This window comes from Acinetobacter sp. GG23 (genome assembly GCF_057766365.1).
On the sequence record NZ_JBYMDJ010000007.1, the window covers coordinates 30,676 to 88,346 of the forward strand.

Sequence of the window (57,671 nt, forward strand, 5' to 3'; positions counted from 1 at the left end):
ATTGTTGATTGGAGGTTCTTTAAATATGGTCAACAGTGCTATTTTAAACTCAGTCTCAGCTAAAGATGGTGGGGCAATTTATTTCGTAGCACACAAGTCAGAAAATCAAATTACTTTAAGCAATACCCTAATACAAGGCAATAACGCAAATGAAGGTAGTGTTATTGCGATGGACTGTATGGTAAATCTGGGTAAAACAAATGCGCTTATTAGTATTAATAACAGCAGTATTGTGGAAAATGGTTCAGCAACTAGCCAGAGTGCAATAGATTTATGTGGTAGCTCAAAGGTACAGATCACTGCAAGCACAATTGCAAAAAATACAGCGAATAGCAGTAATGGCAGCATTTTCCGGATGATAAATACTGGCGATCATCGTTTAAGTCCAGGTTCCGAATTATCTCTGCTCAGTAATACTATTGTTGAAAATAATGCGCATAGTACTTTGTATTATGATGATACTGGAAGTATTTCTTTAAATTTCAATGTATTGGCTTATAATAGCGGTAAGTCTTGCCGTTATGCTTTAAAAAATGGCGATTTGACAGACACTAAACGTGTTATTGGTGCTTATCAAAATGCTTTACAGCTTAATTCTGGAATAGGGCAGTGTGATTTACCAGCAACGTCTACGGCTGGGAATACTGCTTTAAATACCAATATCAATTTAAGTTCAACCGATATGTTGACCATTTTGTCACCCTATCAACCTCCATCTAAATATAATTTATTTTTACCAATGTATTATCCAATCGATAATCAGAATGCTACTGACTTGGTAAATGCGGGTGAGTCGGAATGTAGTCGCACCGATCAACGTAATCTGGCGCGCATTACAGATACCACCCATATATTAGATCCAGATCTGAACAACACCTGTGATATTGGTTCGATTGAACGTATGCGTTTAACTGCAGCGGATACGACGACATTAACAAATCGTTCTTACACCACTCTTATTGCCGAGTATCAAGCGCAAATTGACAAATTTAAAGGATATCTTGCAGATCCTGAAGCAGATAAAGAGCTTAAAACAAAAGATCAAGAAGATTTAAAAAAATATGAAGCCTTAAAACAATTTACTGAACAATATGTGCAGTATCGTGCCATATATTTTGATCCTTTCTTAAATACTTTACCAAGCGAAGAGCCTGCTTCGGATGTGAGTGGTGCAATTCAACTTAAAGCGCTAAATACCGATAACTATACGATAACGACCTATAACTATGGTATAGGTAATTTTGTTGAAAAAAATGGGGGGTACGAGTTTGTAGGAGCTGCTGATCCTAACTTTAAGTGTGAATGGAAGGAAGATCTAAAACAAATCATCATTTATCGTACAGATGGTAAAGTGGTAGATGGTCAATCTTACTGTTCATATAGTATTGCTTCTAAACTAGGCAGTTCAATCACATCTACTGGACTTATAACCGCAAATTTTATCAATATTGCTCCTATTGCAAAAGATGATACCTATTCCATTACTCCAAGCTCAAATTCGGCGCTAAGTGTTAATCCGTTAGTTAATGATAGTGATGATGGGGATGGACCGACAACACATTTAACAATCAATAAAAGTGTATTTTACAAGGATGCACAAGGGGTGGAGTTACCGATAAGGATAGAAACTATTCCTGCTGGCTTAATTGTAAATGCGGATCGGAAAGGCCCATGTCCAGGTAACGATATCAAAGACACCTGTTATGGCGGGCAGCTCTATTTTGAAGTGAAAAATACTTTTAGTCAGTTTGATTATGAGCTTAAATATAAGATTTATGATGCAGAAGGTATACCATCAAATAATGCGGAAATTAACTTACTCAATACTGAGAAGAATACAAATAATCAAGCATCAGGCGGTGGTGGAAGTCTTGGAATATATAGTGTTATAGGCTTACTAGGACTTGGCTTGTATAGAGGTCGTAGAAAGAAATAGTGAACTTGAAATTTAAAAAATGCCTTATTTAGTAAGGCATTTTTTATAAGGTATTCAAAATCTTATGAACATAAAAATATTATTTATTTAATTTGATTAAGCATGAACCCTCATAAATCATCTTTTGCTCAGTTCCAAGTTATGGATTCCAGCAATTAAATTGAATCTCAAACCAAGTCTTTTGTCTCTATTTCAATAATGTTGTGCAAAGGATTTTGAAGGTTTTTAAACTACCAAATAATTGCTCAATCTGTATTCTTGTTTTATTGATGTTCTGATTATAGTGTTTTAGTACAGGATTCAATATACAACGTTTCTTGGCTTTGAACGGCAACTGGTTATTGGAATAAAAATTATAAATTTCCTGATAGCCTTTATCTGCAAGAATAAAATCTCCGAAAAGAATCTGCTGTAAATTACGTTTGAATAGCTCGAAATCATGCACCACACCACAACTGCTACATAAACTCAGTATTTGCTGAGTTTTATACTGAATTATGGTCTGCCCTTAAAAGATACCTGTCTTTTTTTACCGCTATAGCTTTTTTTCTATTTTTTAGGCTGTTGGATATGAATTTCTATGGCATCCACGATCACAATATCCCAGGCAATACCTTAGCACTCATTTTCTAGTTGAAAGTGTATAACAGGCAAACTCTTCGGTAAATTAAAAGAGATTCAAATGAATCAAATTATCTTCTACATGACGTAAAAGTCTTAAGGCGGTTGGCTCTGAAATCCCCTAACTCATAGCCCCATGAAAAAATTCTTTCCCCCCACTAGCACGGACAAAGCAGAACTTGATCTTATAAACTTAAGTTAGGTGATCTGTCTTTGGCAGTGGTATGCATTTTCAGTTGCTCAAGTATTAAATAGAAGTTATCCATTAGATGTGAGTGTATTGCTTAAACTGGGTTTCAAAAAGTTTTTTTGAATTAATGTATTTTGTCCAGAGATTATGCAGGATAGTGCTGAAATGTGGGATGTAAATATCAATCAAAAAAGATCATTTTTTTAATTTATGAAAGAGTTCTAATATTGTTATTCGTACAAATTTTATCGTAATGATCAAAGTGGGGGATGTCGCTATTAAGCAAAACTCAAAATAATGACTATCTTTTTAGATAGCCATTATTATTAATTTAGTGACTTGCAGATTGAGGTTGTAAATATTTACTGATGTATTCATCTCGAATAGCAGGTCTTTCTTCAGGGGTTGCCTTTTGCATGCGTGTGCCTAAATCTCTACGCTCTTGGCTACTCATTTTTTGCCAGGTTTCTCGCATTTTTTGCTTTTCTTGCTCTGGCAGCTGGGTAAACCAATCCATACGTTGGTGTAAAGCGGTGCCTTGTGAGTCAGGTAGTTCTTTCAGCGATTGATAGCGCTGTATAAGTGCACGCTGTTCAGCATCTGACAGGGTTTCCCAGGTTTCTGCCACTTGAGTGTCCGCATCTTTAGAAAAAATCCAAAAACGTTCAAAACCAGCGAAACTGGTTTGTAGAAATCCGAGTGCACAAAAAGCAAATGCTAATCTTTTAGCTGCCATGGGGAACTTTATCCTCGCCTAAAACCATTAACATCTCTAAATCTTCAACCATTTGTGGTGATAATTTTGGAGTAACTACAACTTGATTCTGAGGCTTTTCAGCTATCTCAATAGAATTTGGAAATACTACAAAACCTGCAATTGCAGCAGCAAGTGCAAATCCTGACATTTTCCAAAGTCCGTAACGGGAGGTGTCGCGGTCTTGAATTTCTTCAATAACATGGTTCATCACAACAGCTTTATCTTTATGGTGTTGTGCGAGTCCATCGAGTTTGGAAGTAACTTTTTTTAAGTAATCATCTTGTTTCATTCGGATGACCCTCCAGAGTATGGATTCAAATGTGCCAACGAGTTCCGAAGACCTTGAATAGCACGGTGATAATGCGTTTTTACACTGCCTTCACTGCATTCCATGATTTGCGCAGTAGTGTATGTATCAAAGCCCTCCCAAGCACGCAGCATAAAAGCCTGTTGCTGTCGAACGGGGAGCTGAGAAATAGCTTGCTGTATTTCTTCGGCCGTTACGGCTTGATCAAGAAAATCGAATGGGCTGGGAGTATTTTCATCAACAATATCATTCAGTTCAATATCATCGTCATCGAGACTCACCTTTTTAAAAAATGAAAAAGGTTGTGCTCGCCGAACTTCTTTTCTACGCCAGTCTTGTAATTTATGGTTCAAAATGGTGTAAAACAGGGGATACCATTCATCAGTCGGCTTTTCGGCATATGTTTTGTGCAAGGAAATAAAAGCTTCTTGCACCAAATCCATCGCAATACCTTGTTGACCTTGAGTCGCACTTTCCATCATCACCAAGGCACGCCCTGTCACATCCTGCATAAAAATTTTTAGGCGCTGTTCAGCCGTACTCTTCAGAATACTCAAATTTTCCGCTTGAGACTGTTTTGGTGCTGAATCCATAGAGATGGAAAATCCTGTCATTGGACACCCACCATTATTCCTATTTTCATACATATATAACGTTAGGAATAATGGTTTGGTTGACAACAAATTTATTATTTTTCTAGTGTAGTCTATTTTTAAACATTAACAGGTGATGTTTAAAATAAAGTAACGAAACGACAGGCTTATAAACGTTGGCGAACCATCTCAAAGAAACAAATCGAACCTGCAACAGCAACATTCAATGATTCTTGTCCACCCGGCTGTGGAATAGAAACAGCTTCAGCATGCTTAAGTGCATAATCAGAGACACCTTGACCTTCATTACCCAGAATCCAAACACACTGTTTTCTTAAGTTCTTTGAGTAAAGGCTTTCAGATTGGTGCGAGCTGGTAACATAGACTGGTATGGTAAATTTCTCTAAAAGATCTTCTAAAGCAATATTTTCATAGGTTTGTAGAGAAAAATGTGCACCCATACCTGCACGTAAAACGCGCGGTGACCAGATCGAGGCTGAACCTTTGGTGCATACAACTTGCTCAATGCCGGCAGCGGCAGCTGAACGTAGCAAAGTTCCCACATTACCCGGATCCTGGATATTATCTAGGATTAGAGTGTCTTCTTTAAAATTTAAGGCTTGATTTGAACTCGGTAAATCAACAATTGCCAAACATGCCAAAGAAGTGCCTAAGGTACTTAGGTCGTTGTATAAAGCTTCACTGAGTATAAAAACATTACCGTCGTACAAGGATACAATTTTTTCTAAATCAGGATGACTATAGGCAGCTTCAGTGGTGAATATAGAATTAATGCTTCGATTCTGTTCTAACCAGGCAAGGCTTAAATGGGTACCTTCAAGTACCGTTTGACGATTCTTTTTACGGAATGAACTTTGCTCAATCAATCCACGTAGGTGTTTGATTTTTGGATTGTCTTTTGATTCAAGAAAAAAAGCTGGCATGGGAGAGTTATCCGTGGAAGTAAGCGACAAATACGCTTACTTCCATTTTTTAAATTAATGGTGGTAGTGAGTAACTAAGTCAACTTCATTTTTAGAGCCAATCACAACAGGAACACGCTGATGCAATTCGGTCGGTTGAATTTCTAAAATACGAACACGGCCAGTGGTAGATGCGCCACCCGCTTGTTCCATCAACATACTCATTGGGTTTGCTTCATACATTAAGCGAAGACGACCGGCTTTTTGAGGATCTTTCGTGTCGTATGGATATAAGAAAATACCGCTACGGCAAAGAATACGGTGAATATCACCCACCATACAAGCCACCCAGCGCATGTTGAAGTCTTTACCACGCACTGACGTTTGACCGTCTTGAAGTTCACCAATATAGCGTTTTACCGGTTCTTCCCAATGACGTTGATTGGATGCATTGATAGCATATTCTTTGGTATCGGCAGCGACCTGAATATTTTCAGAAGTTAATAAAAATTCTTGAGTTTCAGGATCGAAAGTGAAGAATGCAACACCTGCACCTACGGTAAGCGCCATCATAGTAGAAGGGCCATATAATACATAACCCGCAGCAGCCTGATTTGTACCGGGTTGCATGAAATCCTCAGCTTTCGTCACGGCATTTTTAGCCGGCAAAATAGAGAAAATTGTGCCGACACACATATTGATGTCGATGTTGCTTGAACCATCAAGTGGATCGAACAATACCAGGAACTCACCATTTTCTTGAGCCGGAGTGAAATCATCGAGCTCTTCTGAAGCCAACCCGCCTACATGTGGATGAACTTTTAAAGCGTCGATCAAGTAATCATTCGAAATAACGTCAAGTTTCTTTTGTTCTTCACCTTGTACGTTTTCGTGTTGTGCGCTACCCAAGACACCTGCCAAAGCTCCTTTTTGTAATAACTGATCGATGGCTTTACATGTATTACCAATTGTTTCAATTACTTGAGCAAGTTCAGGTGTTAAGTTCCCTGATTTTTGTTCTAGAAATTGGGAAAGGGTGAGGTATGACATGTCAGGAAAACTCCAATTAGAAAATGATAAAAAATTATCAAAAGAATATAGGCAGTCATTTTAGATGAGAACGCGGCAAAAGAACAATTAAACTCGACTATTTGTCGTGATTTTACTCTTGTAAGTTCTGTGGAAAATGCTATGTTGAGGAACAACGGGTATTAAAAATCGTGATAGGAGCCCAGTTATGACAACGCAAAAGTTTGATGCGACTCCAACGCCAAATGAAGCTATGAATTTAGATGATATTTCTGACGAAAAAGTGAAAGAAGCCTGGAAGGCTTATGAAGCAAAACCAGAATATAAAAAATTCAATAAGCATGATCTAATCGAATCCATGCAAAGCTCAAATGATGAAGTTGAAAATTCTGAACAAGCTTAAAATACAAAAAAAGCGCTTAATCAAAAGATTAAGCGCTTTTTTATTCATGCCATTATTTTAATAAAGGTGGAACAGCTTCGTAGTTCAGTTCTACACGGCGGTTTTCTTTCCATGCATTTTCATCATGGCCAGCATTAATTGGCATTTCTTTACCATAGCTTACGGCTTCTAATTGTGTAGCAGCAACGCCATTGGTAATGAGGAAGCTTTCTACTGCTTTCGCACGACGCTCACCCAAAGCCATGTTGTATTCACGTGTACCACGTTCATCGGTATGACCAGTTAAAGCCACTTTTGAATTTGCATTGGCAACAAGAAATTGTGCATGGGCCTGAAGGGTTTGATAGTCTTCGTTAGAAAGATCACTACTGTCATAGTTAAAGTGAACTACACGTTTTGCCAAGAATGCTTTATTTGCTGCAGTCACACCTTTAGAAGAAGCACCTGCCAGGTTTTGCGCACTTAGGGCAGCATCTTCACTTAAGCCTTCAGTGCTTACTGTGCCTGCTCCAGATGGATTTTGTCCTGCTTGAATTTCAGCTGCAGGTTTACGGCTGGCACAACCGGTCATCACTAACGCTGTTGCAAGAACAGGAAGGACTAATAATTTAACTGCTTTCATCTTTATCTCCATGATCATCATTGCTTTAAATTAAATTGTTATTTAGGGGCCCAAGCAGGTTCACGAACCTCACCTTGTTCACTTGGTAAATTCATGCGGAAACGGCCATCAAGCGACATAATGGACAATAAACCCCGATTCCCTTCACGCGTTGCATAGACCACCATTTGTCCATTCGGTGAAAAGCTTGGTGATTCATCCAAACTGGTTGGGGTTAGAATGTTGGTAATGCCGGTATTAATATCCTGAATAGCAACTTTGTAATTGCTGCCACTTGGACGATGGACTAAAGCAACTTTTTTACCATCCGCACTTAATGTGCCGCGTGCATTAAATGCACCACGGAAAGTCAGGCGCTTAGTTGAAGCATCGGCAAAGTTATAGGTATAAATTTGTGGTGAACCGCCCCTGTCAGAGGTAAAAATAAATGATTTACCATCTGGGGCATAACGTGCTTCTGTATCAATGGCACTGTCATTGGTCATACGTTGTAACTGACGTGTTTCCAAGTTCATTTGATAAACTTCAGGGTTGCCATGTAACGATGCAGTAAACAGCATGCTTTTACCATCTGGCGAGAAACTTGGTGCACCATTTAAACCACGGAAACTCGCCAGTTTTTCACGCTGACCTGTGGCTAAGTCTTGTACATAAATCGCAGGACGTTTAGTTTCAAATGAAACGTAGGCAATTTTTTTCGCATCGGGTGTCCAGGCCGGTGACAAAATTGGATCACGAGAGTTCAGAATAGTTTTTGGCTGTTCGCCATCTGTATCTGCAATTTGTAGAGTGTAGCGCTGTTCAGGAGTAGCCGGGTTACGTAGCACATAAGCAATACGTCCACTAAAGTCACCTGCAATACCGGTCAATGCCTGATAAATTGCGTCACTAATCATGTGGCCGGCTTGGCGAATACGTGAAGCAGGAACAGTCAGCAATTCATTTAATAAATACTTCTGTTTTTCGATATCGTAGAGTTGATAATGAACCTCAAAACTACCATTTTCTGTTGTTTTTACTGTACCGGTGACCACATAAGGAACACCTGCAGATTTCCACGCCTCTGTATTTGGGGTGTTCATACTCGCTGTTGCAGGCAGGTTTTTTGAAGCACTTGAAAATTTGCCTGAACGGTTTAAGTCATTTTCCACAATAGGATAAATGCTTTGATCATTATTAAATGGAATAATGGCAATTTTCGGTGCTTCTTCTGGTGTCTTAGTAATTTCTAAATGCAGTTGTGCATAAGAGTGGGTTGCTAAAACAGGACTTAAAGCTGTCAAAATGGTTAGGCAAAGTAGATGTTTACGTGTCATTTCCATCATCCGCTACGTACTCTAAAAAATGTAAATTATTGTGAATTCGGCTGTGTCACATAATGGCATGATTTCGAATGATTGAAAGCCCATCATAATGACTAAACTGTTATAAGACTGTGAAAAATGAATAAAATTTTACCATTTTTAGCAACAGTTAAGTTCAACTGTCAAAAAGCCACATCGATCAAGTTTGATGTGGCTTTTTATTTTATTTCGCAGTAAAGCTTGAAGTAAAGGTTCTTGCTTCACGTCGTGCATCTGGATCGGAAGGCATCGGGTAAGGAGCGGCTGCACGTACAGCGGCTTCTACACTGGCTTTCATATCCGGATCACTTGAGTTCACAATGACCGATTGAACAGCACCACTATCACTTAAAGTCACACGAGCAGTGGCTTTTTGACCAGATGAGCCGCTTGGAATATCCCAAGCACGTCTAACTTTATTTTCAAAGTCACGTTTTGCAGTTGAGGCAATTTTCTTTGCTTCAGCTTTTTTGGTCGCGGCTTCTTCAGCGGCTTGTTTGGCAGCGGATGCTTTCGCTTCTTCAGCTGCATGTTCACGCGCTTCTGCATCCGCTTTAGCTTTATTGGCTGCATCCGCTTTGGCTTTGTTAGCCGCATCCGCTTTAGCTTTTTCAGCAGCTTCAGCTTTGGCTTTATTCGCAGCATCTGCTTTAGCTTTATTCGCTGCATCCGCTTTGGCTTTTGCAGCTGCGTCCGCTTTGGCCTTATTTGCAGCATCGGCTTTGGCTTTATTGGCTGCATCGGCTTTGGCTTTATTTGCAGCATCGGCTTTGGCTTTATTGGCTGCATCAGCTTTGGCTTTTGCAGCTGCATCCGCTTTGGCCTTATTTGAAGCATCGGCTTTGGCTTTATTTGCAGCATCAGCTTTAGCTTTATTGGCTGCATCCGCTTTGGCCTTATTTGAAGCATCGGCTTTAGCTTTATTTGCAGCATCAGCTTTAGCTTTGTTAGTCGCATCAGCTTTGGCTTTTTCAGCGGCATCTGCCTTGGCTTTTGCAGCTGCGTCCGCTTTGGCTTTGTTAGCGGCATCCGCTTTAGCTTTATTAGCCGCATCGGTTTTGGCTTTTTCAGCAGCATCGGCTTTGGCTTTTGCAGTTGCGTCCGCTTTGGCTTTATTCGCAGCCTCTGCTTGAGCTTTTAATTTATTGGCTTCAGCTGCTTTTGCCTGTTCGGCAGCTTTCTGTTCCGCTTTTTTCAGAGCCTCAGCTGCAGCCTTGGTTTCCTGTGCAGCTTTATTTACATCAGGCTTTGCTGATGCTAGTGCTGGTGTAGGAGGAGTAGGTTGCGTAATGGGAATAACAGGGGCATCTTCAACACTTGGTTTTGCGGTTTGTTGTATCCGCTCTGCCACCTTTTCATGTGCTGTTTCAGCAGAGTCGGTCTGTTCTAAAGGCATAGGTTCGGGTGGTAATAAATCTTCGGGTGTGACCAAAACCATTTTAATCTGTTTAGGTGGCTCGACCGGTTTACTCATGCCCAAAAAAAGTAAGCCAGTCATTGCCACTACATGGACTCCAAGGGTAAATCCAAGCGCAATTGTTTTTTCTTTAGATTGTGGCTTTTTGAAATCTTTCATACTTTATTCTAGAGGCTTGGTTAGTAAACTAACTTGTGTTAAACCAGCATCTTGAAGACCTGACATTAAAGCCATGACCTCTCCATAAGGACGTGTGGTAGCACCATTAATAACAACATTCATTTCCTTGTTATCATTTTTGGCTTGGGTTTGTGCCTCAATTAAAATACTTGTTAACTGAGCCAAATCAACAGGACCGTTTTTCTGGTTTTTATATTCCAGATAATACAGACCGTCTTTATCCAGGGTCACGATTGTTGGTGCATCTTTAGATTCGATGGGATTGCCATTGGCTTGAGGTAAATCGACTTTAATCCCACTGGTGATCATGGGTGCAGTGACCATAAAAATCACCAAAAGTACTAGCATGACGTCGATATAAGGGACGACATTCATCTCACTTTTTAAAGGCTTTTTGACACGCTCAAAGCGTCCAGAACGCTGAATTGCCATTAGTCATTTTCCTGTGTAGAACTCACAGTTTGACGTTGTAATAGCGCCACCATTTCTTCAGCAAATAATGCGCGGTCAGAATAGACAGTTTCACCTTTAGCAGTGTAATGGTTAAAGGCCAATACAGCAGGAATTGCAGCAAAAAGACCAATCGCTGTTGCAATGAGGGCTTCGGCAATACCGGGAGCTACCGTTGCCAAAGTAACTTGATCAACATCTGCCAGACCAATAAAGGCATTCATGATGCCCCAAACCGTACCGAACAGACCGATATAAGGTGCAACAGAACCAATACTGGCAAGTGCGCCCAAGCCTTGTTCAAGCAAACCTTGGTCACGGCTTAAACCGACACGTAAAATACGTTCTGTACCTTCAATCGTTTGTGTAGCAGGAGCTCGGAATTTTTTAAGTTTAAAAAACTCGCCAATGCCTTGATAGAAGATATCTTCCAGACCGGTACGTTTGGAATTGAGTTGGGCGTTGTTGTATAGGGTATTAAGTTCAGCGCCAGACCAGAAGATTTTTTGAAAATGCTCATCTTCAGCCTGGGCCTTTTTATAACTCATATGTAACTTGGCAATCAGATACCAACTGTATAAAGATGCTAGCAGGAGCACCAACATGACCAGTTGAACGATGGGACTTGCTTGTAAAATAAGATCTGATATGTGTAAAGATGATTCTAGTTGTGTTGCCATAGTTACAATGTGCCAATAAATTTTTTAGTCTTGTCCTAACTCTTTTAGAATTAGATTACGGATTTCCTCAGGAAGCCGTGTTGGACGCATGCCGTCTACACTAATACATGCCAATTCGACTTCTCCAGATGCAAGCATGATTTCACCACGATAAATATTTTGTTGCAATACAAAAGATGTTGCTTTACATGAAACAACACTCGCAGTCACCGTAATCAGATCATCCATGAGGATTGGACGTGAATATTTCACATTTATTTTATGTACCACAAAGTGATAATCTTTTTGATGCCAGTAATGCTCAACGCCTGCCGCACGTAACCATTCGGTGCGGGTGCGTTCCATAAAACGAATATGGTTTGCATGATAGACAATGCCACCTGCGTCAGTGTCTTCAATATATACACGAATGTTAAATTCGAATTTATTCGTCATGATTGGGTCCCATTTTTCAATTCAGTTTTATGGATTTAGCTGCACTTTTAGCGGATTGAAAAAACTGTGGAAATGACGGTTTTTGCGCTAAGAGTCAAGCTATGTAACGCATTGCAGTTTATCATCATGAGAGTTGAGTCCAATGGCACAAGGTTTCAAATGAGATCTATTCTGTATTGAATTAGCAAAACCTTTAGAGCTAAAAAAGTGAGCAAAGGATGCTCACTTTTTTGAAAAAATGTATTTTATTTTTTTGCAGCGTGCATCTTTTTCCAGTCTGCCTGTACCTGTTCGGCAACTTTTGGATAATCCAGGACGAAGCGCACATGGCTTTCTACTCCGGTTTTTAAAGTTGCATTATCGACGATAAATAACGGGTTATGGTTAGGTGCAGCTTTCGCCATGTCTTGATCGGCAGGGGTTGCGCCGACAAAGACGAACAAAGATGGCATCAGCTGACCATAATAAGCAAAATCTTCACTGGCACTGGCATTGTTGTCCAGCACATGCAGTTTATCTTCGCCATTCACTTGCGCAAGTGTAGGTTGCATCAGCTTGGTTAAGGTTTTGTCATTGGTCGTCACAGGCGCGTATGGGGCAATTTCTACTTTTGCAGTCACATTATTGGCTGCGGCATTATGTTCAACCATTTTTGGTAAGTCTTTTAAAATACCTTGGCGAACATTTTCACTGTTGGAACGAATAGTGCCGACCATATTCACCTGATCGGGGATGACATTACCGGTTGTACCGCCGTGAATACTGCCAATACTGACTACGCCCATGCCTTGGGTCAAATCAGCATTACGACTGATTAAACTTTGCATGTTGCTGATCATTTGTGAAGACGCATAGATTGGGTCACGTCCGAGCCAAGGCATAGAGCCATGTACCTGTTTACCATTGACTTGAATACGTAAATGGTCGGCACTGTTCAGAATCGCGCCATCTTTATACAGGATATTGCCGCTTGGCATGCCTGCCATTACATGCATACCGAAAATGACTTCCGGTTTAGGATTATTCAATGCACCATCGGCAATCATTTTACGTGAACCAATTAAATGACCTTGAGTAAAGTTATCAATATCGGCACCGCCTTCTTCAGCCGGCTGGAATACAAAGACTACAGTACCTGCAATTTTATCTTTATTGGCTGCTAAAGCTTTGGCTGCGCCCAATAACATTGCGGTATGCGCATCATGACCACAGCCGTGCATGACATGAGTTTCTGCACCTTGATAAATGGCTTTGGCTTTACTGGCATAAGGAAGACCAGTTTTTTCTTCAATCGGCAGGGCATCCATATCCGCACGTAATGCCATCACTGGACCCGGTTTCGCCCCTTTAAGTACACCAATCACACCTGTTTTGGCATAGCCTTTACGCACTTCAATGCCATAAGATTTTAACTCTTTTTGTACCAGCTCAGAAGTTTTGAATTCCATATTTCCAAGTTCAGGATGTTGATGAATGTGTTGGCGAAGCTTAATAGTATGTGCTTCAACATTTTTAACGGAATCATCAATCCAGTCTGCAAAGCTCAGTTGGCTGCAAAGGATAAGGGGAAGACAAAGGGAGATCTGCTTGTACATGTTCATATCTTGGGAGAACCTTAAGAGTTTGAAATAGTTAAAGTGACTCTATAGAATTGCATATTGTTTTAAATTTAACCAAAACCCTGTAGGTATCTTAAATATACCTTTAAGGTATGCTTTATTTTAGTGATTGGAATAAAAGGTTTTTATTTATACTTTTACTTTGTAAATTTATGTATTTTACTTTGAAATTAGCATCTAATGAGTTGCGGTTGTTGCAAGAGTTAGTTTTTGGATCTGTGTCCCAGAGATTTAATTCGATTCAATTTATTAAGTTGTTACAGCCTAGCTAAACATTCGAGATTTAAATGAGTCGCTTTTTTAAATATATAGTTATTTTCGCATTGGGGTTCGCACTGTGGAATTATTGGCTGAAACCGGATAAAGGCATTTCAGATGCGGCTGATTATCAAAGCATAGAGGGAGTGCAGCAGTTCAACGGTTACAGCATGACGAGTTTACAGCCTTATACGGGAGAGTTTCGGGTTTTATCGAGAGAAAATTATAACTTTGGACGTGAATCGGAAATTAGCCCGGTCGATTTTGCTTTGGGATGGGGAGCCATGGCAAATCCTGCCGTTTATAAGCAGTTGTCTATCCGGCAAAGTAATCGTTGGTATTACTGGCGTTATGAAAATGCTCCACCTATTCCAGTCAATGAAATTTCAACCCATAGTGCCAATACGCATTTAATTCCTGCAACAAAAGCAATCGCCAAACAACTGGCTCAAATTGATCAAGACAATTTGATTTATTTGAAAGGGCATTTGGTGGAAGTAAAAGCACAAGATGGATGGACATGGCGGAGCTCTTTAAGTCGTGAAGATACAGGCGGCGGTTCATGTGAGTTAATGTTGGTGGAAGAAGTACGCGTTATTTCTAAGTTATAAGTATCCAATTGCTTAAAATAAATAGAAAAAATTTAAGATGATTTCAATAGAAATTTTAAATATTAAGGTAGGGGAAAGTGGTAGAACAAGAAAATAGTCAGGCTTTAATTTTACAGCAGCCGAATGGGCAGAAAGTGTACTTGGATTTAAATCATTCTACAGATACAACTGCAATTTGGTCTTTTGTTATTGCGATGATGATCGCTTTTATATTGGGAATATCAGCCACGATTATTGCGATTTGGTATGGAAGGAAAAGTTTTGATTTAACAAAACAATCTTTTGAGGCTGTCATAAAACAAATTAGAAGCTCAGAGGATTTAATGGCTTCATCAAATCGTGAACTTATTGAAAGCCAAGAAAACTTAAAAAGAATAGATATAGCTAACGAAAGATGTAATTCAATTCGTTCGGTAGCTGCTGAATTTATTTCGTTATGCGAACACTTAATGTATGAAGCTAAAAATTTACAGAATAATCTAATTGGAACATTACCAATTGACTATTTAGCAGAGCTAACCCAAAAAAGAGATCTAATGGAAATCAATGGGACAAGATTGGAATTGTACTTAGGGAAATCAGATTTAAGCGCTAGTATTCTTATACTTAAGCGAGGATTGATTAGAGAAATTACTCCTGGTTTAAAGAGAGAAAAACACGATGTTGAGGTAAGTTATTGGCAGGATGAAATTAGAAATTTCAAACTAAATCTTACAGACTACTTTGAATAAGAATTGCCTAATAAAAGAAAGGGAGAATAAATCTCCCTTATATATCACTTCTCTTTCGGTTCAGGCGGTGTCATCCCAAACTGTAAATACGCCATATTGGTGGCAATACGGCCTCGTGCAGTACGCATTGCATAACCTTGCTGAATCAAATATGGTTCAATCACATCTTCCAAAGTACCTGAATCTTCCGCCATTGCTGCGGCCAAAGCTTCCACACCGGCAGGCCCACCATCAAAACGTTCTAACAACATGCTTAAATAACGACGGTCTAAAGTGTCCAAACCATCTTTATCGACTTTCAACATATCCAGTGCACGTTGCGCCATATCCTGATTAACTTCACCAGTGCCTTTGACTTGTGCATAGTCACGAACACGACGCAGCAAACGGTTGGCAATACGCGGCGTACCACGCGCACGACGGGCAATTTCTTTTGCACCATCACCGGTCATTGGAACTTCCATTAACAATGCTGAACGCGACACAATATGGGTTAAATCTTCAACCGAATAAAATTCTAAACGCTGCACAATACCAAAACGGTCACGTAGTGGAGAGGTGAGTAGACCTGCACGTGTCGTTGCTGCAACTAAAGTAAATGGTGGTAAATCCAGTTTAATCGAACGTGCGCCCGGGCCTTCACCAATCATGATGTCGAGTTGGTAATCTTCCATGGCTGGGTACAGGATTTCTTCAATAACGGGAGAAAGACGGTGGATTTCATCAATAAATAAAACATCACCTTCCTCTAGATTGGTCAACATAGCGGCCAAATCACCAGCACGTTCAAGTACAGGACCAGAAGTCGATTTTAAATTACCGCCCATTTCTCGCGCGATAATGTTGGCCAGCGTGGTTTTGCCTAAACCTGGCGGACCAAAAATGAGGGTATGGTCGAGTGCTTCACCACGACCACGAGCTGCGCCAATAAAAATCTCCATTTGCTCACGTACCACCGGTTGGCCAATATAGTCATCCAGTGAAGTGGGACGGATGGCACGATCAAAATGATCTTCGGGTTTTTCAGAACCACTGATAAGACGGTCTTGCATAATGATTTAGATTCACCTTTAGGGGCATCAATTGAGTCCGTAAGGATTCATACAGCCTCAAATATTTATCTGAGTTTAGATGCAATTGCGTAGGCATAACTTTACTTTTGCCAGATGAGCAGTATACCGCGCAAGGTAACAAAACCCTTTATAGAAATAATGGCATGTCCATATTCCATATTTCTGCGGCAGCATTCAGGCTGCTTTTCATTGCATCTATTTACATCTATAACATTAAATAATGAATTATTTATTCATCGACTTTAATGCTGCACGAATAATATCACCCGCTTCGGTATAATCACCTTTCACGGCATTAATCAGTTTTTGTGCTTCAGCAGGTTTGTAGCCTAAAGACTGTAAAGCCGCTTCCGCTTCTGCAACAGCAGAATTCCCCATAAACTGAATTTGTGCTGCTGTTGAATTGGTCGGCACATTGCCTGAAGACATGGCTTTAAAACGGTCACGAAGTTCGATCATCAAACGTTCAGCAGTTTTCTTACCCACACCCGGAACTTTAACCAAGGTATTCAGATCTTCATTTTCAACGGTATGGATGAGCAGGTCGATACTTAAAGTTGATAAAATACCAAGCGCCATTTTTGGACCAACGCCATTTACTTTAAGTAAGGTACGGAAAATAGTTTTCTCTTGCGCATCTAAAAAGCCGTAAAGCAATTGTGCATCTTCACGAACCGTTAAATGTGTCCATAAAGTCACTTTTTGCCCTTTGTGTAATTGGCAAAATGTAGAAAGCGGAGTATCCACTTCATAGCCTACGCCATTTACATTTAAAAGTACTGTCGGTGCTTCTAAAGCAAATACTTCACCAATGAGACATCCAATCATTTTAATTTGTCACTTATCTGTCGTGGGTTGCATAGTAGTGAGCATTTGCAGGAAAGGCAAAATGCTCACGCATAATTTATTAAAAATAATTCGTTAAAATTTGCAGAAATATTACCCCGCATATCTTCAAAAACTTAGATCAAACCGGCTTTGTTGCCTTGTAACTCTTGTGACAGGTTATAAGCCTGATGGTCTGAAAACTTCGAAATAATGTCCAGCACCTGCATAATATTTTCATAATGATTACTTTCAAAATTCACACCAGCACGCTGCAGCATAGACATTAGACGCTGTTCCTTAAAACTTAAAGTTTTATGCGGTGTGGTCAGAGGAATAAAGGCATTCAAAATATTTTGCAGACTTTGATGCGCGATAATTTCCAGACCGGCTTTTTGCGGATGTTCAAAAATTTTGTCACGCGCTAAATTCTTCGCTCGGTCAATGCCACGTTCAATATCTTCAGCGCAATACTGCAATAAGCTGCCCTTGAGTTGTCCCGACAAAATTTCATAGTGATGTTTGGCAAATGCCGTGGTCACTTCATCAACCAGTCGTTTCATGACTCGGCCACGTAAAGCGGCAATTTTTTGCTGCCATGTTGTCGTTGGTATAGACAATTCTTCCGGTTTGCCATAATCCGCAATCAGGTCAAGGAAAATCGGTTCCACTTCTTCATAAGAAAGCATATTTAAAATAATGCCATCTTCCAAATCAATCAGGGCATAACAAATGTCATCTGCTGCTTCTAATAAATAGGTTAGTGGATGACGGCAATAGTGATATTCCCCCAACTGAATTAAACCCAGCTGTTCTGCAATTTGCTTTAGAATTTCTTTTTCAGACTGATAACAGCCAAACTTTGCCCGCTGACTGGCAGGGCGGTCGCCCTGAGAGGCAATCGTTTTAGACAGCCATGGATACTTTAAGTAAGCCCCTAATGTTGCGTAAGTCAGGCGCATACCACCATCATTCGGGTGGTAGTCAATTTTAGTTAGTAAGCGTAAACCTTGAGCATTACCTTCAAATTGACGTACATCGGCTTGTTCTTCAGGTGTGAGTTCTGCTAAAAAGTTACCATGTGAAGCATCATCAAACCATTCGCGAATGGCATATTCACCGGCATGTCCAAAAGGTGGATTGCCAATATCATGTGCCAGACAGGCGGCCTGAATAATGGCCCCGACATCGGCAGGGGAAATCCAGACGGGCAGTTGATCTTTAATTTTTTCAGCTGCGAGCATGCCAAGGGAGCGACCAATACAGGACACTTCTAAAGAATGGGTTAAACGGGTATGAATGCCATCATGCTGGGTCAGCGGATGGACTTGAGTTTTACGGTTTAATTGTCGAAAACTTTGCGAAAAAATAATACGGTCATAATCTTTATGGAAGGGGCTACGTGCCTGTTCTGTACTCTGTTTTTTGCTACCAATGCGAACTGTCGAAAGCAGTTCTAACCAACGCATTTGTTCCATTTATCATTATTCAGTGACGACCTGAATTCATCATGCCAAAAAAAAATCCAATAGACTAGAGTAGTGCGACATGAATTGTCGGGAAAATATTTTTGAGTGAAAGTACTTATTCTTGAGTTATAGAAAAAAACAGATCAATAGATCTGTTTTTTTAAATGAGACCAATAATTATACCAAATCTTCACCATTCGCTTTTGCTTCTTGTGTATCGCGATAGACCGCTGTGCACAAGGTAAAAAGAATACAAGTTGCAACGAGTGGCCAAAATAAAACATACAAGGTTAGAAATTGGGTAGTCATATAAAACTCCTTATTTGTTTTTGTTAGGTAATTGATGAAATTCAATCACCATCTGATTGATTGTTTTAAAATCAAAATGATCTTTTCGATTTAACAACGTGATGCCAGTACACACCAAAGCGCTCGTGCCATAAGCAGTGAGAGAGCTTAATAAAGTGGTGTAGTCACGTAAAAATCCGATGGTCCAAGGCAATAAAGCGAGAGTGGCAAAAATACCCACCCATAAACCGACTTTTTTGCCAAAAAAACCAAAACTCATCAGGCCAAGAACTACGCCGGCGCCTAAAGTTGCAATAAACTCAAAAGCATAAGCAGTCAGACCTTGAATCGTAATCCATTCAAAACGTACAGTCAGGAAACTGATAAAGGCCAGTAGGACTGCCCAGTTAAAGGCACGCGCTGTGACTTTACCCCAATACAGACTGACAATGACCGGGAAAACAATTGCTCCCCATAGCGCGCCGACAAAAATTAACATTGATAAAATATCGAATTTTAATGTCGCAATCAGAATACCGAGCATGGTGGCTACAATCATGGTCATACGGCCAATAAACAGCATCTTTTTGGGATCAGGACGGTTTTTGGCGATTTGTTTGCCATAAATATCGGTCATGACCAGAGCCGCCAGTGCAGATAAGTCAGAATCTGCTGTAGATGACAATGCCCCAATTACCATGATAAACAGCAATACCACCATAAAGGGTGGAAGATAGGTTGCAGCCATTTGTGGAATCAGGTTATTTAAATTGCCGTCAATAGGTTGTATGCCAGCAAACAAGGCCAATAATCCGAGCATTCCTAATCCAATCACAATCGCTGCGTAACCAATCGTTGCAGTAATGAAACTCGGTTTGATCAAATCTTCGCGAACGGCAAATAATCGCTGGGCAATGGTTTGGTTACCAATCGCATAGGCCAGAACGGCGACAAAAAAAGGTGCACCTTGTTCTAGAAAGGCAGCTTTAGAAAAGAAATTCAGTTGATCGGCGCTTAAGTTGTGTACCCCAGTTTGGAATAAAGCCGGCCCACCTAAAGTATAAAAAATGACAGGAATAATAATCACAGCAGCCACAATCATCGCCACCAACTGACCAAAATCTGTAAACACGGAAGAGCGGAAACCTGACCAGAGCGTATAGGATAAAACCCCAATACCCGTAATGAGAACACCGTGAGTAAAGCTTAAAGGGGAAAGAATCTCAACCAAGGCGCCCGCAGCAGTAAAGTTCACCATCAAACTAATAATACTACCGACAATATTTGAACCCGCTAAAATGAGCTGGCTTTGAGTGCCATGACGGGCATGCATAATTTCGGCTAGCGTATGGGCATTAGGTGCAAGTTCCCGAAAACGCTTACCAAAAGGATAAATAAATAGAATCATCAGCGCACCCCAGAAACCATAGTGCAGTGCGCCTGAAACGCCGTATTTATAGCCCGAGGAAGCCGCTGCATAGAATGAAGCGGCCCATATCCAAGTGGCGGTCATGCTTGCCGCTGACATACCAAATCCCATGGAACCATTGGATACCATGTAACCATCGACATTTTCATTTTTTCGTTTAATCCGCAACGAAAGTAAAAAAGTTATGCCGTAAAAAAGCACCATCAATAGTACAGTGGTTGTACTAGTGAATTGAAACATAATAACTCCTTAAGCGCGTCACAGTCTTGTTTAAACAAGCTAACAACTGAGTGACAGATTAAGGCTCTAATTCAGAAAGAGCAGAAATATTGAGATAAATATAAGCTTGTAAGTCTATGAATATAATATTGATATATTCCTGCTTACAATAAAGGTGAACATCCGTAAATTGTTCTAACGATAAGAACAACTGTATATATCGGGAAGGCGAGTGTAACATAAGTTCATCAAATTAACTGATGAACCCCATCATTGTAAAAATTTTTTACTTATATAGATGTTTTGCATGATTTAGCTCTACTGATTAAAATATTCCTGCAGCCAAAAATTTTTAATTAAATACATAAGCTTATTCGTAATCTTTTGCTAAATAATATTTTTTTTTCATAAACAATTAAAATGTAACATTTTTTTAAATTATAGTTGATCTACATCATTCAACTGTAATTTTAAAGTGCTAATGGTCAGCTTTAACAGGTTAAAGCATAAGAATATTAAGGATTTGAAATTATTTAGAAATAACATAAATATGAATTATTCAAAGATATATGGCATCTTTTGACTGATAATTAAGATGTTTTTGTCAAAAATTATCCGCTATACTTCACAGATTCGTAAATTTCTATCTAGCTGATTTGGTCAATACCAAGTAGAATATGCGCTCTCTCTAAGTCACATTGGCGGTATGGTCCCAAAGACCTGCCCGTGGAGCCAAAATCAGCATGTTTATCGTGGCCGGTGCACCAGCACACTCTTCTTTTAAGAAAACTCAACTCTTAAACCGTTTAGCGTCAATGAGTTCTGTTCAATCAATTGAAAGTCAATGGATTTATCTGTTTGATCAAACGCTCAACGAGCAGCAGCATCAATCTGCATTACAACTATTAAATGACGGTGCGTCTTTTGAAGTTCGCCAACCGGCAAGTGATGAAATTCAAGTTCTTGTAACACCGCGTTTGGGGACTATCTCTCCATGGTCGTCTAAAGCGACTGATATTTTTGCCAATTGTAATACTCCCATACACCGCCTTGAACGCGGTGTTTTGTTTACTTTAAAGGGTATTTCTGAAATATCGAATGAAGTGAAACTGGCATTGCATGACCGCATGACTGAAAGCGTGTTCAATCAAATTGATGATGCGGCTGCCTTATTTAACGAGACTGAACCAAAACCTTTAAATAGCATTGATATCTTAGGTCAAGGTAAAGAAGCACTGGTTAAAGCCAACTCTGAATTTGGTTTTGCATTGTCTGATGAAGAAATTGATTACTTAACCGAAGCATTTATCAAGATGGGTCGTAACCCACATGACATCGAGCTAATGATGTTTGCACAAGCAAACTCTGAGCATTGCCGTCATAAAATCTTCGGTTCTGAATGGACCATTGATGGTGAAAAACAACCATTGTCATTGTTCCAAATGATTAAAAACACCTATAAAGAATCGCCTGCAGATGTATTGTCAGCCTATAAAGACAACGCTTCTGTAATTGTGGGTTATGACACGCAACGTTTCTATCCAAAACCGGATGAAAACGGTCATCACGTTTATAAATACAAGAGCCAAGCTGCTCATATCTTGATGAAAGTAGAAACTCATAACCATCCAACAGCGATTGCACCATTTGCCGGTGCTGCGACAGGTTCGGGTGGTGAAATCCGTGACGAAGGCGCGACAGGTCGTGGCGGTAAACCAAAAGCAGGTTTAACCGGTTTCACCGTGTCTAACCTGAACATTCCGGGTTTTGAACAACCTTGGGAAGACAACTACGGCAAACCATCGCGTATGGCATCTCCACTACAGATCATGATTGATGGTCCTTTAGGTGGTGCTGCGTTTAACAACGAATTTGGTCGTCCGGCCTTAAATGGTTACTTCCGTACTTTCGAACAAAATGTAAATGGCGATGTAAAAGGTTTCCACAAGCCAATTATGATTGCCGGTGGTTACGGTAACATCCGTCCTGACCATGTAGAAAAAGATCCAATTCAACCGGGCGACTTATTGATCGTTCTCGGTGGTCCTGCAATGCTGATCGGCTTAGGCGGTGGTGCAGCATCTTCTGTAGATAGCGGTAAACTCGGTGAAAACCTCGATTTCGCATCTGTACAACGTGAAAACCCGGAAATGGAACGTCGTTGCCAGGAAGTGATTGATACCTGCTGGCGTTTTGAAGATAACAACCCAATCGTATCTGTACATGACGTGGGTGCGGGTGGTGTATCGAATGCCATGCCTGAACTTGTGAACGATCACGAACTGGGTGCAGTCTTGAATCTTCGCAAGATTCCTTCATTAGAGCCAGGCATGTCTCCAATGGAAATCTGGTCGAATGAAGCACAAGAACGTTATGTATTGGCGATTCGTCCATCTTCATTAGAACTTTTTGAATCGATTTGTGCACGTGAACGCTGCCCATTTGCGGTACTTGGTGAAGCAACTGAAGCACGTCACTTGACGGTTGAAGACCCATTGTTTGATAACAAAGCTGTGGATATGCCAATGCAAGTGATGCTTGGCGGTACACCTCGTATGAGCCGTTCATATGAAACCATTGAACGTAAAGGCGATGACTTCACTGCGGCAAATATTGATTTAAAAGATGCGATCTACCGCGTTCTTAAAAATCCAACCGTTGCATCTAAATCGTTCTTGATCACCATTGGTGACCGTTCGATTACCGGTATGGTTGCACGTGACCAGATGGTGGGTCGTTGGCAAGTTCCTGTAGCGGATGCTGCAGTAACTACAACCAGCCTTGTCGGTTACACAGGTGAAGCAATGGCGATGGGTGAACGTCCTCCTGTTGCATTGTTAAATCCTGCTGCGTCTGCACGTTTGGCTGTGGCTGAATCGATTTCAAACATCATGTGTGCCAATATCGAACAAATCAGCGACATTAAATTGTCTGCGAACTGGATGGCGGCGGCTGGTCAAAAAGGCGAAGACCAAGCATTATTTGAAGGTGTTAAAGCCATTGGTATGGAAATGTGTCCAGCCTTGGGTATCGCAATTCCAGTGGGTAAAGACTCATTGTCTATGCGTACCACCTGGAACGACGAAGGGATTGACAAATCAGTGACTTCACCAATGACAGGTGTGATTACTGCATTTGCACCAGTGGGTGATGTGCGTAAAACATTGACCCCTGAATTGAAAAATGAAGATTCAGTACTGGTACGCATTGACTTGTCTAAAGGTCAGTTCCGTTTAGGTGGTTCGATTCTTGCTCAGGTTTACAAAGCCATTGGTTCTGTAACACCTGACGTAGATAGCTTCGATGACTTCAAGGCATTCTTCGCTTTAGTTCAAGACTGGAACAACCGTGGCTTAGTGAAGGCTTACCATGACATCGGTGATGGTGGTTTGTTAGCTACTGTTGCAGAGATGATGTTTGCATCACGTCTGGGTATAGCACTTGAAGATCAATCGACTGAAGCTTTATTTGCTGAAGAAATTGGTGCAGTACTACAAATCGCAACAAGCAATTGGGAAGCACTACAAGCTGAAGTTGCTGAATCAGTATTGAAAGATGCAATTAGCGTTGTTGGTCGTGTAAATAATACAGATCAATTGTCTATCAATGGCTTAGTACTTGAACGTAGCGACTTGCAAGTGGCTTGGACTGAAGTGTCTTACCAAATCCAGCGCTTACGTGACAACGTTGAAACTGCGGATTCTGAGTTTGCTTTAATTACAGACAAGAATCACAAAGGTATTATTGCACAGCCGACATTTGACTTGAATGAACCTGTTGAAGCGCCGTTTATTAATTCACGTCGTCCAAACATGGTGATCTTGCGTGAACAAGGCGTAAACGGTCATATTGAAATGGCTGCAGCATTCGACAAAGTGGGTTTCAACACTGTCGATGTTCACATGAGTGATTTGATTGCGGGTCGTATTGATCTTGACGACTTTGAAGGTTTAGTAACGTGTGGTGGTTTCTCTTACGGTGACGTCATGGGCGCAGGAGGTGGTTGGGCTAAATCGGTTCTATTTAATCCTAAACTTCGTGACCAGTTCGAGAAATTCTTTAACCGTGATGAAACCTTCTCTCTAGGGATCTGTAATGGTTGTCAAATGTTGTCTCAATTGGCTCCACTGATTCCGGGTGCTGATGCTTGGCCACGTTTCCACCGCAATACTTCTGAGATGTTTGAAGCGCGTGCGGTTAACGTCCGTGTAGAAAAATCTCACTCGATTCTGTTAGACGGTATGGAAGGTTCGATTTTACCAATCGCAGTTGCGCATGGTGAAGGTCGTGTCGTTGCAAGTAATGACAAGATAGCTGCGTTAAATGCAGGCAATCAAGTTAGCCTACGTTATGTCGACAGCTTGGGTAATGCTACACAGCAATATCCATTGAACCCGAACGGTTCACCTGAAGCGATTACCGGTGTGACTTCGAAAGACGGTCGTGCAACCATTATGATGCCGCATCCTGAACGTAACTTCCGTGCAATTCAGCATTCCTGGAAACCTGAAGAATGGACTGAAGATGGTGCATGGTTACGCATGTTCCGTAATGCTCGTAAGTTTATTGGTTAATATTTCCCGAATTTAAAAAGCCACCTTCGGGTGGCTTTTTTATTTTGAACATATTTTTATTTAATTTTTATTTCTCCCGCTGGACTTGGTTTGGATTTTGCTTTTATATTGGAGTGAAAAATAATTTGTGTGTTTTATGCACAATGATGATGCAATATAGAAGAAAGATGGTTCACTCAATATAAGTTCAGGATTGAATCTCTAAGTGAGGTGACACAATGCCAAAAACTGTGACATATACAACGATTGATAAAGCGACTTTACGTAAGAAAGGCTGGATGTTTTTTATGGCAGTTGTTGGGCTACAAATGTTGTTTTTGATTGGTAGCTATTTGCTTCAAAGCTCTTAATTTTTAGATTAAAAAAACCACCGAGAGGTGGTTTTTTATATTAGATATTTGAATAAATTCACAGCTGCGCTGAGTGTTCAAAGTTTTAATGAATAACGTTTAAGCAGTGTTTTACTTTGACAGGGCATGAGGAGCACTGCTCCGTAAGACAAAACCCTTTTATTTGGCAGAAGATACATCCTTGTATCTCTGCCAAATGTGCGACATCCATGTCGCTAGTCATGTGATTTTATGGTTGATAATAAAAATAGAGTTTTTCTTTTGTTATTATGGGGTAATTAAAAATACATGAGATAGAAATTGAAAACTAAAGAAAAGAGATCAAAAAATAATATAGTTTTTGGAGCTGTTGTTGGCTTAGCGGGGATTGCTTGTGGTTTGTGGCTTCTAATCTCTTTGGAGAAATTATCCGGAGCTGAATTCGTTGCTTCAAGTCTTGGATTTGCTGTGATTGGATTAATTATAACCTTCGCTGCCGAAATCCAAGAGTTTTCAATTGCTGGAAATAGTGTCAAATTAAAGGAATTGAGAACGGAAGCAGAAAGAACAATAGAGGAGTTAAAGCAAGCTAGAACAGAAGTATTTAGGTTCTTAGTTCAAAAAAGTATTGAATTTTCTGGTGGATGGGCAACTGACTCTAGAGTGGATGAGAGAGTTATTCCTTTTCTTAAATTATTTAAACAGATTGAAAAGTTTGACAGTGTTAATGAGCTAGAAATTGATATTAAAAAGGCTTTAAATGTTTTGATGGTTGGATAGTATAACCAGCTTAAGTTCATTCATGAAACTACAAAAAATGTAGGTGATAGTTTTAACGAGCAGGATAAACCAGATATTTTATATATAAAATTAAAAGATGAAATGCTGTATACAATGATAAAAATGCGTTCACCTAAACCAAATTTTGATGATGTAAAATTGGATATACTAAAAAGTATGCAAGCCTATTCAAAACTATATGCGGTAAAAGTTAAACTCGATAAATTAGAAAAGGAATTATGAATCGTCCTTAAACTTATCCTTTTTTTGGCAGTATTAGATTATAAAAAACGGCTTCAATAAGCCGTTTTTTATTTCTGAAATTTTTATGGCGCTAATGGTTCTTGCTGTTTTGGATCTGGCATAGGCGCTGATTCTTCCTCATTACTATAAGGATTTTCCAGTGCCAGCGTCTGATCAAGCTCAGAGTCAAAAACGTCGGTCAGCATACTGTCGTAACGTTTGGCATTATAGCTTAGTAGACTGGATGCTTCCTGTGGAGTGATAAAACCTATCTCTACCGCATTACTAATACGTTCATCAAAAGTTAAACCTTTAAACTGTCCTTTCGATTCCGCTTTCTTGAACTTGTCCCAAAGCGGTTCTAACTCAAGCAACATGTTAAAGGTCGATTCCATACGGCCCGTAACATCATCTTCAGCTGTGTTATAGAACACGTGTTTTTTCAGTTCATCGCGGAAAGCATTGTCCTGCATAATGATTTCGCCAACCTGTTGTTTCAAAGCATCACTAGGTTTGTTAACAGGACGACCGAGCGGGAAACAGATGAATTTCACTAAGCCAGCCGCAATGCTGACAGGAAAGTTAGCAAATAAACCATAAAAAGCTTCCTGTGCATTAAACAGAGATTTTTCCAGGGCCAGTTTTGCATGAATTTGCTCAGCCTCAGTTTTTTTGCCATGTTCATAATATTTAAGAATCGCAGTGCTGATAAACAGATTGGCATGAATATCTGCCAAACGCCCCGAAAGCATTTCTTTACGTTTAATATCTCCCGCAAGTAAGCCTAAACACATATCGGCAGTGAGTGAAAAGTTAGTACTTAAACGGTTAATAATTTTGTAATAGGGGCGAGTAAGTTCATCAACACTTTTCGGTGCATCAGATGAACCACCCACATAGCCATAAGCAAATGCACGCGCAGTGCGGTTAAAGGTATAGCCTAAGTGTTTAAACAGCATATCATTAAAGGTATTCAGGGCAGCATCTTTGTCCGTGGCTTGTAGCAGTTGCAATTCCTCAAACAGATAAGGATGACAGCGCATCGAACCCTGACCAAAAATCATTAAAGAACGACTAAGGATGTTGGCACCTTCCACTGTAATCGAGACTGGAATAGTTTGATAATAGAGTGCTAGAAAGTTACGTGGCCCCATTTGAACGGCACGACCACCGACCACGTCCATCCCGTGATTGACGACGCGGCGCATGGTTTCAGTGGCGTAGTATTTGGCCATTGCGGTCATGACTGCGGGTTTACCGCCTTGGTTCAAACCACAAGTAACCAAATAACGGAAGGCTTCCAGCATATAGGTATCACTGGCAATATCACTGGTGGCTTCCTGTACACCTTCAAATTTACCGACTGAAATCTTGAATTGTTGACGGATTTTGGCAAAGGCACCTACGGTCAAATACGTTACTTCACTTGCGGCGGTCGATAATGCAGGTAAGGAAATACCACGACCCACTGCCAGACATTCCATCAGCATACGCCAGCCTTTACCAATATTCTCAGCACCGCCGATAATCCAGTCCAGTGGAATAAAGAGATCTTTACCATCTACGGTTCCATTCATAAAAGGGGAACCGGGATTGTGCCGTGCTCCAACTTTTACGCCCTCATGACTGGCAGGAATCAGGGCACAGGTAATGCCATATTCCATCTTGTTTTTATCACCTAATAGTCCATCAGGATCATACAGCTTAAATGCCAAACCGATGACAGTTGCAATCGGGGCAAGGGTAATCCAGCGTTTGGAGAAATTCATGCGTAAGCCAAGCACTTGCTGGCCTTCAAAATCTCCATAGCAAACCACACCGGTATCCGGAATGGCCCCTGCATCTGAACCTGCTTCTGGACTGGTTAAGCCAAAACAGGGAATCTCTTTACCATTGGCCAAGCCCGGTAAATAGCGGTCTTTTTGCGCTTCAGTTCCATAATGTAGTAATAATTCACCCGGTCCTAAAGAATTGGGCACCATACAACTGACCGCTGCCGTTAAGGAACGGGAAGCAATCTTGCTCATAATCCGGCTTTGCGCAAATGAACTAAAGGCACGTCCGCCATATTCCTTAGGAATAATCAGCCCTAAAAAACCATTTTCACGAATGTAAGTCCATGCTTCGGGTGGCAAATCTTTATAGTGATGATGGATATCCCAGTCATTCAGCATACTGCATAACTGTTCGACTTCATGATCTAAAAATGATTGTTCTTCTGTCGAAAGCGTAGGATAAGGATAGCTTTCAAATTTGGACCAGTCCGGTGCTCCCATAAACAGGTCTTTTTCCCACCAACTGGTGCCTGCATCCAAAGCTTCGCGCTCAGTGGTGCTCATTGTCGGCATAGCATTGGCAAGGGTCTTATAGGCAGGTCTGGTCATCAGTGCCATTCGTAATGAATCAATCATAATGACCAGACTGAGTAGAATAAGTGGAATACCAAAAATTAGCGACCATGGACTAATAAAGGCGGTGACTACTGCAACGATGATTGTTGTAATTGCCCCAGTATTACGGCTCAATGCAAAAAAGAAAATGGCCCAGATTGTAAAAAATTGAATAAGCACACTGATGATGAATAACATTTATTTTCTCCAGTTGCTTACACCCAATCAAAGTCAGAGAAACAGTAAAGGGTATCTGGAAATCGCAAGATAACTTATTGCACTGTTTTATTAGAATGACTTTAGGTGTAATAAAAATATTGTTGTTAAGACCGAGAGGCGAACTAAGGATTCCATCCCGAATTTATATAATTGAATCTTGTTTTTAAGATAGAGCGTTTTTTGAACAGTGTAAAAGATTGAACTGTAAGAGAAATGTCACGAAAAGTAATAGCGACTTGTATCTATCTCTATTTTGAATTTTATTATTTTTAAATAAGTAATAAATCGTTTGCAGCGATTTATGGACGCGTAATATTACGATAACAGTAAACTAATCTAGAGGATCATCCACATGCTTAAACTGATCTATTACGTTCCTGGATCTTATCTGGAATCGACCAAACTCGCCGTGTTCGAAGCAGGTGCAGGTGGGATAGGTAACTATGAGCATTGTGCCTGGCAAGTTTTAGGTACAGGACAATTTAAACCAGTGAAAGGGGCAGATCCTTTTATTGGTGAAGTCGGCCAACTGGAACAGATAGAGGAATGGCGGGTAGAAATTATTGTGCCTGAAGATAAAGCATCTGATGTCGCAAAAGCATTAAAGGCAAGCCATCCATATGAAGAGCCTGCTTTCGAATTTATTCAGATATTGGATGTGAAATATTAATTTGCCACAGAAGAATATTCTGATACGCGAAAGGGTGATATGGATGTCACCCGTTAGACAGAATTTCAGGGATGAATCTTCTGTCTAACAAAGGGTTTTGGTTATTTTGAGCCTTCAAAGTAACATCTATGCCTACGCAAATTTAAAGCGAGTTATGGCAAGCGTATCAGGCTGTGCCAATTTTAAATTAGAATCAAACCTTCTGAATAAATAATTCACGGTCAAAACGGTATTGCGGGAAGAACACACCGTCAACCGCGCGTTCACCTGCAGCAATGACCATCACAGGATATTGCTGATCATTCAGATTTAAAATTTTATTGACCATCGGTTCATCAAAACCTTCCATCATGCAACTGTCAAAACCATAAGCCCTTAAAGCCAAAACCAGATTTTCACAAGCCAAAGCTGTGGTTTTGCTTGCCCAAAGTTTTGCATCTGCCGGGTTAAAGGCAGTCACTGGCAATTGCTTATCCAGTGTACGTGCAACTTTGAAAGCCACTTTCTTAAAGTTACCCAGAGCATTGAAATAACCTGTTTTATAATTATACGGAATGAACTTATAATATTTCTGCACAGCAGCAGGCGCTTCAGGAAATGGAAACTCAGAAATGTTCATCTTTGCCATTTCATCAATACGATCGGTACGTGCCACACAAACAATCAATTCTGAAGCCGTTTTTGCTGCCAATTGGCTTAAGCAGGCTTTTACCAGCTGTTTCTTTTTAGCCGGGTTTTGCACTACATAAAAGGTCCATGGCTGCAGATTTGATGAGTTTGGTGCAAGCAAGGCAAGGTCTAAACAATCATCCAGCACTTCGGCAGGAATAGTTTTTTTAGTAAATTTACGTACAGAACGACGGCTCTGCACAACTTTCTTAAAATTCTCGACATCAATATCTGTCGGGGCAGGCTCAAAATAACGTTTTTTTTCAGTTTTGGTTTCGCTTGAATCAGTCATCTTTATCTACTCAAATTTTAAAGCTTGAAATTTAGATCTATTAAAAAACATAAAGCCACTGAACAATGTCATTATTCAGTGGCTTTTCATTTAACAATAAAACAATTAATTAAATTGTGCAAAATCTGGCTTACGCTTTTGCATAAATGCAGCCACCGCTTCAGCCATTTCTGGTGAAGAGACACGCTTCATAAAGATTTCAGCTTCATCATCCACACAGTCCAGAATTTCCTGCAAGTTATGTTTCATTAAGGCTTTGGTTTGCTTAATCGAAGCCAATGGCAGTACAGCTAAAATCTGCGCCTGTTTCAATGCAGTCGCATATACATCTTCTTCAATGCTATTCACCAAACCTGCACTGAGTGCTTTTTCACTGTTAAATTTTTGTGCAGTAAAAAGCAACTCAGCCGCTTTGTGGTAACCCGCCTGTTGAATAAGCAGCTTGCTCGAAGCCCCTTCAGGAGAAAGACCCAAGCTTACAAATGGAATCTGGAATAGGGCAGTGTTGTCGCTATAAACCAAATCACAGTGTAAAAGCATAGTAACCCCAATACCAATCGCTACACCACGAACCGCTGCAATCAAAGGTTTTGAAAATTTCGCAGCAGATTTTAATACTACAAATGGAGGTGCATCACCAGCTTTCCCGGCAAGTGGAGTTTGAATGAACTGCATGAAGTCCTGCATGTCATTACCCGCGCTGAAATCTGCATCTGCACCGCGTAAAATCACCACACGCACATCTTTATCTTGATCAGCTTCATCTAAAGCTTTAGCAATCCAGAGATACAATTCGCCATATAATGCATTTTTTGCTTTTGGTCGATTAATGGCTAAAGTTAGTACGCCATTTTCTAAATTCGCATCCAAATGTTCATGAGGTTGTTGAATACAGCTCAGTGTCATCGTACTATCCTTGCTTTAAAACTTAATTTAATTTTATGGCGTTTATTATGTCGCATATTTATTTGGGCGACACAACTCATGAGTCATAAAAAATTTGATCTGTTATGAACTATACATTTGATTATCTTGTTTTCATTGGTCGGTTTCAGCCTTTTCATTTGGCACATATGCAAACGATTAAAATTGCTTTAGAGCAAAGTCAGTATGTGATTTTGGCACTCGGATCTGCACAGAATGAACGTAATATTAAAAATCCGTTTAGTGCTTCTGAACGTGAAGAGATGATTTTGTCCAACTTTTCAGCAGCAGATCAACAGCGAATTAAGTTTGTACATGTGGTTGATGTCTACGATGATAAAAAATGGCAAAAACTGGTTACTTCGCTGGTAGCAGAAATGGTACAGCCTGAAGATAAAGTCGGTTTAATTGGTCATTTTAAGGATGAATCTTCCTATTATCTCCAGCTTTTCCCTGAATGGGAGATGGTGGAGCTTGAAAGCCTGAAAGGTGCAATTTCAGCAACGCCGCTGCGTGAAGCGTATTATCGTGGAGAAATCATCGAATCTGCTTTTCCACTTGGAACCAGTGAATTTTTACAGAAATTTCAGAACACGCCTACTTACCAACAATTGCAGCACAAATACCTGACACAAGATAAAACCAATCTGGAACAATTTTAAGTAAGCTTTTAAGTCGGGGCAAGAAATTGCAACGATCTAGGAGTGGATAAGATGAATATCCAGACCATAATCAAAAATCTCTTAATTGCTGCAACAGTAAGTTTAAATATCTTAGCTCAAGCAAATGCACAAGAATGGATATTGACCCCTCAGACTCATGTCAGTTTTGATATCAGATCGATGGGTTTTTCTATCGTGAAAGGGCAATTTGAGCAGGTTCAATCCAGTATGAGCTTTGATCCCGCAGTTCCACAAAATGCCTCGGCCCAGTTTGTATTGGATATAAATAGCCTAAGTTTGAGCAGACCTTCACTGAGAGAGATGATTTTGGGTGAGGATTTATTTTATGCAGAAAAATATCCAACAGCGACCTTTAATAGTCATGAATTTATAGCCTTAGGCAAAAATCATTACAGTATAAAAGGTGATTTAACCTTGCGCGGTATTACCCAGCCTGTAACTCTAGATACTGTTTTAAAACCAAATATAGCCGATCCCCAACTTTTAGATGTTGAATCTAAAACCGTGGTGAATCGTAGTGATTTTGGTATGAAAAAATCATTTGGTGGGATAGGTGAGAAAGTGAATATTGCAGTAAATGGACAATGGCAAACAAGATAGTTTATGCATTTAAACAACCGCTTAAAGTACTTCAGAATTTCGAGTTTTTTTACGCTTTTGCATAATGGTTTTATTCTTATAGTGATATATAGACTTCTATACTTTTAAGTTGCTGACAGCTTTTAAACTTCTTGGTGAGCTTAAAATATAGGACAGCCTTTTAAAGTTAAAGTATTTAAAAATAACAATTTTATAAAGTGCTATTAGGTTGCTAATAATATATTAAGCTAATTCTTATAAGGAAAGTATGTCGGGTATTCTTTTCCATTAGTCATTAATGATTTTACAAAAACCCCAATAAACTGATATAAAAATAACTAAAATACAAATTCGAAAATTTAAAAAAAATTTAATCTAAGGATGGACCGCATGTCTAAATCCGATCAATAAGCAATCATAAAAGGTGGATTTAAATTTGAAAACAACAATAAAAAATGGACTTGTTATCTTAGCAATGGGTTCAGCTTTGATCAGTCAGTCCTTTGCGCAATCCTGGGTTTTAACACCTCAAAGTAATGTTGGTTTCGAGATCAAGTCGATGGGGCTTACGGTGGTCAAGGCTAAATTTAATCAAGTTCAATCGAGCATGGAGTTTGATGCTAAAGCACCGCAAAAGGCATCGACACATCTGATTATGGATGTAGAGAGTTTAAGCTTTAATAAGCCTTTGCTGAAACAGATGATTTTGGGCGAAGACCTTTTTTATGCAGCGAAATATAAAACTGTAAGGTTTAAAAGTACCCAATTTAAAGACTTGGGGAATGGTAAATATAATGTTCTAGGAAATTTGACCTTGCGTGGTGTGACCAAGCCTGTGATTTTTGTAACCACATTTAAACCTAACCTCTCTAATGTCAACTTACTCGATGTCCAAGCTTCTGCAGTGATTAACCGTAGCGATTTTGGTATGAGAAAAGGTATTGGAGGTGTAGGGGAGAAAGTGAATCTTCAGCTTTCGGGGCAATGTGAAGTGAACTAAAATTACATTTGCGGGTGTTTCAAAAAGATCTTTTTATAGGTTTTTTTAATTTATCTACTGTGCTGTAGGCTGGTTATTATGTGGGTTTAAAAAATCCAAGCAAAAGCTAAATTAAGATTTTGGGTTATAAAAGACCGCAAAGAAACAAGTAGAATAAAAGCCCAAAGCTTTGGGCTTTTATAAATTTAGTGGTAATACTATCAAGCTACCTGGAGGGCTTTTAAGTCTTCCAATACCTGTTCTGCATGACCTGCAGCTTTGACTTTACGGTATTCTTTGACTAGTTTGCGATTATGGAAAATAAAGGTTGAGCGTTCAATACCCATCACCTGTTTGCCATACATGTTTTTTTCTTTAATCACATCAAAGTGCTTGCACAGTATTTCTTCTTTGTCACTGATCAGATTAATGGTCAGATTCTGCTTTTCGGTAAAGTTCTGATGCGCTTTAACAGAGTCGCGTGAAATGCCCAAAATAGTGGTATCTAAAGCATCAAATTGATCTTTTAGACATGAAAAACCTATCGCTTGTGTGGTACAGCCCGGGGTTGAATCCTTTGGATAAAAATACACAATTAGCCATTCAGTCGGAATTTCGGTCAGATTAATTTCATCCGTGGTGGTAGGGAAGGTTTGATTGAGGAGACTGATATCAGACATGTCTTGATCCTTACAAAGTTGAATTTGTCATATTGATCTTGAATTTATACGGACATGATAGCGAATTTATGCATACTTATGCTGAAGTTCGCCAGGTAAATTTTCAGTAATAAAAAGCCTGCAATTGCAGGCTTTTATTGAATCCAAATCAAGTTACTTTTTAGGTTGTTGAGCAGATTTCATTGCTTCTTCAGTTAAGCTTTTAAGCTTGCCTGTAAGTTGTGGACCAAAACAAGCTTGAAGATCTTTATTTTGTTTTTGAACAAAAGCTAAAGTAGCTGGGCTTTTCTTCTGGTTAACGGTACTTTGAATTTCCCATTTTTGAGCATTGGTTAATTTACCGTCCGCCTCAACCGCACAAGTACAATATTTGCTTACTTCTGCAGCTGATAATTTTTTACTTTTGCCTGTTTCATCTTTACAAACATTAATTAAAGCAGATTTTACATTAGTGCTTTTATAAGCTTCTTGGAGCTTGTTTGTTTCTGCAGCATTTGAAGCAGTTGCCATGAATGCTACAGCAGAAACTAATGTAGAAAGAATAATGTTTGATTTCAAATTTTTCATGTATTGTTACCCTGTTATGACGGTATATAACGTGTTGGATCTGCGATACCTGCATCAGCAAAACCTTGTTTGCGTAAACGGCAACTATCGCATTTGCCACAAGCACGTCCTTGGTCGTCTGCTTGGTAGCAAGACACCGTTTGACTGTAGTCTACGCCATGTTCTATACCTAAGCGAATAATATTTGCTTTGGATAAATGTAACAGAGGTGTTTCAAATTTTAGAGGTTTACCTTCCACACCTACCTTGGTTGCAAGGCGGGCCATGCGTTCAAAAGAATCAATAAATTCAGGGCGACAGTCAGGATAACCTGAATAATCAACGGCATTGATACCAATTACAATCGCTTCTGCACCAAACACTTCTGCGGCAGCAAGCGCATAGGACAGAAATATCGTGTTACGTGCTGGAACATAAGTTACAGGAATACCTTCTTGTTCATGATCTGGAACATCAATGCTATGGTCTGTTAATGCAGAGCCACCGAGGTTACCTAAATCAATATTAATGACGCGATGTTCTACTCCAGCACGCTGTGTTAATACTCTAGCAGCATCAAGTTCAGTGGTAGAACGTTGACCATACATAAAACTGATGGCAATACATTCATAACGTGCTTGCGCCCAAGCCAAACAAGTTGTTGAGTCTAAGCCGCCAGATAACAAAACTATGGCACGAGAGCGCATATTCAAATCTCCAAACAAATATATGTATTCAAAAACAGAAATAAATTAACGACCAGTTTCATCATTCCAGAGCAATTTATGCAATTGTAGCTGGAAACGAACAGGGAGATGGTCTTCTAAAATCCATTGTGCTAAATCACGCGCAAGTTGAGGTAATCGAACCACACCTTTTTCAACTGCAAATGCAGGAGAGAACCATACGGTGCTAACCTTGTCGGCAAGTTTGTATTGTTCAACTTGTTGTTTTGACCATTGATAGTCTTCACGATTACAAATTACAAACTTGATTTGGTCGTGCTGAGTCAAATGATCAAGATTACTAAGCAAATTTCGTGCGACTTCACCAGAAGTTGGGGTTTTTAAATCGAGCACTTTAGAAATACGCGGATCAACTTTAGATACATCTAAAGCACCACTGGTCTCAAGTGAGACTTCACAGCCCAAATCGGCTAAACGTTGCATCAGAGGTAGGGCATTTGGCTGAGCCAGCGGTTCACCACCCGTCACGCAAATATAGGGGGTTTTAAAATCGAGTGTTGTTTTAATGATGTCGTCTAGTGATTGGCGTTCACCACCTTCAAAAGAATAAGTAGTATCACAATAAGTGCAGCGTAAAGGGCAACCCGTTAAACGAATAAACACTGTTGGCAAACCGGCAGCGTTGGCTTCACCTTGTAATGAATAGAAAATCTCCGTGATGCGTAAACCCGCAGACGGATCAGAAACAGGAATAGCAGAAGAGCGAAGAGTATTCATAACAAAAAATTACCACACCAAAAAACATGAAAGTACAAAAACAAAAATCTCTACGACCATGTCTGACCGTAGAGACGAGGAGTGGCTAAAGCTCCGAGAAACACAAATTTTCCGTGTAAATTAAAGACTTAGTCTTCGCGTAATAAATCGTTTAGGCTGGTTTTAGCACGCGTTTTCGCATCAACTTTTTTCACGATGATTGCAGCATATAAGTTGCAAGTACCATCTTTAGAAGGAAGGCTACCAGAAACAACTACAGAACCTGCAGGAACGCGACCGTAGTGGATTTCGCCAGTTGCGCGGTCAAAGATTTTAGTCGATTGGCCAATGAATACCCCCATTGAAATCACAGAACCTTCTTCAACAATTACACCTTCAACGATCTCAGAACGTGCACCGATAAAGCAGTTGTCTTCAATAATAGTTGGATTTGCCTGAAGTGGTTCAAGTACGCCACCAATACCCACACCGCCCGACAAATGTACATTTTTACCAATTTGTGCACATGAACCTACAGTTGCCCATGTATCAACCATGGTGCCTTCATCAACGTAAGCACCAATGTTGACATAAGAAGGCATCAATACCACATTTTTTGCCTGGAATGAACCTTTACGAGCCACAGCAGGTGGCACAACACGCACGCCAGCAGCTTTAAACTGTTCTTCAGTCCAATCGCCAAACTTGGTATCTACCTTGTCGTAGAAACGAAGATCACCAGACTCAATGGTTTTGTTGTCATTTAGTTTAAAAGATAACAAAACTGCTTTTTTAAGCCATTGGTGAACAATCCATTCACCATCAATTTTTTCAGCTACACGAAGTGAGCCGTTATCTAGGCCAGCAATAGCTTCTTCTACAGCGCTGCGCACTTCAGCAGGGCAATCAGCCGCTGTGAAATTAGCACGATCTTCAAAAGCTTGTTCAATGATTGTTGAAAGCTGAGACATGATCTTCCATTTCCAAAAAAATTTCCCAAGATTTTACACTATATTGAGACAAAAATAGATGAAAAAGTGGCTTTAGATCGGAATTAATTATTAAACCTATCTGGAAGGCTTTACTCACCAAAATGCGAGAGATTTATTTGAGAGGTTTGTAAAGTATTAATGCGTTAACACAACGCAAACAATACAGTGATTAATGCAATATCTTATTAAGCTTGATATAGAGATTTCATCCAATAATATAAAATTATCTATATAAAAAATCATTACTAATCAATGATAAATAGTATTTGTATCAAAATTTAACAAAAGTAAGCAAATTTTGAATAAAACATAAACTCTTTATCTTTTATAGTTTAAATACGAAAAAAACATTAATGATGAAATAAGCCATTTTGAGGAGAAACACGATGAAAACTTTAAGTACGATTTTAGCAGCAACTGTACTAACAGCTCTTGCCGGTACAGCGATGGCTGACGATGCAGTAGTACAAGATGGTTATGCATTTGATCGCAATCAACTTATTCCAACAGGTGTTCGTGCTGAAGTAGGTACAACAGGTTATGGTGGTGCGTTACTTTGGACTGCAAACCCATACGTAGGTTTAGCGCTTGGTTATAACGGTGGTGACATTTCATGGACTGATGATGTTTCAGTAAATGGTACGAAATATGACCTAGATATGGACAACAAACTAGCTTATTTAAATGCGGAGATTCGTCCTTGGGGTGCCAGTGAAAACCGTTGGGCACAAGCTTTATATATGGCTGCTGGTGTAGGTTATCTTGACAATCAATATGATTTACAAAAACGTATCGGAAATGGTGAGACCTTAAGCATTGACGGTAATAACTATCAATTAGGTGTTGCCGGTCAAGAAGGAAATGTACGTGGGAAAATGTCTTATGAAAATGATATTGCTCCTTACGTAGGACTAGGGTTTGCACCAAAAATTAATAAAAACTGGGGTGTGTTCGGTGAAGTCGGTGCTTATTATACAGGCAATCCAGATGTTCAATTAACACAAAATAATTTAGTCCCAGTGGCAGGTAATACTGTATTAGCTCAAGATGCAGTAGATAGAGAAGCGAATGAAATAGCGAATGATGATAAATACGCATGGTTACCGGTAGCTAAATTAGGCGTAAGCTACCACTGGTAAGTTAAAATTATCATTCTTTAAAAAAAACGAGCTTCGGCTCGTTTTTTATTTTCGAAAATTAAGTTTTTAAGTTTAAGTTATTGCAGATTATCTGTTGAAAAGTAAATCCTTTTAATTAAAAGCACTAACTCAGTTTAATGCGCTAACGCAATGCATCAATTATTTACCCAAGATAGAAGATCTAAATAAACTGGCTAGATCATTTTCGATAGCTGTTTTCTGAAATATGGGTTTCAATCAAGTCAGTTAAAAATAAAGCGTAATGGTGGAGTTCTAAAAATAGAGCAAGGCTTTGATTTGATGTCTCAAATTAGATAAATAGAATAATAGAAATACTTCGATAGAATTAAAAAAGGGATATTGTAATATCCCTAATCTAAAAAATGTGATTTCAATCCTCGGGATAAGCAACTCGTTTTAATGCTTTGATATCCGCTTCAGGTGAGCAGAGTGAAATAAACTCATAACCATAGCCGCGCAGTAAATGACCTTTACGTACTGCAATCCAGGTGGTATTTAAGCCAAAAATATCGGTTGGAATTTGTTTTAAACGGTAGTCACGTTCTGAATCATAAGCGACATTGTTGACAATGCCGACGCCCATATCCAGTTCGACATAGGTTTTGATAACGTCGGCATCAAGTGCTGACATTACAATATCGACATCAATTCCTGCCTCTTCAAAGGCCTTGTCAATTTTTGAACGGCCGGTAAAACCGCCATGGTAGGTAATCAGCGGGTATTGCGCCAAGTCTTCTAAACTAATATCTGTTTTATTGGCCAAAGGATGATTTTGTGGCGTAATAATACTGTGTTGCCAAGTATAAAAAGGCACACTCGCAAGATTGTCTTCAGTGGTTAAAGACTCGGTTGCAATACCGATATCGGCTTCACCTTGAAGTAGCATTTCAGTAATTTCAACCGGACTTGCCTGTTGCAAAATCAGGTGTACTTTTGGAAATTCTTTTTTAAATTGATTTACAATCGGCGGTAACACATAACGTGCTTGCGTATGTGTAGTTGCAATCGTAAGCGTGCCTTCATCGACGCGGTTAAAGTCATCTGCAAGACGTTTGATGTTGTCTGCATCGACCAGCATGCGTTCAACAATGCCCAGTAAAGACTGACCCGGCTCAGTTAAACCCAGCAAACGTTTCCCTTTGCGGATAAACAATTGCACACCCAGTTCATCTTCCAAATCTTTAATGTGTTTACTCACCCCTGATTGTGATGTGTAAAGTGCTGCTGAAGCTTCAGTTAAATTAAAATTTTGTCTAACGGTTTCTCGAATAATTCTTAATTGTTGGAAATTCATGAGTCTGCATACCTTAAAAGGGGATGGGGCTTGTTTTGCCCCATCTATTTGTTCTTAAGCGACATCATTGGCAAATAAATGCAATGCAGATGGGCTTAACCATACAGTTTGATTGGGTTTGAATTGATGTAATTTGGCCTCTTCAGAGCTAAGCGAAATTTCAATCAAATTACCTTGGCGATCCTGAAGTTCGGCAAGCACTTTACCGGCAATCCAGATTTCACGTAAGAACGTAGCTTGAATAGCATTTTCTTGCGGAGCGGCATGAATGCTGAGTTCGTTTGGACGCGCAAAGGCAATGATTTCACCTTGGGGTGCATCTTTCACCTGTGGTAACTGAATACGGTCTTCACCCAGATGAATGATGCCTTGCTGATTTTGACCTTCGAAACGATTGGCCTGACCCAGAAAGTCGAAAACAAACGGCGTTGCCGGTTTTTCATAAACTTCACGTGGTGAACCAATTTGCTCTACATTTCCTTTATTCATCACGATAATTTGATCCGCCACTTCTAAGGCTTCTTCCTGATCGTGGGTGACAAAAATAGAGGTGATATGCAATTCATCATGTAAGGTACGTAACCAGCGACGCAGTTCTTTACGCACTTTGGCATCTAAAGCACCAAACGGCTCATCCAGTAACAGTACGCGAGGCTCAACAGCGAGTGCTCGGGCCAATGCAATACGTTGACGTTGACCGCCTGATAACTGAGCCGGGAAACGATCCGCCAAGAAACCGAGTTGAACCAAATCAAGTAAACGGGTGACACGTTTTTTGATTTCAGCTTCAGAAGGACGCGTCGAGCGCGGACGAACACGTAAACCAAAAGCAATATTGTCAAATACAGTCATATGACGGAACAATGCATAGTGCTGGAAAACGAAGCCCACTTGACGTTCGCGAACGTGTACATCAGTTGCGTCTTCACCTTCAAGAATCACCTGACCGCCATCCGCTGACTCCAAGCCTGCGATAATGCGCAGCAGGGTGGTTTTGCCGCAGCCTGATGGACCGAGTAATGCCACCAGCTGACCATCTGGAAAATCCAGTGATATATTTTTAAGTGCATGGAATGCACCGAAGTGTTTTTCAATATTTTTAACTTGAATACTCATGATGTCATTCCTTAAGAAACTTGTGACTCTTCATTGCGTTTGTTTTGCTTTTCTTGGCGTATTTCAACCCATGTTTTTAAAATCAAGGTCACAATGGCAAGTAAAGCCAACAGCGAGGACACCGCAAACGCAGCACTAAAGGTATATTCGTTGTAAAGAATTTCGACGTGTAGCGGTAAGGTATTGGTTTCACCACGAATGTGACCAGACACCACCGATACTGCACCGAATTCGCCCATCGCACGGGCATTACACAGAATCACCCCGTAAATCAGACCCCATTTAATATTCGGCAAGGTCACTTTACAGAAGGTTTGCCAGCCAGAAGCACCGAGTACAATCGCGGCTTCTTCTTCTTCGGTGCCTTGCGCTTCCATTAAAGGAATCAATTCACGAGCCACAAAAGGAACAGTAATAAAGATGGTTGCAAGTACAATGGCAGGCACGGCATATAACACTTTAATGTCATGATCCATCAGCCAACTGCCCATCCAGCCTTGAGTACCAAAAATTAGCACCAACATCATACCTGCAATAACCGGCGATACAGAGAAGGGTATGTCAATAATAGTGGTTAAAATGGATTTACCGTGGAAGTTGAATTTTGCAACAGACCAGGCAGCAGCAACACCAAACACCACGTTTAATGGCACGGCAATGGCAGCAGTCAATAAAGTCAACTTTACTGCAGATAAAGTGTCTGGATTGATCAGGGCTTGAAAATAAACTGCAACCCCTTGCTTAAAGGCTTCAACAAAGACCAAAATTAACGGAAGAATCAGGCAGCTCAAGAAAAAGATCAGCGCAATGGTAATCAGAAGATTACGCACCCAGGCCGGTTCGCGGGTTGCATCACGAGATTGCAGTTTTTCTGCTAAAGCATTGCTATTGGTAGTTAAACTCATGGTGCAGTTCTCCCTGTACGGCGGCTTGCCCACGCTTGTAGCAAGTTAATCAGGAATAAAATCGCAAAAGAAATTAACAACATCACCACCGCAATCGTGGTTGCACCTGCGTAATCATATTCTTCTAAACGCGAAATAATCATCAAAGGCGCGATTTCAGTTTCATAGGGCTGGTTACCGGCAATAAAGATCACTGAACCATATTCACCGACACCACGTGCAAATGCCAATGCAAAACCAGTCAGTAATGCAGGAAACAGAATCGGCAAAATGATTTTAGTTATAATCTGAAAACGGTTGGCGCCGAGTGCTGATGCAGCTTCTTCCAGTTCGGTTTCCATATCACTTAAAACAGGCTGTACCGTACGAACCACGAAAGGTAAGCCAATAAAAATCAGCGCAAGCGTGATTCCTATCGGAGTATAAGCCACTTTAATACCAATCGGCTCCAGGTACTGACCAATCCAGCCTGTAGGCGCATATAAAGATGTCAGGGCGATACCGGCAACTGCGGTTGGTAAGGCAAAAGGTAAGTCGACTAAAGCATCAATAATCCGTTTACCAGGAAAGCTGTAACGAACCAGACACCATGCCAGTAACAAACCAAATACTACATTGACTAAGGCAGCAATAAGTGCGGCACTAAAACTTAACTGCAAAGATTTTAGGATACGTTCTGAACTTAAAATTTCCCATAAACCGTCCCAACCAATTCCCAGTGATTTAATAAACACTGCAGAGAGTGGAATAAGAACAATTAATGACAAATACGCTAGGGTAAAGCCTAGAGAAAGACCAAATCCTGGCAGCACTCGGGATCGCTGCGACATGATTACTCCTCAAAAGAGAAAATGCTGACCAATTAAGTCAGCAAAAATAAAAGTTTAATTAGGCACAAGCATAATTTGCAGACTTCAAATTGCAAATTTAAAATAATACTTGCTCTCATCAGAAAAATTGATATGTTGCAGTACATTTTCTGAAATCAAATAATCATAAATTTCAGGAAATGGACCAAAACCAGAAGCAACATTAATATGTCCGACTTGACCTAAGTTAATAGGATTGAGCTTCCATGCTTGGGCTAAGCATTTGGCATCTTCAAAATTTAACCAAGGATCGTTTTCACTAATCATTAAAGTGGTCGGTACGGCAATTTTCAGTTGGTGGAAATACGCACTGTAATCTGATTGACTATCACGTGCGAAACCAGCTTCACCAAAACGTGCAGGATTTGCGGGTGCAACCAAAATCAAATTTTTAATTTTTTGATTTAATTCCGGATGCTGAGCCAATGCTGCAACGGTGGTTAGGCAACCAAAGCTATGCGCAACGATTTGGATCTGACCTTGAATTGGAGTTACAGTATTTACAAATTCGCTTATCCAGTTTTCAAGTACCGGGTCATTCCAATCCTGTTGCTGTACACGAGAGCATGACATGAGTTGTCGTTGTAACCAAGATTGCCAGTGGGCATGTTCGCTGCCACCTACGCCTGGAACAATTACGGTATGAATCATGTCGATGCTCCTCTATCTTTGCAGCACGATTATTTCGCGCTATTTGCCTTTACGATTTGGTCAAAGATGCCACCATTTTCAAAGTGAGCTTTTTGAACTTTATCCCAACCACCAAATTCCTGGTCAATGGTGACAAGTTTAAGTGGCTTGAATACATTGCTGTATTTGGCTAACACTTTTGCATTACGTGGACGGTAAAAGTTACGTGCTGAAATCTCTTGACCCAATGGTGAATACAAGAAGTTCAAGTAACCTTGCGCCACGTATTTGTTACCTTTTTTCTCGGCATTTTTTTCTACAATCGCAACCGGTGGCTCAGCCAGAATGGACAGGCTAGGCGTTACAATTTCAAATTTACCCGGTTGTTCACGAAGCGCTAAGTGAGCTTCGTTTTCCCAAGCCAGTAATACGTCACCAATGCCGCGTTCAGCAAATGTGGTTGTTGCACCGCGTGCACCAGAATCGAGAACTTTGGTGTTTTTATAAATTTTACGCACAAATTCTTGGGCTTTGGCATCGTTGCCACCCGGTTGGTGTTTCGCCCACGCCCATGCCGCTAAATAGTTCCAACGTGCGCCGCCAGACGTTTTAGGATTTGGCGTGATGATGCCTACACCCGGTTTAACCAAGTCGCCCCAGTCTTTTAGACCTTTAGGATTGCCTTTACGTACCAAGAAAACGATGGTAGAGGTATAAGGTGTTGAGTTTTGAGGAAGTTTCTTTTGCCAGTCAGCTGGAAGAAGTTTGGTTTTTTGTTCAATCACGTCAATATCCGCAGCAAGAGCCAGCGTCACGACATCAGCATCTAAACCATCAATTACTGCACGTGCCTGTTTGCCAGAACCACCATGAGATTGTTTGAAATTGATTTTTTGACCTGTGCGGCTTTCCCAGTATTTGCCGAACTGTTTATTGATATCTTCATAAAGTTCACGCGTAGGGTCATATGAGACATTTAAAAAGTCTTTTGCCAGGGCACTAAAAGATGTTGCAGAGATAACTGCGGCTAAAACCCCTAACCTTAATGTTGCTGAAATGCTCATGCCAACCTCAATATGCTTAACTATTTTGTAATATAAGTGCAGAATAGCGCCATACTTTATGCATAAAAAATAATAAAAAATGGATTTAATATGAAAAAAAGAGATAAATAAAGCCTGTTCGGTATCCAAAGCACTGGCCTTATGAATAAAGCCAGTACTGTTCTTGATCTTCCCAGATTATTTGGTGCTATTAGCTTTCACGATTTGGTCAAAAACGCCGCCATTATCAAAATGTTGTTTCTGAACTTTGGTCCAGCCACCGAATTCTTTATCAATAGTTACAAGCTTCAAAGGTTTGAATACGGATTTGTATTTTGCCAATACAGCCGCATTGCGTGGACGATAAAAGTTATTGGCAGCAATGGTTTGACCAGCAGGTGAATACAGATAGTTGAGATAAGCTTTGGCTAAATTCAGGTTGCCGTCTTTCTCGGCATTTTTTTCTACAATCGCCACCGGTGGTTCAGCCAAAATAGACAATGATGGCGTCACAATTTCAAACTTGCCCGGCTGTTCACGTATCGCCAAGTGAGCTTCGTTTTCCCAAGCCAACAAGACATCACCAATACCGCGTTCAGCAAATGTAGTGGTTGCTCCACGTGCACCAGAGTCGAGAACTTTGGTGTTTTTATAGATTTGACGTACGAATTCTTGTGCTTTGGCATCGTTACCGCCTGGCTGATGTTTCGCCCAAGCCCAAGCCGCTAAATAGTTCCAGCGTGCACCGCCAGACGTTTTAGGGTTAGGAGTAATAATGCCTACACCGGGTTTAACCAGATCGCCCCAGTCTTTAATACCTTTCGGATTGCCTTTATGTACAAGAAATACAATGGTTGATGTATAAGGGGTGGAGTTATTGGGAAACTTTTTTTGCCAGTCTTTTGGCAGAAGATTCGTATTTTCTGCAATGGCATCAATATCTGCAGCCAGTGCTAAAGTCACAACGTCTGCATCAAGACCATCAATGACTGAACGTGCCTGTTTGCCGGAACCGCCGTGTGATTGCTTGAAGTTAATCTCTTGGCCTGTGGTTTTCTTCCAATATGCACCAAACTCTTTATTATAGTTTTCATACAGTTCACGGGTTGGATCGTAAGAAACGTTTAAAAAGTCTTTTGCAAGCGCACTAAAAGATGTTGCCGAAATAAGTGCTGCTAAAACCCCGATTTTTAATGAGCGCATTTTTACTATCCTTTACATTTAAATTATTCATGTTTTGTAACAAGACAAAGCATAGCGTCATCTTTTTTATTAAAAAAATAATAAGAAACGAATTTGATATGAATAAAAAAGCTATTAATCTAAGGCGGCTGTTTTAAACTAAGTTATCATTTACAGGATGCTTTGTTATGCCATGTTTTAAGAATGCAGAGGAAGTAAACGAAATTTCATTATTGGATCGGGCCTTCCATTATGGTGATGGTTGTTTTACGACTGCTCGTGTTCGGCATGGCAAAATTGAGCTTGAAAACCTGCATATGGCGCGACTGCATTTAAGTTGTGAACAATTGCTGTTAAAAGCAGATTTAAGCTTGATTCAAAAAAGTTTGGCTTTATTGCAACAACAATTTCTGGAAGTGAATGGCACGCTTAAAATCATCATTAGCCGCGGTGAAGGACAGCGCGGATACAGCCTGCCTGATCATCTGGCAGATGTATGGGTGTTTTTTTATCCTAAGGTTGTTGATGATTTTCAAGTTGAAAAAATAAAATCGGGGGTACTACAACAGGCACTGGGACTGACCATGCCCAGCCTGGTCGGTTTAAAAAGCCTGAATCGTTTGGAACAGGTATTATTAAAAAATGAGGCCGATCAAAAAGGCTGGGCGGAAGCACTGGTGACCGATGTGCAAGGCACTGTTGTTGAAGGAGTAAGCAGTAATTGTTTCATTCGTTTAAACAATAGATGGATTACCCCAGAACTTCGTTATAATGGCGTGCATGGTGTGATGCGCGCGGAGATATTATCTCGTATGCAACAACAAGGTATTCATTGCGAACAGCGCTTTATTGATATGGAAGAAATTTCAAAATTTGAAAGTCTGTTTTTCTGTAATGCCTTAAGTCCAATGAAAGTTGTGACTGAACTTAATCAGCAAACTATGAATGTTCAAGCCTGTATTGAACTGTTTAATAACCTTCAATTGACTCAGATTCGTTAATATGTCCAGCACACAGAAAAATTCAAAAAAGAAAGCCACAAAAGTGTTTCCATTGAAAGGTTTGATTATTTTATTCCTGGGTTTTGTGGTGATGGCTTCAGTCATCTTATGGTCAAGCTTATTTAAGGCTTACCCAGTTCAAGGTCAAAAGCAGATGCTGGCGATTGGAAATGGAGATACCTATTCAGGCTTTATTGATCGTTTAGCTCAGGAAAATAAAGTCAGTTTCCCAATTGTATTGAAGCTTTATCAAAAAATCGTGATTCATGACAGCATGAAAGCCGGTGTATATGAAGTGCGTCAGGGCATGACGATTCGTCAAGTGATGGATATGGTATCAAACGCTGAAAATGCACAAATGAATCGTATTCTGGTGATTGAAGGCACAACGTTCAAACAGCTAATTGAAAGATTGAAAAAAGATGATCTAGTGACTAAAGAAGTGCTGAATCTGCCACAGGAGCAAATGCTGCAAGCATTGAATATTCCATTTAATCATCCTGAAGGCCTTTTTGCGCCGGATACCTATTTCTTTGCCAAAGGTGAAACAGATAGAAAAATTCTGACAGATTTGTATAACCGTCAAATGAAATCTTTAGATACTGCCTGGGCCAATCGTGCAACCGATTTACCTTATAAAGATAAATATGAAGCTTTGATTATGGCTTCAATTATTGAAAAAGAAACCAGTCTGGATCGTGAGCTTGAACAGGTTTCCGGTGTGTTTGTCCGCCGCTTAAAAATGGGCATGCGTCTGCAAACAGATCCTACTGTTATTTATGGGATGGGAGATAATTATAAAGGCAATATCACCCGCACAGACTTGCGTACACCGACTTCTTATAACACTTATACCAATAATGGTTTACCACCAACTCCAATTGCGTTACCCAGTCAAAAAGCCATTGAAGCTACAATGCATCCCGATGCCTCAAATAATATCTATTTTGTGGCAACAGGTAATGGGGGGCATAAATTTACGGCAAGTTTAGATGAGCATAATCGTGCAGTGCAGGATTACTTGTCAGTTTTAAAATCGAAGAAGGAGTGATGGATGTTTATTAGTTTTGAAGGCACTGAAGGTGTCGGGAAAACCACACTCATTCGTAAAATTTATGACTATTTAGAACAGCAAGGTCAGCAAGTGGTGCTTACTCGTGAGCCGGGTGGCACACCGATGGCAGAACAGATCCGTTCGCTACTGTTGTCAGTTAATCATGAAGAAAGCATGGCCAATGATACTGAATTGCTACTCATGTATGCTGCCCGCGCACAACATTTGCAGCAAGTGATTGTGCCTGCCTTGTCCGCAGGTAAAACGGTGCTGTGTGACCGTTTTACCGATGCCAGTTTTGCCTATCAATGTGCGGGGCGTGGCTTAAGCAAAGAAAAATTGCAGTTATTGAATGCAAATTTTGTCTCACATATGCCGAATATCACGTTTTGGCTCGATGCACCGACTGAACTGGGCATGTCGCGTGCGCGTGAGCGTGGAGCACTGGATCGTTTTGAACAAGAAAAAGCCACTTTTTTTGAGAAAGTACGCTCGGGTTATCAGGAACTTTGGGAAAAACAAGGTGAACGGATTAAGCGCTTAGATGCCACTCAAACACCAGATCAGGTGTTTGAGCAGGCAATGATCTATCTGAAATAACTTTGTAGATTGAAACAAAGATCAAAAAGATCAGTGCTTAAGATGGTTTATTCTTTTATATTCAGTATCATCAGGGATGAAGATGAAATATAAATGAAAAGTACCAAGGCCGAAATTATTGCTTTTTTACAGACTGAGTTTCCACAAAGTCTGGAAAAATGTGAAATAGAATCAGTGACTGAAAAAGGCGCATCCATTATTTATCATGTGGGTGCTGCTGATTTAAGACCGGGTGGAACAGTATCGGGGCCGACCATGATGACTGCTGCCGATTATGCGCTATATACTGCAATACTGGGCGAGATCGGCATTGTCGCGTTGGCAGTCACCACCAGTTTATCCATCAATTTTTTAAGAAAACCTACAGCAGAACAGGATATTCGTGCAGTTTGCAAACTAATGAAAGTCGGCAAGGCACTGATAGTCGGAGATGTATGGTTGTATTCGATTGATTCGGAAGAACCGATTGCCCATGCTGTAAGCACTTATTCCATACCGCCTCAGCGATAAATAAAGGTTATGCAGCATTAAAAAGCCAAACAAACATGTTCGGCTTTTTACTGATTTTATAATTTTTAAAAATTAGGCTTCAGCATTCACCAATGGTGTTTCCACTTGAAAGCTAGGTGGGATTAGAATGGTTTTACGCAACTCATCTGACAATTCAGGGTAATCCAAAGTAAAGTGCAGACCGCGTGATTCTTTACGCTCCATGGCACAGCGCACAATCATCTCGGACACCAAAACCAGATTACGCAGTTCAATCAGGTTTTTACTGACTTGGTAATCGTGATAATACTCGGTGATTTCCCGTTTCAGCATTTCAATACGGTGTAGCGCACGTTCCAAACGTTTCGTGGTACGAACAATGCCGACATAGTTCCACATGGTCTGCCGCAGTTCATCCCAGTTTTGTAGAATGACTACATCTTCATCTGGATGCATCGCCTGAGAATCATCCCAAGCAGGTACATCGGGAGATTTATATTGGGTATCAAACTGACTTTCAATATGTTTTGCAGCACTCATGCCATACACAAAACATTCTAAAAGTGAGTTGCTGGCCATTCGGTTAGCACCATGTAAGCCAGTATATGAAGTTTCCCCAATCGCATATAGTCCTTCAATATCCGTCTGGCTGTGTTCATCGACCACCACACCGCCACAAGTATAGTGTGCAGCAGGAACGACCGGAATCATTTCTGTGGTGATGTCGATGCCCAGTTCCAATAGACGGGCATATAAGGTAGGGAAATGTTCCTTCACAAACTCGGCCGGTTTATGCGTGATATCGAGCCAGACATGACGAATTCCCAAACGCTTGATTTCATAGTCAATGGCACGTGCCACAATGTCACGCGGTGCCAGTTCAGCGCGTTCGTCAAAACGCAGCATGAAACGTTCACCATCCGGTAAGCGTAAATAAGCCCCTTCACCACGCATGGCTTCAGTAATCAAAAATGAACGTGCTTGAGGATGATAAAGACAAGTGGGGTGGAACTGGTTGAATTCCATATTGGCCACACGACAGCCAGCACGATAAGCCATGGCAATCCCATCACCGGTGGCAATATCCGGATTAGAAGTATATAGATAGGCTTTCATGGCTCCACCACACGCCAAAGCGGTAGAGGGTGCTAAGAAGGTATGCACTTTTTCAGTTTTTTCGTCTAAAGCGTATAAGCCCAGAGCGCGGTTGCCTTGATCTTTCATCCCTAATTTCTGTGAAGTAATCAAATCAATGGCAATGTAATTTTCAAAAATGCTAATGTTCTTTTTTTCTTGAGCTCGTTCAACGAGGGTGGTTGAAATGGCACGACCGGTTGCATCTGCTGCATGGATAATACGGCGCTGTGAATGGCCACCTTCACGAGTTAAATGCAGTTGTTCTTGTTCGTCTAAGGTGAATTGAACACCATGTTTTAAAAGGAAATCAACCGAGGGCTTGCCGCCTTCCACCGTTTGTTTAACCGCTTCAATCTCACATAACTGCGCACCTGCAATCATGGTGTCATCAATGTGCTGTTCAATTGAATCAGTTTTATCTAGAACAGCCGCGACACCACCTTGGGCATAAAAAGTACTTGCATCTGTTAGAGTTGATTTTGCCAAAACTGCAATATTGAAATGATCAGGGAGCGATAAAGCCAGACTTAAACCAGCACCACCACTTCCCACAATGATCACATCAAAATGATGCGTAGTAGTTAAATTAGACATGTCCATCAGCTAATTGGAAAAAAAGTTTGGTAATAACAACGCTTTTTTGATCAAAAAACAAGAGCTAATATGCTAATGTATGATGAGAAAAATTAATAAACCAACAAACTTTTAAGAAATAATTAAGCTGTTGTTTATACAAATATAATTAAACATCTTATTACACCAGGTAGACAAAGTTTATGCTAAAAACGGTCTACCCATATTTACAACGAAATGGAGCGAATGCTTTATATGAAAAATCGCTATGTACAAAAAGGAATTTATGCTGCGGTGTTTACCATGGCGGCATTGCAAACCCAAGCAGCATCGTCAGTAGACTTTTCTAATTTAGTTGAGCAAGTCAGTCCTGCAGTTGTCAGTGTAAATGTCGTTAAAAAAATGACAGAGCAAGAATTGCTGCAGCAGCAAGTTCCTGAAATATTAAAACGTTTCTTCGGTAATCGGGTGATCATTCCTCAACAACAGGCACCCCAAGATAAAACGGCTTTTGGCAGTGCGTTCTTTATTAGCAAAGATGGTTATTTATTGACGAATCACCATGTGGTAGAAGATGCTTCTAAAGTGACCATTATGTTAAATGATCGCCGTGAGATTGATGCGACTGTTGTCGGAAGTGACGAGCGTACAGATGTTGCGCTTCTCAAAGTTAATGGCTCGAATTTCCCTGAATTACGTACGGGTAATGTTGATCGACTCAGAGTGGGAGAGCCAGTACTGGCCATTGGTTCACCATTTGGTTTTGACTATTCAGCTTCTGCCGGCATTGTCAGTGCGAAAATGCGCAACATGATGGGAGAAACCTCAGTTCCATTTATTCAAACCGATGTAGCTTTAAACCCGGGAAATTCGGGTGGTCCATTATTTAATCAAAATGGTGAAGTGGTTGGGGTGAACTCACGGATCTTTAGTGGGACAGGTGGATATATGGGCTTGTCCTTCTCTATTCCGATTGATGTGGCAATGGATGTGGCAGAGCAGTTGAAAAAGAATGGTAAGGTGACACGTTCATACTTAGGCGTAATGCTGCAAGATATCGATCGTACCCTTGCAGAATCTTATAAACTTTCCAAACCTGAAGGTGCACTGATAACCCAGGTGGCACCAAATTCTCCGGCAGCCAAAGCAGGCTTCAAGTCGGGCGATGTGATCTTGAAATATAATGGGTCACCCATTTCAAGAACTTCGGATTTGCTCAATTACCTAAACCGAACCACACCGAATCAAAATATTCAATTGCAAGTTTTACGCGATGATAAAATCCGTAATATCTCAGCAACATTAACCACTGCTCCAGATGATACCCCTGCAAAAGTGGAACAAACTGCTGAACAGAAAGGTCCAGTTATCGGTGTTAGCATTCGTAATTTAACTGCTGTAGAACAAACGCAGTTGAATATTAAAGGTGGTATTTTAGTAGAGGAAGTGAAACGCGGCGGTATTGCTGCACAATCGCGTATGACTGCCGGAGATATCATTACTCAAATCAACAATAAAAACATTCTCAACAGTACTGATTTTATTAAATCTGTGTCTGAATTGAAAAAAGGTTCAATTGCACGTGTTTCGATTATTCGTCGAGATCAACGTGCTATTTTAGGTATGCGTATTGAGTAACGTAAATGAGGTAAGCTCGAAACCACTCTGAAAAATGAGTGGTTTTTTATATTTTGCAATTTTACTCGATCCTGAAATTACGTAGACTGTATTTCCTTGAACGAAATTTTTGCAACGAGTAAGGATTTAAAGAATAGATGAGCACAGTTTTTGATTTAGAAATGACCGTTCAATCAGATCATATTGACAGTTTGGGGCATGTGAATAATGTGGTGTATATGCAGTGGATACAGGAAGTGGCGACTGCTCATATTGAAGCCTTAGGTTTGGGACTCAAGCAATATCTCGAGCTGAAGCATGCAATGGTGGCAATTGAACATCATGTGCAATATCGAAAAGCGGCGTTTGAAGGCGAAAAAATTATCTTGCGCACCTGGTTGAATGATATCAATGCCCTCTACTCTTTCCGTCAATACGTTTTCTATCGTCCTCAAGACCAAAGTGTTTTATTCACGGGAAATACCAAATGGGCGTGTATTGAAATCGCAACAGGTCGACCAAAACGCATGTCACCGACTTTTACTCAAGCCTATCAACCGATAGCCGCTGATATTAATCCGCTGGATTTCACTCATATTAATTCAAAGGGTGAATATTGATCCATCTATTTCTATCCACTAAAGCTTAAAAAACCTGAGTTAATTACTGTCATTACATTCATAGATCAATACTGGGATAAGTCAGATTTATAGCAAAGTTTTGTAGAAGAAACTGACTATTTTTAAAAGCTCTCTGTATTTTTAACTATCTACTGCTTATACTGTGCAACATCTTCGGAATATCCTTTTTTGCACGTCATAAATACTTTGTTCATTCAAGTATGTGATTGTGTGTTTTGATTTAGAGTAGTTTATGGCAGTTGCTAAAAAGTCAGTTAATATCAATAATATACGAAATTTTTCGATTATTGCACATATCGATCATGGTAAGTCGACGCTTGCAGATCGGTTCATTCAAACCTGTGGTGGTCTACAAGCTCGCGAAATGCAAGCGCAAGTCCTTGACTCTATGGAGATTGAGCGCGAACGTGGAATTACAATTAAAGCGACTTCGGTAACGCTTTATTATACCCATCCCAATGGTGAAGAATATCAATTGAATTTCATTGATACCCCAGGACATGTGGATTTTTCATACGAAGTTTCTCGCTCTCTTGCTGCCTGTGAAGGTGCTTTGCTGGTGGTTGATGCTGCACAAGGTGTAGAGGCTCAATCAGTAGCCAACTGTTATACCGCTCTTGAACAAGGGCTTGAAGTGCTTCCGATTTTAAACAAGATTGATTTACCTCAAGCTGAACCTGAGCGTGTAATTCAAGAAATTGAAGATATTATCGGAATTGAGGCAACAGAAGCACCTACATGTTCTGCAAAAACAGGTCTAGGTGTTGAGGGCGTTTTAGAAACCTTAGTGAATGTGATTCCGCCACCAGTCGGCGATCGTGAAGCAGCATTGCAAGCCTTGATTGTCGATTCTTGGTTCGATAATTATTTGGGCGTGGTCTCGCTGGTTCGTATCAAACATGGCCGTATCCGTAAGGGCGATAAAATGCTGGTCAAATCGACCGGACAGACCCATATTGTGACCTCAGTCGGTATTTTTAATCCAAAACACACTGAAACAGGCGAGTTAGAAGCGGGTGAAGTGGGCTTTGTTATTGCCGGGATTAAAGATATTTTTGGTGCGCCAGTGGGCGATACCATTACTTTGTCTACGACCCCAGATGTTGCTATTTTACCTGGTTTCAAAAAAGTTAAACCGCAGGTATATGCGGGCCTATTCCCGATTGATGCCAGCGATTTTGAACCATTCCGTGAAGCGCTGCATAAATTACAAATTAATGATTCAGCATTGTTTTTTGAACCAGAAAGTTCAGATGCCTTAGGTTTTGGTTTCCGTTGTGGCTTTTTAGGCATGTTGCACATGGAAATTGTGCAAGAGCGTTTAGAGCGTGAATATGATTTAGACCTGATCAGCTCTGCACCAACGGTAATTTATGAATCGTTAATGAAAAATGGTGAAACCATTTACATCGACAGTCCATCGAAAATGCCTGATGGTTCAACGGTTGAAGATTTACGTGAGCCGATTGCTGAATGTCATATTCTGGTTCCTCAAGAATACTTGGGTAACGTCATGACTTTATGTGTTGAGCGCCGTGGTGTGCAAAAGGAAATGAAATTCTTGGGTAAGCAAGTATCGCTGACTTTTGAAATTCCATTGGCTGAAGTGGTGATGGACTTCTTTGACCGTTTAAAATCATGTTCACGCGGTTTTGCCTCGCTCGATTATAACTTTGTACGTTTTGAAAGCTCGTCTTTGGTCAAAGTAGATGTACTGATTAACGGTGAAAAAGTTGATGCATTGGCGATGATTGTTCATCGTAATGATGCACGTCATCGTGGTATTGCGCTGGTCGAAAAAATGAAAGAGCTGATTCCACGTCAGATGTTTGATGTTGCAATTCAAGCGGCGATTGGCGCACAAATTATTGCGCGCTCAACCGTAAAAGCGATGCGTAAAAACGTATTAGCGAAATGCTATGGCGGTGACGTTTCACGTAAGAAGAAACTGTTATCGAAGCAAAAAGAAGGTAAGAAACGCATGAAACAAGTGGGCAGTGTTGAAATCCCGCAAGAAGCGTTCTTGGCTGTATTGAAAGTAGAAAGATAATAAAATTGAGGATATAAGCCCATGGATTTTGATTTTAATTTAATCCTTGTACCAGCGACGCTAATTTTCTTTTTGTTGTGGTTGTTGGATAAGTTTGTCTTGAAGCAAAGACAAACACGAGGCAAGGGTAATGAAAATTTCATTATTACATGGGCTTATGATTTCTGGCCGGTTTTGGCTGTTGTCCTGATTTTACGTTCATTTTTATATGAGCCTTTTAATATTCCTTCAGATTCGATGGTGCCGACTTTAGAAACTGGCGATTTTATTCTGGTCAACAAATTTACTTATGGAATGCGATTGCCTATCGTAAATACCAAAGTGATTGACGTCGGTGAGCCAGAACGTGGTGATGTGATTGTATTCCGTTACCCACCGCAACCAACGATTAGTTATATTAAGCGTGTGGTGGGCTTGCCAGGCGATCACATTGTTTATGATCACGGACAGTTATCCATTAACGGGAAAAAAGTCGCTAAAGTTCCAGTGGAATTTAGCCGTGAAAAAGATATCTTAGATACCCCAACATCTATTTATTATAAAGAAACCTTAGGCAACCATACCTTTAAAATGCGTGAGCTTGAAGGTGTAAATGTTGCACGCCAAGCACCATTTATTAATTATGTTGAAAATGGCAAATACTCGGCTGAAAATGGTTTATATTGGGAAGTCAAAGTTCCACAAGGTCATTACTTCGCGATGGGGGATAATCGTGATCAAAGTGCTGACAGTCGTTTTTGGGGTTTTGTACCGGAAGAAAACTTAACAGGTCGTGCATTCTATATCTGGATGCATAAAGAGCCTGGTTTTAAATTGCCGTCATTTAATCGTAACGGTAAAATTGATTAAGCATGAACGGAAAATAAAAAATGCGTAAAAATCAACAAGGTGCGTCTTATATTGCAATTTTGATTGCAATTATTGGTTTTGCATTTTTAGTAAAAATTGTTATTGCAGTTTGGGGGCCGTACGTAGATGATCGAATGATCGATAATCAGATTACGGAATTAATGAAAAGTAGTCCAAAAAACATTGCACCTTCTGAATTTGAAAAACAGATGGGGCAGCGTTTTGATATGAATGGTATACGTGATATCAAGTTTAAAGATGTTGCAAAAGTCGTCAATATCGATGGGCTACAAGTGAAAAAAGAGTATGAGGTAAGAAAGCCATTCTTACTCAATATAGATTTAGTATTAAAGTTCGAGAAAAGTTTTGATCAAAGGTCAGTCCAAACCAAGTGATATGCACTTGGTTAGCCGTATCGGTTACCAGTTTAAACAGCCAGAATTATTACGGCTTGCACTGACACACCGATCGGTGAGTCATAAATCTAACTACGAGCGTCTGGAGTTTTTAGGCGATTCGTTATTAGGGATGATTATTGCCCATTATTTGTATCAAGCCTATCCGCATGAAAATGAAGGACGTTTAACGCGTATGCGTGCCACATTGGTTCGTCAAGAGGCGTTAGGCAAAATTGCAAACGATCTGAAACTTGGTCCGTGTTTAATCTTAAGCACAGGTGAGTTGAAATCGGGTGGACATCATCGAGAATCTATTCTTGCTGATACTGTAGAAGCGATTATTGGTGCAATTTATGTCGACTGCAATGATTTAAAAATCTTGCAAGAGATTGTACTTAAATGGTACGTACCATATTTAGACCATATTGAGCCTACAGACCAACTCAAAGATCCAAAATCACGCTTACAAGAATATTTACAAGCCCGTAAAAAGCCTCTCCCTGTTTACGATGTTGTAGATATTCAAGGCGATGCCCCGAATCAGCATTTCAAAGTGGAATGTATTATCGAGGGTTTGCCTGTATTGTACGGTGAAGGATCCAGTCGTCGCTTTGCTGAGCAAGCAGTAGCGGCAGATATTTTAAAACAATTGGAGCAGTAATCTGCATGACTACACATTCTGATCACATCGATGCTGATCACGAGCCGCAAAGCAACGGCAATGACCTGGTTAATGAATTTTTCAGTTCACAAGGCACAACTATTCCTGCAGATTTTAAAAGCGGATTTGTAGCTATTGTTGGACGTCCAAACGTGGGTAAATCTACGTTAATGAACCATATTTTAGGTCAAAAACTTTCCATTACTTCACGTAAGCCACAAACGACTCGTCACAAGATTGTCGGTATTGATACGCGTGAAAAATCTCAGGCCGTATTTGTTGATACGCCAGGGATGCATAAAAAAGAAGTCCGTGCCATCAATAAAATGATGAACCGTGCAGCAAGTTCGGCATTGCGTGATGTCAACTTGGTATTGTTTGTTCTGGATGCTGATAAATGGACTCAAAATGATGAGCTCGTTTTGGAAAAACTGAAGAATGCTGAAATGCCAGTAATTCTGGTCATCAATAAAATTGATACACTTGAAAATAAAAACCATGCACTACCGTTGATTCAAGAACGCGCAAAATTAATGAATTTTGCCGAAATTGTTCCGGTTTCTGCACTTCGTGGTGCGAATTTAGATCATTTACGTGACACAATTGAACGTTACTTGCCGTTCCAGCCACCTTTATATGCGCTAGATCAAATTACTGACCGTTCAGAGCGTTTCCTTGCTTCTGAAGTGATTCGTGAAAAGATTATGCGTCAGTTAGGTGAGGAACTGCCGTATGATTTAACCGTGCAGATTGAGTCATTCAAGACTGAAGATGCAACTGTTCATGAGAAAACCGGTCGTCCAAAACCAGCATGTACCTATATTGATGCGACTATTTTTGTTGATCGCCAAGGCCAGAAAGCCATTGTAATTGGTGAAAAAGGTGCGAAGCTGAAAAAAATCGGTATGGATGCGCGTGCCGATATGGAAAAAATGTTTGAACAAAAGATCATGTTGACACTTTGGGTTAAAGTAAAAGGCGGTTGGTCTGATGACGAACGCGC

General features: G+C 40.3%; 57 protein-coding genes (1 of these 57 running past the window's edge). 23 read left to right on the plus strand and 34 right to left on the minus strand.

The features are described from left to right. Positions 1 to 1,936: CSLREA domain-containing protein (locus AC3CAU_RS11870; RefSeq protein WP_488368491.1), on the plus strand; the 1,936-nt coding region annotated here is incomplete at its 5' end. 187 nt (positions 1,937 to 2,123) lie between these two features. Here the strand turns inward: AC3CAU_RS11870 and AC3CAU_RS11875 are convergent. The 6 genes from AC3CAU_RS11875 to AC3CAU_RS11900 form a co-directional block, all read right to left on the minus strand. After that, complete coding sequence (locus AC3CAU_RS11875; RefSeq protein ID WP_424622027.1) at positions 2,124 to 2,435, minus strand: transposase family protein; 312 nt, start codon at positions 2,433 to 2,435, stop codon at positions 2,124 to 2,126. 643 nt (positions 2,436 to 3,078) lie between these two features. Continuing rightward, the gene (locus AC3CAU_RS11880; protein WP_447053405.1) at positions 3,079 to 3,483 is read right to left on the minus strand and encodes a DUF3106 domain-containing protein; all 405 of its coding nucleotides are present in this window, start codon (positions 3,481 to 3,483) and stop codon (positions 3,079 to 3,081) included. Continuing rightward, a complete protein-coding gene (locus AC3CAU_RS11885) occupies positions 3,473 to 3,793 on the minus strand; it encodes a hypothetical protein (protein ID WP_447053404.1) in 321 nt (106 codons plus the stop codon). The genes AC3CAU_RS11880 and AC3CAU_RS11885 overlap by 11 nt, the downstream gene beginning before the upstream one ends. Next, complete coding sequence (locus AC3CAU_RS11890; protein ID WP_447054327.1) at positions 3,790 to 4,404, minus strand: RNA polymerase sigma factor; 615 nt, start codon at positions 4,402 to 4,404, stop codon at positions 3,790 to 3,792. Before AC3CAU_RS11890 ends, AC3CAU_RS11885 begins: the two co-directional genes overlap by 4 nt. 167 nt (positions 4,405 to 4,571) lie before the next feature. After that, entirely contained in the window at positions 4,572 to 5,348 is a 777-nt protein-coding gene (locus AC3CAU_RS11895; protein ID WP_067724910.1) for a TrmH family RNA methyltransferase, read from the minus strand. Between the two features lie 54 nt (positions 5,349 to 5,402). Beyond that, the gene (locus tag AC3CAU_RS11900; RefSeq protein WP_131214900.1) at positions 5,403 to 6,377 is read right to left on the minus strand and encodes a class 1 fructose-bisphosphatase; all 975 of its coding nucleotides are present in this window, start codon (positions 6,375 to 6,377) and stop codon (positions 5,403 to 5,405) included. Between the two features lie 187 nt (positions 6,378 to 6,564). Between AC3CAU_RS11900 and AC3CAU_RS11905 the strand changes: the two genes are divergently transcribed. Next, positions 6,565 to 6,759 (plus strand): NF038105 family protein, encoded by a 195-nt coding sequence (locus tag AC3CAU_RS11905; protein WP_131214898.1) that lies wholly within the window; start codon positions 6,565 to 6,567, stop codon positions 6,757 to 6,759. Positions 6,760 to 6,811: 52 nt separating this feature from the next. On the opposite strand, the gene pal is transcribed toward AC3CAU_RS11905, so the two are convergent. The 7 genes from pal to AC3CAU_RS11940 all read right to left on the minus strand — a co-directional run bounded on the left by pal (position 6,812) and on the right by AC3CAU_RS11940 (position 13,481). Continuing rightward, positions 6,812 to 7,381, minus strand: coding sequence for a peptidoglycan-associated lipoprotein Pal (gene pal, locus AC3CAU_RS11910; protein ID WP_131214896.1), 570 nt, complete (start codon positions 7,379 to 7,381; stop codon positions 6,812 to 6,814). A gap of 38 nt (positions 7,382 to 7,419) precedes the next feature. After that, a complete protein-coding gene (gene tolB / locus AC3CAU_RS11915; RefSeq protein ID WP_447054326.1) occupies positions 7,420 to 8,703 on the minus strand; it encodes a Tol-Pal system beta propeller repeat protein TolB in 1,284 nt (427 codons plus the stop codon). A gap of 205 nt (positions 8,704 to 8,908) precedes the next feature. Further along, positions 8,909 to 10,300 carry a cell envelope integrity protein TolA gene (tolA, locus tag AC3CAU_RS11920; RefSeq protein WP_447053403.1) on the minus strand — a complete coding sequence of 464 codons (1,392 nt, stop codon included), beginning with the start codon at positions 10,298 to 10,300 and terminating at the stop codon, positions 8,909 to 8,911. 3 nt (positions 10,301 to 10,303) lie between these two features. After that, on the minus strand, positions 10,304 to 10,753 hold the full coding sequence (gene tolR / locus AC3CAU_RS11925; protein WP_424622246.1) for a protein TolR: 450 nt from the start codon (positions 10,751 to 10,753) through the stop codon (positions 10,304 to 10,306). Beyond that, positions 10,753 to 11,451: a protein TolQ gene (gene tolQ / locus AC3CAU_RS11930; RefSeq protein ID WP_131214887.1), complete on the minus strand. Its 699-nt coding sequence runs from the start codon at positions 11,449 to 11,451 to the stop codon at positions 10,753 to 10,755. Before tolQ ends, tolR begins: the two co-directional genes overlap by 1 nt. A gap of 24 nt (positions 11,452 to 11,475) precedes the next feature. Then, positions 11,476 to 11,886, minus strand: coding sequence for a tol-pal system-associated acyl-CoA thioesterase (gene ybgC, locus AC3CAU_RS11935; RefSeq protein WP_131214885.1), 411 nt, complete (start codon positions 11,884 to 11,886; stop codon positions 11,476 to 11,478). A 245-nt stretch (positions 11,887 to 12,131) separates the two neighbouring features. Beyond that, positions 12,132 to 13,481: an amidohydrolase gene (locus tag AC3CAU_RS11940; protein WP_165494021.1), complete on the minus strand. Its 1,350-nt coding sequence runs from the start codon at positions 13,479 to 13,481 to the stop codon at positions 12,132 to 12,134. Between the two features lie 311 nt (positions 13,482 to 13,792). Here AC3CAU_RS11940 and AC3CAU_RS11945 point away from each other — a divergent pair, with 311 nt between their 5' ends. Beyond that, positions 13,793 to 14,374, plus strand: coding sequence for a hypothetical protein (locus tag AC3CAU_RS11945; protein WP_131214882.1), 582 nt, complete (start codon positions 13,793 to 13,795; stop codon positions 14,372 to 14,374). A gap of 77 nt (positions 14,375 to 14,451) precedes the next feature. Next, on the plus strand, positions 14,452 to 15,105 hold the full coding sequence (locus tag AC3CAU_RS11950) for a hypothetical protein (protein ID WP_131214880.1): 654 nt from the start codon (positions 14,452 to 14,454) through the stop codon (positions 15,103 to 15,105). Positions 15,106 to 15,149: 44 nt separating this feature from the next. Here the strand turns inward: AC3CAU_RS11950 and ruvB are convergent, their stop codons facing one another. From ruvB to AC3CAU_RS11975, 5 genes are all read right to left on the minus strand, one after another. Then, positions 15,150 to 16,157: a Holliday junction branch migration DNA helicase RuvB gene (ruvB, locus tag AC3CAU_RS11955; RefSeq protein ID WP_131214878.1), complete on the minus strand. Its 1,008-nt coding sequence runs from the start codon at positions 16,155 to 16,157 to the stop codon at positions 15,150 to 15,152. Positions 16,158 to 16,403: 246 nt separating this feature from the next. Then, a complete protein-coding gene (ruvA, locus tag AC3CAU_RS11960) occupies positions 16,404 to 17,006 on the minus strand; it encodes a Holliday junction branch migration protein RuvA (RefSeq protein WP_447053402.1) in 603 nt (200 codons plus the stop codon). 134 nt (positions 17,007 to 17,140) lie between these two features. Beyond that, complete coding sequence (locus AC3CAU_RS11965; RefSeq protein WP_424621019.1) at positions 17,141 to 18,481, minus strand: deoxyguanosinetriphosphate triphosphohydrolase; 1,341 nt, start codon at positions 18,479 to 18,481, stop codon at positions 17,141 to 17,143. A 168-nt stretch (positions 18,482 to 18,649) separates the two neighbouring features. After that, positions 18,650 to 18,781: a putative transporter small subunit gene (locus AC3CAU_RS11970; protein WP_214609800.1), complete on the minus strand. Its 132-nt coding sequence runs from the start codon at positions 18,779 to 18,781 to the stop codon at positions 18,650 to 18,652. 10 nt (positions 18,782 to 18,791) lie between these two features. After that, entirely contained in the window at positions 18,792 to 20,429 is a 1,638-nt protein-coding gene (locus tag AC3CAU_RS11975; RefSeq protein WP_131214872.1) for a sodium:solute symporter family transporter, read from the minus strand. Between the two features lie 722 nt (positions 20,430 to 21,151). Here AC3CAU_RS11975 and purL point away from each other — a divergent pair. From purL to AC3CAU_RS11990, 3 genes are all read left to right on the plus strand, one after another. After that, the gene (purL, locus tag AC3CAU_RS11980; RefSeq protein WP_447053401.1) at positions 21,152 to 24,982 is read left to right on the plus strand and encodes a phosphoribosylformylglycinamidine synthase; all 3,831 of its coding nucleotides are present in this window, start codon (positions 21,152 to 21,154) and stop codon (positions 24,980 to 24,982) included. 218 nt (positions 24,983 to 25,200) lie between these two features. Next, positions 25,201 to 25,332, plus strand: coding sequence for a KGW motif small protein (locus tag AC3CAU_RS11985; protein ID WP_447053400.1), 132 nt, complete (start codon positions 25,201 to 25,203; stop codon positions 25,330 to 25,332). A gap of 300 nt (positions 25,333 to 25,632) precedes the next feature. Next, positions 25,633 to 26,091 carry a hypothetical protein gene (locus AC3CAU_RS11990; protein ID WP_447053399.1) on the plus strand — a complete coding sequence of 153 codons (459 nt, stop codon included), beginning with the start codon at positions 25,633 to 25,635 and terminating at the stop codon, positions 26,089 to 26,091. Between the two features lie 326 nt (positions 26,092 to 26,417). On the opposite strand, the gene AC3CAU_RS11995 is transcribed toward AC3CAU_RS11990, so the two are convergent. Beyond that, positions 26,418 to 28,922, minus strand: coding sequence for an acyl-CoA dehydrogenase (locus AC3CAU_RS11995; protein WP_447053398.1), 2,505 nt, complete (start codon positions 28,920 to 28,922; stop codon positions 26,418 to 26,420). A gap of 373 nt (positions 28,923 to 29,295) precedes the next feature. Between AC3CAU_RS11995 and AC3CAU_RS12000 the strand changes: the two genes are divergently transcribed. Beyond that, the gene (locus tag AC3CAU_RS12000; protein ID WP_447053397.1) at positions 29,296 to 29,613 is read left to right on the plus strand and encodes a YqfO family protein; all 318 of its coding nucleotides are present in this window, start codon (positions 29,296 to 29,298) and stop codon (positions 29,611 to 29,613) included. A gap of 193 nt (positions 29,614 to 29,806) precedes the next feature. Here the strand turns inward: AC3CAU_RS12000 and AC3CAU_RS12005 are convergent, their stop codons facing one another. Beyond that, entirely contained in the window at positions 29,807 to 30,574 is a 768-nt protein-coding gene (locus AC3CAU_RS12005; RefSeq protein WP_447053396.1) for a nitroreductase family protein, read from the minus strand. A gap of 105 nt (positions 30,575 to 30,679) precedes the next feature. Further along, a complete protein-coding gene (locus AC3CAU_RS12010; RefSeq protein WP_447053395.1) occupies positions 30,680 to 31,480 on the minus strand; it encodes an enoyl-CoA hydratase in 801 nt (266 codons plus the stop codon). Between the two features lie 104 nt (positions 31,481 to 31,584). On the opposite strand from AC3CAU_RS12010, the gene AC3CAU_RS12015 reads away from it, so the two are divergent. From AC3CAU_RS12015 to AC3CAU_RS12025, 3 genes are all read left to right on the plus strand, one after another. Further along, a complete protein-coding gene (locus AC3CAU_RS12015; protein ID WP_447053393.1) occupies positions 31,585 to 32,160 on the plus strand; it encodes a nicotinate-nicotinamide nucleotide adenylyltransferase in 576 nt (191 codons plus the stop codon). A gap of 51 nt (positions 32,161 to 32,211) precedes the next feature. Next, on the plus strand, positions 32,212 to 32,781 hold the full coding sequence (locus tag AC3CAU_RS12020; protein WP_447053392.1) for a YceI family protein: 570 nt from the start codon (positions 32,212 to 32,214) through the stop codon (positions 32,779 to 32,781). A 415-nt stretch (positions 32,782 to 33,196) separates the two neighbouring features. Next, entirely contained in the window at positions 33,197 to 33,760 is a 564-nt protein-coding gene (locus tag AC3CAU_RS12025; protein WP_424618905.1) for a YceI family protein, read from the plus strand. 200 nt (positions 33,761 to 33,960) lie between these two features. Here the strand turns inward: AC3CAU_RS12025 and AC3CAU_RS12030 are convergent, their stop codons facing one another. The 5 genes from AC3CAU_RS12030 to dapD form a co-directional block, all read right to left on the minus strand. After that, a complete protein-coding gene (locus AC3CAU_RS12030; protein WP_447053391.1) occupies positions 33,961 to 34,419 on the minus strand; it encodes a peroxiredoxin in 459 nt (152 codons plus the stop codon). 153 nt (positions 34,420 to 34,572) lie between these two features. Then, positions 34,573 to 34,986, minus strand: coding sequence for a hypothetical protein (locus AC3CAU_RS12035; RefSeq protein ID WP_131214851.1), 414 nt, complete (start codon positions 34,984 to 34,986; stop codon positions 34,573 to 34,575). 14 nt (positions 34,987 to 35,000) lie between these two features. Further along, on the minus strand, positions 35,001 to 35,672 hold the full coding sequence (gene queC, locus AC3CAU_RS12040) for a 7-cyano-7-deazaguanine synthase QueC (RefSeq protein ID WP_447053390.1): 672 nt from the start codon (positions 35,670 to 35,672) through the stop codon (positions 35,001 to 35,003). Between the two features lie 45 nt (positions 35,673 to 35,717). Then, positions 35,718 to 36,428 carry a 7-carboxy-7-deazaguanine synthase QueE gene (gene queE, locus AC3CAU_RS12045; protein ID WP_447053389.1) on the minus strand — a complete coding sequence of 237 codons (711 nt, stop codon included), beginning with the start codon at positions 36,426 to 36,428 and terminating at the stop codon, positions 35,718 to 35,720. A gap of 128 nt (positions 36,429 to 36,556) precedes the next feature. Then, entirely contained in the window at positions 36,557 to 37,378 is an 822-nt protein-coding gene (gene dapD / locus AC3CAU_RS12050; protein WP_131214845.1) for a 2,3,4,5-tetrahydropyridine-2,6-dicarboxylate N-succinyltransferase, read from the minus strand. A 407-nt stretch (positions 37,379 to 37,785) separates the two neighbouring features. On the opposite strand from dapD, the gene carO reads away from it, so the two are divergent. Continuing rightward, positions 37,786 to 38,538, plus strand: coding sequence for an ornithine uptake porin CarO (gene carO / locus AC3CAU_RS12055; protein ID WP_424618895.1), 753 nt, complete (start codon positions 37,786 to 37,788; stop codon positions 38,536 to 38,538). 391 nt (positions 38,539 to 38,929) lie between these two features. Here the strand turns inward: carO and AC3CAU_RS12060 are convergent, their stop codons facing one another. The 7 genes from AC3CAU_RS12060 to AC3CAU_RS12090 form a co-directional block, all read right to left on the minus strand. Beyond that, on the minus strand, positions 38,930 to 39,853 hold the full coding sequence (locus tag AC3CAU_RS12060) for a CysB family HTH-type transcriptional regulator (RefSeq protein ID WP_131214841.1): 924 nt from the start codon (positions 39,851 to 39,853) through the stop codon (positions 38,930 to 38,932). Positions 39,854 to 39,907: 54 nt separating this feature from the next. Next, the gene (locus AC3CAU_RS12065) at positions 39,908 to 40,969 is read right to left on the minus strand and encodes a sulfate/molybdate ABC transporter ATP-binding protein (RefSeq protein WP_131214839.1); all 1,062 of its coding nucleotides are present in this window, start codon (positions 40,967 to 40,969) and stop codon (positions 39,908 to 39,910) included. An 11-nt stretch (positions 40,970 to 40,980) separates the two neighbouring features. Then, positions 40,981 to 41,874, minus strand: coding sequence for a sulfate ABC transporter permease subunit CysW (gene cysW / locus AC3CAU_RS12070; RefSeq protein WP_447053388.1), 894 nt, complete (start codon positions 41,872 to 41,874; stop codon positions 40,981 to 40,983). Next, on the minus strand, positions 41,871 to 42,704 hold the full coding sequence (gene cysT / locus AC3CAU_RS12075) for a sulfate ABC transporter permease subunit CysT (RefSeq protein WP_131214835.1): 834 nt from the start codon (positions 42,702 to 42,704) through the stop codon (positions 41,871 to 41,873). Before cysT ends, cysW begins: the two co-directional genes overlap by 4 nt. Before the next feature lie 84 nt (positions 42,705 to 42,788). Next, positions 42,789 to 43,394, minus strand: coding sequence for an alpha/beta hydrolase (locus AC3CAU_RS12080; RefSeq protein WP_131214833.1), 606 nt, complete (start codon positions 43,392 to 43,394; stop codon positions 42,789 to 42,791). 29 nt (positions 43,395 to 43,423) lie between these two features. After that, entirely contained in the window at positions 43,424 to 44,437 is a 1,014-nt protein-coding gene (locus tag AC3CAU_RS12085; protein ID WP_447053387.1) for a sulfate ABC transporter substrate-binding protein, read from the minus strand. Between the two features lie 177 nt (positions 44,438 to 44,614). Then, positions 44,615 to 45,619, minus strand: coding sequence for a sulfate ABC transporter substrate-binding protein (locus tag AC3CAU_RS12090; RefSeq protein WP_447053386.1), 1,005 nt, complete (start codon positions 45,617 to 45,619; stop codon positions 44,615 to 44,617). A gap of 167 nt (positions 45,620 to 45,786) precedes the next feature. Between AC3CAU_RS12090 and pabC the strand changes: the two genes are divergently transcribed. From pabC to AC3CAU_RS12110, 4 genes are all read left to right on the plus strand, one after another. Then, positions 45,787 to 46,599, plus strand: coding sequence for an aminodeoxychorismate lyase (gene pabC, locus AC3CAU_RS12095; RefSeq protein ID WP_447053385.1), 813 nt, complete (start codon positions 45,787 to 45,789; stop codon positions 46,597 to 46,599). Position 46,600: 1 nt separating this feature from the next. Continuing rightward, complete coding sequence (mltG, locus tag AC3CAU_RS12100) at positions 46,601 to 47,650, plus strand: endolytic transglycosylase MltG (protein ID WP_447053384.1); 1,050 nt, start codon at positions 46,601 to 46,603, stop codon at positions 47,648 to 47,650. A gap of 3 nt (positions 47,651 to 47,653) precedes the next feature. Further along, entirely contained in the window at positions 47,654 to 48,253 is a 600-nt protein-coding gene (gene tmk, locus AC3CAU_RS12105; protein WP_447053383.1) for a dTMP kinase, read from the plus strand. 93 nt (positions 48,254 to 48,346) lie between these two features. Then, positions 48,347 to 48,763: a PaaI family thioesterase gene (locus AC3CAU_RS12110; RefSeq protein WP_447053382.1), complete on the plus strand. Its 417-nt coding sequence runs from the start codon at positions 48,347 to 48,349 to the stop codon at positions 48,761 to 48,763. Positions 48,764 to 48,835: 72 nt separating this feature from the next. Here AC3CAU_RS12110 and nadB read toward each other — a convergent pair whose 3' ends face one another. After that, on the minus strand, positions 48,836 to 50,479 hold the full coding sequence (gene nadB / locus AC3CAU_RS12115; RefSeq protein WP_165494018.1) for an L-aspartate oxidase: 1,644 nt from the start codon (positions 50,477 to 50,479) through the stop codon (positions 48,836 to 48,838). 228 nt (positions 50,480 to 50,707) lie between these two features. Here nadB and AC3CAU_RS12120 point away from each other — a divergent pair, with 228 nt between their 5' ends. The 7 genes from AC3CAU_RS12120 to era all read left to right on the plus strand — a co-directional run. Further along, positions 50,708 to 52,090 (plus strand): Do family serine endopeptidase, encoded by a 1,383-nt coding sequence (locus tag AC3CAU_RS12120; protein ID WP_447053381.1) that lies wholly within the window; start codon positions 50,708 to 50,710, stop codon positions 52,088 to 52,090. Between the two features lie 137 nt (positions 52,091 to 52,227). After that, the gene (locus AC3CAU_RS12125; protein WP_447053380.1) at positions 52,228 to 52,689 is read left to right on the plus strand and encodes an acyl-CoA thioesterase; all 462 of its coding nucleotides are present in this window, start codon (positions 52,228 to 52,230) and stop codon (positions 52,687 to 52,689) included. 253 nt (positions 52,690 to 52,942) lie between these two features. Next, entirely contained in the window at positions 52,943 to 54,760 is a 1,818-nt protein-coding gene (gene lepA, locus AC3CAU_RS12130; RefSeq protein WP_424619465.1) for a translation elongation factor 4, read from the plus strand. Between the two features lie 21 nt (positions 54,761 to 54,781). Beyond that, positions 54,782 to 55,609 (plus strand): signal peptidase I, encoded by an 828-nt coding sequence (gene lepB / locus AC3CAU_RS12135; RefSeq protein WP_447053379.1) that lies wholly within the window; start codon positions 54,782 to 54,784, stop codon positions 55,607 to 55,609. Positions 55,610 to 55,629: 20 nt separating this feature from the next. After that, positions 55,630 to 56,004 (plus strand): DUF4845 domain-containing protein, encoded by a 375-nt coding sequence (locus AC3CAU_RS12140; protein WP_447053378.1) that lies wholly within the window; start codon positions 55,630 to 55,632, stop codon positions 56,002 to 56,004. Continuing rightward, positions 55,976 to 56,668: a ribonuclease III gene (rnc, locus tag AC3CAU_RS12145; RefSeq protein ID WP_131214808.1), complete on the plus strand. Its 693-nt coding sequence runs from the start codon at positions 55,976 to 55,978 to the stop codon at positions 56,666 to 56,668. The genes AC3CAU_RS12140 and rnc overlap by 29 nt, the downstream gene beginning before the upstream one ends. A 5-nt stretch (positions 56,669 to 56,673) precedes the next feature. Further along, positions 56,674 to 57,671, plus strand: the 5' portion of a protein-coding gene (era, locus tag AC3CAU_RS12150; protein ID WP_131214806.1) for a GTPase Era. The gene runs 31 nt beyond the window's last position; only the first 998 of its 1,029 coding nucleotides appear in the window; it begins with the start codon at positions 56,674 to 56,676; the stop codon falls past the right edge of the window.

Excerpts from the sequence above, each read along its gene's own strand:
- mltG (WP_447053384.1), top strand. The coding sequence starts at position 46,601 with ATGTCCAGCACACAGAAAAATTCAAAAAAGAAAGCCACAAAAGTGTTT.
- AC3CAU_RS12005 (WP_447053396.1), bottom strand. The coding sequence starts at position 30,574 with ATGACTGATTCAAGCGAAACCAAAACTGAAAAAAAACGTTATTTTGAG.
- queE (WP_447053389.1), bottom strand. The coding sequence starts at position 36,428 with ATGAATACTCTTCGCTCTTCTGCTATTCCTGTTTCTGATCCGTCTGCG.
- ruvB (WP_131214878.1), bottom strand. The coding sequence starts at position 16,157 with ATGCAAGACCGTCTTATCAGTGGTTCTGAAAAACCCGAAGATCATTTT.
- AC3CAU_RS12010 (WP_447053395.1), bottom strand. The coding sequence starts at position 31,480 with ATGACACTGAGCTGTATTCAACAACCTCATGAACATTTGGATGCGAAT.
- AC3CAU_RS11985 (WP_447053400.1), top strand. The coding sequence starts at position 25,201 with ATGCCAAAAACTGTGACATATACAACGATTGATAAAGCGACTTTACGT.
- AC3CAU_RS12090 (WP_447053386.1), bottom strand. The coding sequence starts at position 45,619 with ATGCGCTCATTAAAAATCGGGGTTTTAGCAGCACTTATTTCGGCAACA.
- AC3CAU_RS12020 (WP_447053392.1), top strand. The coding sequence starts at position 32,212 with ATGAATATCCAGACCATAATCAAAAATCTCTTAATTGCTGCAACAGTA.
- AC3CAU_RS12060 (WP_131214841.1), bottom strand. The coding sequence starts at position 39,853 with ATGAATTTCCAACAATTAAGAATTATTCGAGAAACCGTTAGACAAAAT.
- ybgC (WP_131214885.1), bottom strand. The coding sequence starts at position 11,886 with ATGACGAATAAATTCGAATTTAACATTCGTGTATATATTGAAGACACT.
- lepA (WP_424619465.1), top strand. The coding sequence starts at position 52,943 with ATGGCAGTTGCTAAAAAGTCAGTTAATATCAATAATATACGAAATTTT.
- AC3CAU_RS11975 (WP_131214872.1), bottom strand. The coding sequence starts at position 20,429 with ATGTTTCAATTCACTAGTACAACCACTGTACTATTGATGGTGCTTTTT.
- dapD (WP_131214845.1), bottom strand. The coding sequence starts at position 37,378 with ATGTCTCAGCTTTCAACAATCATTGAACAAGCTTTTGAAGATCGTGCT.
- AC3CAU_RS11890 (WP_447054327.1), bottom strand. The coding sequence starts at position 4,404 with ATGGATTCAGCACCAAAACAGTCTCAAGCGGAAAATTTGAGTATTCTG.
- nadB (WP_165494018.1), bottom strand. The coding sequence starts at position 50,479 with ATGGACATGTCTAATTTAACTACTACGCATCATTTTGATGTGATCATT.
- pal (WP_131214896.1), bottom strand. The coding sequence starts at position 7,381 with ATGAAAGCAGTTAAATTATTAGTCCTTCCTGTTCTTGCAACAGCGTTA.
- pabC (WP_447053385.1), top strand. The coding sequence starts at position 45,787 with ATGCCATGTTTTAAGAATGCAGAGGAAGTAAACGAAATTTCATTATTG.
- tolA (WP_447053403.1), bottom strand. The coding sequence starts at position 10,300 with ATGAAAGATTTCAAAAAGCCACAATCTAAAGAAAAAACAATTGCGCTT.
- AC3CAU_RS12110 (WP_447053382.1), top strand. The coding sequence starts at position 48,347 with ATGAAAAGTACCAAGGCCGAAATTATTGCTTTTTTACAGACTGAGTTT.
- AC3CAU_RS12085 (WP_447053387.1), bottom strand. The coding sequence starts at position 44,437 with ATGAGCATTTCAGCAACATTAAGGTTAGGGGTTTTAGCCGCAGTTATC.
- lepB (WP_447053379.1), top strand. The coding sequence starts at position 54,782 with ATGGATTTTGATTTTAATTTAATCCTTGTACCAGCGACGCTAATTTTC.
- AC3CAU_RS12120 (WP_447053381.1), top strand. The coding sequence starts at position 50,708 with ATGAAAAATCGCTATGTACAAAAAGGAATTTATGCTGCGGTGTTTACC.
- AC3CAU_RS12000 (WP_447053397.1), top strand. The coding sequence starts at position 29,296 with ATGCTTAAACTGATCTATTACGTTCCTGGATCTTATCTGGAATCGACC.
- queC (WP_447053390.1), bottom strand. The coding sequence starts at position 35,672 with ATGCGCTCTCGTGCCATAGTTTTGTTATCTGGCGGCTTAGACTCAACA.
- tmk (WP_447053383.1), top strand. The coding sequence starts at position 47,654 with ATGTTTATTAGTTTTGAAGGCACTGAAGGTGTCGGGAAAACCACACTC.
- AC3CAU_RS11880 (WP_447053405.1), bottom strand. The coding sequence starts at position 3,483 with ATGGCAGCTAAAAGATTAGCATTTGCTTTTTGTGCACTCGGATTTCTA.
- tolQ (WP_131214887.1), bottom strand. The coding sequence starts at position 11,451 with ATGGCAACACAACTAGAATCATCTTTACACATATCAGATCTTATTTTA.
- tolB (WP_447054326.1), bottom strand. The coding sequence starts at position 8,703 with ATGGAAATGACACGTAAACATCTACTTTGCCTAACCATTTTGACAGCT.
- ruvA (WP_447053402.1), bottom strand. The coding sequence starts at position 17,006 with ATGATTGGATGTCTCATTGGTGAAGTATTTGCTTTAGAAGCACCGACA.
- AC3CAU_RS12030 (WP_447053391.1), bottom strand. The coding sequence starts at position 34,419 with ATGTCTGATATCAGTCTCCTCAATCAAACCTTCCCTACCACCACGGAT.
- AC3CAU_RS12125 (WP_447053380.1), top strand. The coding sequence starts at position 52,228 with ATGAGCACAGTTTTTGATTTAGAAATGACCGTTCAATCAGATCATATT.
- AC3CAU_RS11945 (WP_131214882.1), top strand. The coding sequence starts at position 13,793 with ATGAGTCGCTTTTTTAAATATATAGTTATTTTCGCATTGGGGTTCGCA.
- AC3CAU_RS11965 (WP_424621019.1), bottom strand. The coding sequence starts at position 18,481 with ATGGAACAAATGCGTTGGTTAGAACTGCTTTCGACAGTTCGCATTGGT.
- tolR (WP_424622246.1), bottom strand. The coding sequence starts at position 10,753 with ATGGCAATTCAGCGTTCTGGACGCTTTGAGCGTGTCAAAAAGCCTTTA.
- AC3CAU_RS12035 (WP_131214851.1), bottom strand. The coding sequence starts at position 34,986 with ATGAAAAATTTGAAATCAAACATTATTCTTTCTACATTAGTTTCTGCT.
- cysW (WP_447053388.1), bottom strand. The coding sequence starts at position 41,874 with ATGAGTTTAACTACCAATAGCAATGCTTTAGCAGAAAAACTGCAATCT.
- AC3CAU_RS11905 (WP_131214898.1), top strand. The coding sequence starts at position 6,565 with ATGACAACGCAAAAGTTTGATGCGACTCCAACGCCAAATGAAGCTATG.
- AC3CAU_RS12080 (WP_131214833.1), bottom strand. The coding sequence starts at position 43,394 with ATGATTCATACCGTAATTGTTCCAGGCGTAGGTGGCAGCGAACATGCC.
- purL (WP_447053401.1), top strand. The coding sequence starts at position 21,152 with ATGTTTATCGTGGCCGGTGCACCAGCACACTCTTCTTTTAAGAAAACT.
- AC3CAU_RS11995 (WP_447053398.1), bottom strand. The coding sequence starts at position 28,922 with ATGTTATTCATCATCAGTGTGCTTATTCAATTTTTTACAATCTGGGCC.
- AC3CAU_RS11970 (WP_214609800.1), bottom strand. The coding sequence starts at position 18,781 with ATGACTACCCAATTTCTAACCTTGTATGTTTTATTTTGGCCACTCGTT.
- AC3CAU_RS11895 (WP_067724910.1), bottom strand. The coding sequence starts at position 5,348 with ATGCCAGCTTTTTTTCTTGAATCAAAAGACAATCCAAAAATCAAACAC.
- cysT (WP_131214835.1), bottom strand. The coding sequence starts at position 42,704 with ATGTCGCAGCGATCCCGAGTGCTGCCAGGATTTGGTCTTTCTCTAGGC.
- AC3CAU_RS11900 (WP_131214900.1), bottom strand. The coding sequence starts at position 6,377 with ATGTCATACCTCACCCTTTCCCAATTTCTAGAACAAAAATCAGGGAAC.
- AC3CAU_RS11885 (WP_447053404.1), bottom strand. The coding sequence starts at position 3,793 with ATGAAACAAGATGATTACTTAAAAAAAGTTACTTCCAAACTCGATGGA.
- AC3CAU_RS12140 (WP_447053378.1), top strand. The coding sequence starts at position 55,630 with ATGCGTAAAAATCAACAAGGTGCGTCTTATATTGCAATTTTGATTGCA.
- carO (WP_424618895.1), top strand. The coding sequence starts at position 37,786 with ATGAAAACTTTAAGTACGATTTTAGCAGCAACTGTACTAACAGCTCTT.
- AC3CAU_RS12065 (WP_131214839.1), bottom strand. The coding sequence starts at position 40,969 with ATGAGTATTCAAGTTAAAAATATTGAAAAACACTTCGGTGCATTCCAT.
- AC3CAU_RS12015 (WP_447053393.1), top strand. The coding sequence starts at position 31,585 with ATGAACTATACATTTGATTATCTTGTTTTCATTGGTCGGTTTCAGCCT.
- AC3CAU_RS11940 (WP_165494021.1), bottom strand. The coding sequence starts at position 13,481 with ATGTACAAGCAGATCTCCCTTTGTCTTCCCCTTATCCTTTGCAGCCAA.